We start from the raw sequence: 57,671 nt of genomic DNA on the forward strand, positions 1-57,671 counted from the left end.
GGTGGCAGATTGATGTGCGTGCCCTTGCACGCCGCTGGTATTGTAGGGCTACGCCCGTATATGAAGAACCGCCGGCTTCGCCGGCGGGTCACTTTTTTTGGTGATTTCGTCTACTGAAATTAGCGAATTAATTGATTTTTCTGAATTTTTTAGTGATTCGTTCTATATGAGCCTTTTTTTCTTCTTCGGATAATTGAGTGTACGGCAGTAACATTCTGCACCAATCATCAATGGTTTCTGCACTATAAAAAATTTGTTCGGCTTGCATTTTCTTGACCAATTCTATTTCTAAGTTGCAAATTTCGTGAATGCTCGTAAGAGATTTGTTTTCTGGGATATATTTTAATTTTGATTTGTTTCCAAAAACAATCATACTGAATGCGCGGAACTGGTATTTATTTTGATTTAAAAAGAGACATAAACAGTCTATATGTCGTTTGTTTTGTAAGACAGGATTAGGTATAGGGCCTTTTTCTCCATTAGTCTTGTAGCGTTGCCATTGAGGGTGTTTTTCATCGCCGTAGACAGATCCTGATAAATTCTTACTTTCAAAAACATAGATGCCTGTTTCATGCAAAAGCAGAACATCAATTTCTGAATATCCGTCAATTGTTGGAACATAGACATTTCTTAAAATTTTATAATGTCGCTTGTCAAATTGACACGCCGCCCATACGGCTCTACTTACGGAGTCCTCTCCCAATTTACCCGCCATTTCTGCTGCGGAAGGGATTGTTCCGACAACATCTTCATAAGTTGCTGGGTGAACGCTTAGCTCTTCTTGTGTAAACGGCTTGGATTCTTTTTTTGTGGGTTGGCTTGAAGAAATTTGTTGTTTGTTTCGGGGTCTTTGGTAATCAGAGATTTTAGGGTATGTCGGTTCGACATCTTCAGGAAATTCTTCGGTTTGAGTTGTTTTGAAAACTATTGCTGCTACTATGATAATTAATACTAGAATGATGCCGCCAATAGCAAAAGCGGTGCTGTGGGCTTTGATAAAATTGAGAATAAGTAGGCCGATCCAAATACAAATGAAAATTGCAAAGACTGCTAAGCATCCGAGACAACCATCACCATCGTCGTTACTCCTTGAATGACGACGTCTTCTGCGACGGGGCTTGGTTGCTCCGTCAATCGCCGCAAATATAAAAGCGATTACAATTGCTATGCCAAGGATTGTTCCCAAAAGAAACCTGGTTTTTCAATACTCTATTTAATAGGCTTTTCAACAAATCGACGAAGCGAATCTGAAATTCGGATTACATCATTTAATGGAATCTTTTCTGATTCTTTTTCAAACAATCTTAAAAAAGCGCCATCGTTTATAATCCACCATTTCTTGAAGTCTCGCTGAACATTCTTAACAAAAGCGCCTATCATTATACCAACTCTAAAAACCTGATATCGTTTGCCAGTCCATTCGTAAATTTTATCTTCAAGAAACTTTGCCTGAGAGTCAATTTTCTGCATTACGTCTTTTTGCAAAACTCCCGTACTGTCAATAAGTTCTTCGTTGTCGTAAATAAAATCTGCTTCGTTATATTCTCTGTCATTAAGATTCCAATTTTTTGCATCTATGGCAAATATTCCCTTGGTACTAATGATTACGTGGTCGATGTTGAAAGGGATTGCCTTTCCGTGACTTTTCTTTTCACAAACGATGTCGTGAAATACAAATGTACTTTTAGAGGACGTTTTTTCAATGATGGATCCAACAAATCTTTCTCCATCAAGTCCTTTTTGGTGGTTGCGGATTGTCTTGCATAAATTTTTAATCTTAAAGAAAGCTCGTATGGAAACAACAAGTAATAAAGCAGACGTGAAAACTGCTGTGAATAATTCAACCTTTAAGAATCCTAGAAAAATCATCCAGATATATATGCATGCAGCTAGGGCTATTGCCGGAAGGAATAAGTATTCGTACATCTTATCGGAGAGCTCTTGGATTTTCCCTTCAAGAGACTCTCCTTGTACGTGTGTTCTAAAGTGTTGCTTTCGATTCATAATTCTCAATCCTTAATGCAGCGAACAGAATAGGCGTTTCCTGTAAATTCCCAATCTGCGGAAAAAGAATCTCTTTGGATAGTCCAATAGTTATTGTTTCCGTTGCTACCATCTCTTTTTGTACTCCAAAAATATGCATCAGAATCCTTATAATCAAAGCCTATGTTCCAATGTAATCCTGCTCCAAGTGCTGCAAATCCAAATTTGTCTATAGAGGATTTGTCCCACTCTTTAGATTTTAGGCTTTTGCCAACACCCTCTTCGCCATTATTTTTATCAACATAATCGGCTAAATCGAAAAATTCATCATAGGAGGGGATGTGCCAACCAGAAGGACAAATGCCTTGATGAGGGTTTGTTATAGAGTCGTTTTCGTTGGTTATTGCCATGGCCGTTATCCATTCGTAGAGAGAACCATATTTTTTGCAATAAACATCTGCTAAATCATAGCAGTAGCTGTTCTCTGTTTTGTAGTTAAGATTCTCTGCCATCCAAACTTGATTGCCAATGATGGTCACTTTGTATTTACTTCCATCACGGGCGTCGCAAAGATATCCTGATTCACAATCCTTTTCTTGATAAGTGCTGTTGGATGAAAATGAATCATCTTTTATGTTGCTAGAAGAAGATGTTTCTTCTTTGAAACCTGTTGTACTTGAACTAGAAATCTTTTCGGCTGTGACAAGTTGTTTCCATTCACCATTTTCGCATAGGTATCTTTCGTTATCCTTTGGTAAATAGACCATTTCCCCTTTGTTGGAATTGTTACATTTTCCCAGTTCTGAAAATGTCTGGGGAGAAAAGTCATCGTTGTCAGAAGAGATTGTGCTAGAACAGGCTCCTAAAAGAGCCGCGCAGCCAAATGCCACTATGTATTTCGTAAATCTCATAACATCCCTCGAGTGCCTTTTCTTTGTAAATATATGTTCTTTTGCGGTAAAGAGAATGGATTTGTTAAAAAAAAATAGGGTGGTCAAAATATTTGACCACCTGATTTCTTTGCTTAGTTTAGTTTCTTGTCGAAGAGTTCTGTTAGCATTTGACGGATGGGCTTTGGCAGCAGGGAATTGGGCTGCCTGCTTATCCAGACGATGTAGTCTACAGATTGAATAAGTTGATCATATAAAAATAGGCCATTGTTTACACAATGGCCTAATAGTGAATTTATGAATTTGTTTTGGTCAGAAGTAACCGTATCGGTTATTTAACGCTAATGCGCTGCGTCAACGAGCCGATGCGGACCATGTAAACGCCCGCTCTGGAAACGGGAATTTCAAAACTGGTGGCTTCTACACGACCTGTTCGAACGATGGTGCCCTGCATATCAAATACGGAGTAAGGTTTGCCAGCCATGGTGGTGCTTACCTGAATGCGGCGGTCTGCAGCGGAGACCTTTAGGAGGTTTGCCGGTACATGAGATGCAAGTATAGCTTTCGTCGTTTCATTTTTGACGATGGTCAGATTACCATCGGTAACCTTGAATATTACGTTGGAATAGTTTTCGGACTTGTTCTTGAAATCTTCGGCCTTGAGTCCCATTGGATACGTCTTGACGTCGGTTCCTGCTACAAGCGAATCTCCCGTATATCCGACAAAATCGATGGAGTAGGCGGTGCTGCTTGAAACCATGTCGAAACCGTGCACGACGTGCTTCTGCTTGTCATATTCTACGGTATCTGTATGGCCTTTGATCGTAATAATGATTTCGGAGGAATCAGGCATGATTGTGAATATGCCATCGGTTGTGCTTACGATGTAATTCGGGTTGGAGTCGGCAGCGACAGTTGGAGTAATAGCGTATTTGCCGACATTTTCGCCCTCTTGGCGGGAGAGCACAACGCTGCTCAGCCGATCTTGGACGGAGTCAACCGTGACAAGGCCTTCGACAGTGTAGGTGAATTCCGGGTCTTTAGCTCCATAAGTCTTTGATGCGCTTTTTACGGTCAGTGTGACCGGCTTCGGAGTGATTACGAGGTTTCCGTCTGTAATGTCAAACACTACGTTGGAATAGTTGTGATTCGTATTCGCAAAATTTTCGGCCTTGAGTCCCATTGCGTATGTCTTGGCGTCGGTTCCAGCAGCAAGTGAATCTCCCGCATATCCGACAAAATCAATAGCGTAGGCGGTGTTGCTTGAAACTATGTCGAATCCATGCACGGACTGTTTGTTGCCATTGTATACTAGAGAATCTGAATGACCTTTGATTGAAACGATAATCTTTGTTGTGTCCGGATTGATTGTGAATACACCGTCATTGACCGTCACTACATAGTCCGGATTGGCATCGGCCTCAATGGATGCGGTAATGACGTATTTGGCAGCATCTTCGCCCTTTTCGCGGGAGAGTTCAACGTCGTTCAGCCGATCTTGGACGGAGTCAGCTGTGACAAGGCCTTCGACGCTGAAGGAGAATTCCGGGTCTTCAGCTCCATAAGTCTTTGACGCATTTTTCACGGTCAGTGTGACCGGCTTCGGAGTGATTACGAGGTTTCCGTCCGTAATGTCAAATACTACGTTGGAATAGTTGGGGTTCGTATTTGCAAAATCATCGGCGATAAGCCCCATGGCGTGGGCGTTGGCGAAGGTTGCTGTCACAAGCGAATCTCCTGCATAGGTCACAAAATCAATGGAGTAGGCTTCCTTGCTTGAGGTCATGTCGAATCCTTGCACGGAGTGCTTGTTTCCATCGTATTCGATCGTGTCTACATGTCCTTTGACGGAAACGATGATCTCAGTGGAATCCGGCACAATTGAGAATTCTCCGTTATCTGTGCTCAAAACGTAATTCGGGTTGGCTTCGGCGTCGACGGTTACCATGATGGTGTAGTTGCCGAGTTCTTCTCCCTTTTCGCGGGTAAGTTCCACACCACTCAATACATCCTGGATGCCATTGCGCGAAGCAAGTTCGTCAACGGAATAGTTCAGCTGCGGATCCTTTTCACCGTACATTTTAGAAGCGTTCAAAGCGGTCAGTTTGGCCGGCTTCGGAGTTATCACGAAAGTCTTTTCTTGCCAACCAGCGTAATTTCCGATAGCGTCGAAACGCACCTTTGCTGTGCCGGCATCGATGTTGTTGGAATAGGTGAGGATGTAGTCTTCGCCTTCGACAAGTTTGTTGCCTTCATCTGTAATCAAGACTGCCGGCTTGTTCTCGGCACCGTTGTACTCGAAGATTTCGGTAGAAAGAGCCAATGTCGGAGAAACTGCCTGCTTTTTGGGTAGGTCATTCACGTATGTTCCGACGGTCGCTATCTTGTTGTTCAAAGAGGTCTTGAGGAAGTCCACATAGGCCCCATAATTCGACCTTTCGACATTGGAAATATCTAGGTGTATTCCCCACCTTAAACTATCCACTTTTGCCGCAACGTCCAAGACATTGCGCATGGTCGTAATGACGGAATCGATCTTGATTTTTTCTTTATATTCGTTCCATACTTTTTCCGTGGTCGCGATAAACAGCGGGGACTTGAATAGAGCATCGAAGTATATGGTGGTGTCCAGCTGGACGGGTGCGTCATCTGTTGATGCCCCGGCGTCGAAATCCCATACTGGCCCGGCCTTGAACAGGTCGTTCTTGTTGTCGTAGGTGAAATAGGCGCTCTTGGGTTCTCGGAGTTCGGTGTTGTCCATGATTTCGTTGATGAGCCAGAACTTTGCCCAGGATTCTACATCGATAATTTTCGTGTAGCTTTCGTCGGGGGCGGGGCGGTTCACGATGCTTGTCCCTTCGGCAAAATTTGGATAAAGCAGTTTTTCGAGTTTTTCGATTTTCGCATGGAAACGGTCCAGGCGGGCTTGGCCGTCATTCGAAATGGCGTCTTCTTCTTCGTTTAGCATGTAGTCGTCATTCTTGACCATGTACGGCATGTTGCGAATCGGTGACCAGAATTTTACGATTTCGTCAAAATGATTGTCCATCTCGATGAGAAAGTCCTTGTCGTCATCGGCGGTCATTTCCTCGCTTCCGTCGTCGATATTCACTCTGTTCTCGTCGGGTTTTATTGCTTCGCCCAGCCAGTAGAGACCCCTGTAGACTCCGTTAAAAACAAGGTCCACGAATTTTCCGCGCACGGTATAGTCCATCTTCAGTGTTTCGCTCAGGTAGAAAGCCATGTGGTTTTTGAGGAAACTGTTGTCATAGTAATTTGCGATTAGAACCCAACGTTTGTGTTTGGGCATGCCCATGATGCCGTTTTTCTTGTTTAGCTTGAGTGCGTAGGGCTTTTTATCCGCAAGCCAGGTCGAATTGCCGCGTCCGCGAATTGAAGTTGTGTCGTTTTTAAAATCCCATTTGGGGTTTCCGGTGTTGGCCAAGGTCAAGGTTGCCTTCTTGGTCCATTCTTCCTTTGAGGTGATTTCGACACCCTTCGGAGTGTTCACATACAGCACAGGGAGGCCTGTGTAGGCGACGGCTGCGACCGATGAGGTTACGCTTTCTTCGCCGACAGTAGCGACGCAGTAGTAGTAGCGAATACCTTTTTCCGTAAAGGCTTCGGTATCGTAGGAACTTTCAGTCGCGCCTTCGATAGGTGTGCCGTTTTGAGTCTCGGCGTTGTCAGATTGGAACCATTGGTACGAAATGCTGTTTTCGCCCTTTGCCATGGTTACGGACAGTGTCACCGCTTTGTCCTTTTCTGCTATGGAAATAGCGGCAGGTTGTTTCGTAATGGTTAATTCCGGTTCAACGGCAAGGGAGTCTTGCGCATAAACCGACGTTGCCGATATAAACGCAATAAAAATGGCTTGGCCCCATCGGGTAAGCGTTTTTTTGTTTGTTTTCTTCATATTTTTCCTTCTTTTTTTTAGGTTGTTTGAAAATATGCAAAAAAAATCTCGTGTCTGTCCACAAGGACTTTTACGTTAAAGCGAATTATTGGGGAAAATTAAGACTTTGTTCTCAATTATTTCATTTATTCAAGATTTGTTTGTTGTATCAAATGGACTTTTTTCGGTGTATCGTTATTCCAATTTGGAATAATAAAATGTTTACATTCGCTGGTTTTGCGGATTGTGGGTTTGTATCTTGGAGGTGGGGCGGTTGGTTGCCCCGATAACACGGAGGTCCATCATGAAATGCGTAAAAGTAATGTTGTTTGTAATGCTAGCCGTTCTGGTATCGACCTCTTTCGCTGCCAGGAAGGTTAAGTCAAAGTTGGGAGACATCGATGTCACATCTCAAAAAGGTGGTGGCGCGGTTGTCTGCACCGCTCACTTCGAAGACGAACTGACGATTCTCAAGGATGCTGACACGGAGGTTCTTGTGAAAGGAAGTTGCGGTCAGGGGTGGGTCGCGAAATCAAAAATCGAATATGTGGCGCAAGGCCCTGGTGATAAAACGATCACCATCGACGAATACAATATCCAGAATTGGATTGACAATCTGTCGGTATTCGATGTTCACATTGATGATGTCGAGGACTTCGAAGGGGTTACGATTGACCGTGACTTTAGAGAATACTTGACTTACACGATTGATCGCGAACAGACTGAAATGCATAATGGCGAAAACTGATTTAACCATGGAGGTGTTTAATCCGTAGAATAATCCCTGCGCAAGCGGGGATTTTCTATATTATGGGTATGAGTTTGATAAATACCATAGTCGTTGCAGGTGGTACCCACGGTAACGAACGGACTGGCGTTCGCCTTGTCCAGAAATGGATGGAACACCCGGAGTGTTATAATTCGCTCTGTAGCGCCAAGGTAGATTTGGTGCTTGCAAACCCCGAAGCGGTGCGCCTGAATCGCCGCTATCGCGATCATGACTTGAATCGCGCTTTTTCGCAGACTTGTTTGGATGTGACGGTTGATTCGCGCCTGTACGAATTCCGCCGCGCGAAGGAACTGAATGCTTTGTATGGCCCGAAGGGTGCAAACACCAAGACGGATTTGATTCTGGATGTGCACAACACGGGCTCGAATATGGGCTATTGCCTGATTCTGTCGACGCGTGATCCGTTTACGATGCGCGCCTCGGCGGTGTTGACGCAGGAATTCAAGGATGCGTGGATTTATTACCAGCCTGAAGAACGCAGTGCTTCACCGTATTTTGGAACGGTTGCGAAAGCGGATGTTTGCATTGAGATTGGACCGCAGCAGCACGGGACGCTGGATGCCGCGATTTTCGAGGAAACGGAACGCCTGGTGAAGCGTTACCTGGAATTGGCCGAGGAATGGAACCGCGGCGAATTGCAGAAACGCCCGCCGATAAAGGTGGATGTATACACGCAGTTCAAGGATTTGGGCTACCCGAAGCCGCAAGGTGGAGGCCCGATTCAGGCGATGATTCATCCGGAATTGATGGGTCGTGACTATCGCGAACTCAAGGATGGCGACAAGTTGTTCCGCACATTCGACGGCGAAGATATTTTGTACCATGGCGAAAGCCCGGTGTATCCGATTTTCATTAGCGAGCCTGCGTACTACGAAAAGGATATCGCGATGAGCCTCACCAAGAAAACAGTGGAGGAGTGGTAAGTATGGCAGACGAAAATGAAGAATTGAAGGAAATCTCGGGCGAAGAACGTCTGAAGAATTTCATGGACTTGGTGCAGAACCAGAAAAACGAACCGTGGGATTCCCGCCTTTCGGACATTCTGGATGCTTTCGAGGATTTCTTGACGTTTCGTCCGGAACCGCCGCAGGAATGGCAGGATACTTATGCCAAGAGCGGTAAGGAATTCGACTACTACCAGATCGTGCTGCCGCAGGATTTCCAGGACCCGTATGAAGATGACCTGGGCAATATCCGCAGACTTCGCAACGAGTTCGAGCGCACGCCTTCGACGATGGCGCTGGAACACGAATTGGTGAGCCGTAACTACTTCATTTTTGAAAACGGCCACGCTGAAGCGATTCCGGCTCCACGCCCGATGCTGATGCTTGAAAGCAAGGACCGCGAAGACGACGAAGAAGAACAGGAAGGCGACATTACGTGGGATTGCTGCATTTCGATTTTCCCGGATGGCAGCTACATTGCCTACAATCTGAATCACGATGACGAAGAAGAACTCGGCGAAGACTTTAAGGCCGAATTCGACAAGCATATCGATGTGCTTTCGAAGTTGCAGTTGGTGATTCCGGTGGAAGGCCGCGACTACGGTATTCTTAATAGCAGATGTTAAAGGGGAAAGTTTTCCCCTCGCTTAAGCCTCGGCTTAGCCTAAACCGCACGCTCACATGGCCGTTCCGGAATGTTCACTTAGCGGTTAGGCTTTCACCGAGTCTTTCGCTACCCTTTCCCCTAGGGGTTGGACCCCTAAAACCCCGATGGATGTATGGAAAGATTAGAAACAGAAATCTACCTGCGGTATAAGCAAATCATTGAATCGCAGGGTGTGGGAACGAGTGTGTGCGCGGGGAGCGAGTCGCCTGCGCCGCAGCGTGTGCGTATGGAAGATTTGCTGGACCGTTACGATGCTTTTTGCTTTGACGGTTACGGCACACTTTATAACCGCGGGAGCTTTGTGTACGAGGGCGCGCTGGATTGGTATACAATGCTGCGCGCCGCGGGAAAGCAGATGCGTTTGATTACGAATGCCGCGTCTGATGTAGATGAGGTCTTGGCGGCGGATGCGGGAAAGCGAGGCTTCGCGTTTAGCGAGGCCGAAACGGTTTCTTCGGGAAGTTTGCTGAAGGATTTGTGCGTAGAATTACGCAGTCGCCGGATTGGGTCTTCTTTTGCTGCGCGCCGAGATATGCACGAGGTTTATTACATCGGGCGCGAAACAGGCAAGCATGTGCTTGAAAGTTGCGGTATTAAAGCGGTGGCTCCGGCTGCAGAACCTGTGGAACCGATTGTGGCCATTTCTTCGGCGAAGGATACGCCTGAAACTTATGAGCAGGCGGTGAAGATTTTGAAGCGCTCTGGCGCAATCCTCCTGGTACTGAATTCCGATGCGTGGGCGCCGAAGATTCCGGGGGACGATGGCGTGACGGTGCGCGAGCCTGTTTCGGGAGCGCTTAGCGAAAGGTTGCGCCGCGATTCCATGTGCGAGGCGAATGGTGGCGCTGGCTGCGAGACTTTTTATTTGGGCAAGCCTTTCCCGGCGATTTGGGAGAAGGTCAAGCGGAGTTTGCCAGAAGGGTCTCGCGTGCTGATGGTGGGCGATACCTTGGGTACGGATGTGCTGGGTGCGCGTATTGCGGGCTTTGATTCTGCCCTTGTGGTGGGCAGGAATGTGCCGGCTGATGAACTTGAGGCGGATGAAAAGGTCTTGGGAATTAGGCCGGATTATTACTTGTAGTTTTTAAAGGGTTTGTTAACTCACTATAACTAAAGAAAAGGGTTTGTTAACTCACAATATTCCTTGCTTACGCAAGGTTGTGAGTTAACCCTACGGGCTTACCGCTTGTGCGGTAAGTCCTAAATTCTTTTCACGGGCTTGCGCCCACAAAAGAATTTAGTCGAACCCTCTTCGAGGGTTCTTAGAAACCCTTCCCGCCAAAAACAAAAGACCAGGTCTTTGACCTGGTCCTTTTGTTTTTTAGAGCGGGAAAAGGGGTTGTTTAATCGCAATATTCCTTGCTGACGCAAGGTTGCGATTAAACCCTTCGGGCTTGCTCTCGCTGTGCTCGTGTCAAGCTCAAAATCCGTTTTTCGCACTTCGTGCATAACCGGATTTTGTCGAACCCTCTTCTCGGGTTCAAAACCCATCCCAAATATAAAATAGAAGAGACCCGAAAGGGCCTCTTCTATTTTAGAGCGGGAAAAGGGTTTCGAACCCTCGACATCGACCTTGGGAAGGTCGCGCTCTACCAACTGAGCTACTCCCGCGAGTGTTGCTAATTTAGAAAAAATGCGGTGTTTGTAAAGGGGTAGGGCTCTTCGGGCGCGTTTATAGGCTTGATTTTTCTATCATTGAGGCATGCTTAAGTTTAAATTGATGATTGCGTGTGCCGCAGTTGTGCTTGTCTCGGCGGGGTATGCCGAAGAAAAGTCCATGTGGACTAAATTTGTGGAATTCTTTAGTCCTTCATCAACGGTAGAGGGTGATGGCCCGCTGTATGATCAGGTTCGTGAACTGGACCGCAAAATCAATCGCGTAGAGGGCAAGTATGCTCGCGAACGCCGTCCGATGAACAAGGAACGCTACAAGAAAGAACTTATTCAGTTGCGTGAAGAACGTGAGGCCTTGATGAAAAAGATTGAGGCTGAAGAAAAGAACAAGGGTAAGTCTTCGGCTGTTTCAAAGTCAAGTTCTTCTGTGAAGGCTGTAAGTTCGTCTTCGCAGGCTGTTAGTTCATCGTCTGCAGAGGTGGCTGTTGCTGTAGAAGGCTGCAAACCCGATACGGTTTATGTCCGCGACACGGTCGTGGTGCATGACACGCTTTATGTGATGCTTGCGCCGAAGCCTGAAACTGCGGCGCCTGCTGATACTAGTAAGAAGTAATGCTTCTTTGCGGGTAAGAAAGGGAGGTCCCGGACCAAGTCCGGGAAGACATTAAGGATTAATCGTAAAGCCGCGGCGGAAGTTCTCGATAAGGCAGCAGCTGATGCTGACATCGGTTTCGTATTCGGGAATGTCTTCGCGCTTGACCCACAGGGCTTCGGAAAGTTCTTCCTTTTGCATGTGGATGGTATCGTTGCCATCGAGTTCGGCGGTAAAGCCTGCAATGAGGGAGTCGCTGAAAGCCCACGGCTGCGAACTGAAATAGCGGACGTTTTTCACGCGGAGACCCGCTTCTTCCATGACTTCGCGGTGTACGGCCTGTTCCAAGCTTTCACCGACTTCGACAAATCCAGAAATCAAGAAGAGTCTCGGGTTCGGATTGTCGATGTTGTGTGCCATCAGGAGCTTGTCGCCGTTACGCACGGCCACGATCACGACAGGCGAAATTCTCGGGTAAACGACATTGCCGCACTTGGGACAAATGATGGATCGCTCGTGGTCACCGCGAATGGTCACGTTTCCGCAACGCCCGCAGAACTTGTTCAGCGATTCCCAATGAGCGATGTGAGCGGCGGTGGCGCCTCCCATTCGTTCTACGGGATTCATACCGCGGAAGGTGCGGTTGCCCATGTATTCGTAGCCGGCAGGAGCTTCTGCTTCGACGGTTGCCTTGCTGTCGTCTAAGAAGAAGGCTGTGTCGTCGATGCTAAAAAGGTAATGGCCTTCGAAGTCGGCGAGTGTTTTGCCTTCAAGCGCAAGGAGTTCGCCTACTTGCGGAATGACATAGCCTTCGCCACTCTTTTTGAGGAGCGTCTTGGATCCATTGTAACGAATGACAAAGTCGGTGACCTTGGGGTCAACGACTTTGAATTCATTATTAAAAATATGTGGTGCGATTTCGTGAATCATGAATTAGATCCTTCGACTTCGTGCTGCGCACTCCGCTCAGGATGACATTTTCTATGGTCTACTCTAGGTATGTGTAACCGTACAGGCCGCCACGGTAGATGTTCAGGAATTCCTTACCTTCTTGCAGGCTGATCTTTCCTTCCTTCACGGAGCGGGATACCCAGTTTTCCATGGTGCGTACAAGAGCCTTGTCGCTGAAGTTCACGTAGTCAAGCACGTCTTCCACGGATTCACCGTCAATCACCTTGTCGATTTCGTAGCCGCCCTTGTCGTTGCAAACAATGTGGACTGCGTTGGTGTCGCCAAAGAGGTTGTGAAGGTCTCCGAGGATTTCCTGGTAGGCGCCCACGAGGTAAACTGCGATATAGTACGGTTCGCCGTTCTTGAGCTCATGCAGCGGGAGTGTGCGGCTTACGTCGCCACCGCGTACGAACATGTCGATTTTACCGTCGGAGTCGCAAGTGACATCCTGCAGAGTCGTTTCTACAGTCGGTTCTTCGTTCAAACGCTGGATCGGCATGAGCGGGAAGACTTGGTCTACGCCCCAGCTGTCCGGCAGGCTCTGGAACAAACTGAAGTTGCAGAAATACTTCTGGGCCAACAGGCGCGGAAGTTCGCTGAGTTCATAAGGCGGATGGCGCAAGTCCTTGGCGAGCAAGTCCACTTTGCGCACAATGCTCCAGAACAGGCGTTCGCACATGGCGCGGGTGGGCAAGTCGTAATCGCCGACCTTGAAACCGTTGAGCACGTCGTCGTTCAGCTGAATGGCGTCGTGCCAGCTTTCGAGCAGGTTCTTGGGAGTGAGTCCCTTGTAAATGCCGTAAAGGTCCTTCAGTGCGTCAGGAGCGTCATCGTTGATTTCGTGAATGTTCTCGTCGAAGAATGCCTGGCCGGCTGTTTCAAGAACGTTGAACACCAGAATGGAATGGTGTGCTGCAAGTGCACGACCGGATTCCGCGATGATGTTCGGATGCGCGACGCCGCCATTTTCGCAGGCTTCGAACATGGCGTACACCACGTCGTTCGCGTATTCCTGAATGGAGTAGTTCACCGAGCTGGCGTTAGAGCTGCGGGTGCCGTCGTAATCCACGCCGAGACCGCCGCCAACGTCCACGAATTCAAGGCCCATGCCCATCTTCTTGATTTGCACGTAGAACTGCGAAACTTCACGAAGACCGCTCTTGATGTGGCGAATGTTGGTAATCTGGCTGCCCAAGTGGAAGTGGATGAGCTTCATGCAGTCTTCCATCTTCTCTTGCTTGATATAGTCGAGAGCTTCCAACAATTCAGAACTGTTGAGACCGAACTTGCTGTGGTATCCACCGGATTCTTCCCACTTGCCGCTACCGGAGCTGGCGAGTTTGATGCGAATACCGATGTTCGGACGCACGCCGATTCGACGGGAAAGTTCCACCACAAGGTGGAGCTCGTTCATCTTTTCAACGACGATGAAAATCTTCTTGCCCATCTTCTGTGCAAGGAGAGCGAGTTCGATAAAGTCTTCGTCCTTGTAGCCGTTGCAGATAATCAACGAATCCGGATTGTCCATGTTCGCAAGCACGGCGTGGAGTTCCGGCTTGGAACCGGCTTCGAGACCGATATTGTACTTTTTACCGTGGCTGACGATTTCTTCCAAGACCGCGCGCTGTTGGTTCACCTTGATCGGGAAAATGCTGTAGTAGCTCCCGTTGAAACCGTATTCCTTGCGGGACTTGTTAAAGCATTCGTTGATCTTTTCGATGCGGCTGTCCAGGATGTCCGGGAAACGAAGCAGCATCGGGGTAGAAACATCGCGGAGCGAAAGTTCCTGCACAAGTTCGTACAGGTCAATGTCCGGGCCGCCATCCTTGAGCGGGTGCACCGTGGCGTGACCCTTCTCGTTGATGTCAAAGTAATTTACGCCCCAACCTTTTACGTTGTAAAGGTCGCGGGAATCGTCAATGCGCCATTTTTTCATTTCAGGTCTCTCTAGTCAACGAGGACGGGATTGAAGTTTTCCTGCCAGGGGAGGCCGTACTTGGTGAGGGCTTCCATGAACGGATCCGGGTCGAATTCTTCGACGGTATGTACGCCCGGCTTGTTCCACTTGCCGGTTAGCACCATCATGGCGCCGCACATGGCCGGAACGCCAGTCGTGTAGGCGATAGCCTGGCTGCCGAGTTCCTTGTAGCATTCCTGGTGGTCGCAGACGTTGTACAGGTAGTAGGTCTTGTCCTTGCCGTCCTTCTTGCCCTTGAAAATGCAACCGATGTTGGTCTTGCCGACGGTGCGGGGGCCGAGGCTTGCCGGGTCCGGAAGCAGGGCCTTGAGGAACTGGATAGGCACGATGTCCTGACCCTGGAACTTGATGGGCTGGGTGCTGAGCATGCCCACGTCTTCGAGGCAGCGCATGTGGTCGAGGTAGCTCTGACCGAACGTCATGAAGAAGCGGATGCGCTTCACGCCCGGAATGTTCTGGGCGAGCGATTCGATTTCTTCGTGGTGCAGCAAGTACATGTCCTTCTGACCGACCTGGTCGAAGTTGTACACGCGCTTGATGCTCATGGCCGGGATTTCAACCCAGTGGCCCTTGCCGTTAGCGTCGGTGTCCCAGTAGCTACCCGGGGCAGAGACTTCGCGGAGGTTGATTTCGGGGTTGAAGTTGGTTGCGAACTTGTAACCGTGATCGCCACCGTTGCAGTCGAGGATGTCGATTTCTTCGATGGTGTCGAACTGGTGCTTTAAAGCATAGGCGCAGTATGCCTGGGAAACACCCGGGTCAAAGCCCGAACCGAGCAGAGCCGTGAGACCGGCCTTTTCAAACTTTTCTTTGTATGCCCACTGCCAGCTGTAGTCGAAGTAGGCGCTGAAACCCTGTTCCTTGCAGCGCTTGTCGTAGACCTTGCGCCATTCCGGATCGTCGATGTTTTCGGGTTCGTAGTTAGCCGTGTCCATGTAGTTCACGCCGCATTCCAGGCAGGCATCCATAATGGCCAAGTCCTGGTAGGGGAGTGCGATGTTCATCACGAGGTCCGGCTTATATTCCTTGATTAGAGCAGAGACATTCTCGGCCTTGTCTGCGTCGACGGCTGCAGTCGTAATGACCGTCTTTGTATTCGGGCGGAGTTCCTGGGCCAGCTTTTCGCAGTTTTCGCGATGGCGGCTTGCGATACAGATTTCGCTAAAAACTTCGCTGCAGGTGCAGCACTTCTTGATAGCAACTGTGGCAACGGCGCCACAACCGATAATCAATGCTCTTGCCATTTTTTGTTTGTTCCTCATTTGTTGAGAGTTAATCCATCGGGATGGCGATCCCGGTAGAGTATGTTGATGTTATAAATGTAGAAAAAGGCGAGTGCCATTGCAAAGCGCTTGCGCTATGAAATGGCCGAGCCGTACTCCATGCGCTACATAGTAGCGCCATGTAGAAAAAGGCGAACGGCCACTTGCAGTCTTAAAAAAAGAAAGGCGGCTTCTGTGAGAAACCGCCTTTCGTGGGACCTCCGGGACTTGAACCCGGAACCCGCGGGTTATGAGTCCGCTGCTCTAACCAATTGAGCTAAAGTCCCGATAATGGGCCAAATATAGTCTTTTTTCGGAAAAAATGTTGTATTAAAGGCCAAGTTCGCCGAAAATGAGCAGGTATTTGGAAATGGTCCTGCACCATTCGTAGTGGAATCCGCTGTAGGCGTTTACCACGCACTTGTCCCAGTCTTGTACTTCGGTCTTGTAGACGTGCACGGCGTCTTTTGCACAACGTAACATCTGGTGCGGGGCGTTGGCGTCGTCGACCAGGAATGCGTTTGCTTCGCCTGCAGTTTCGAGCGAATAGTTGGTGAGCATCGTCGAAACGCCTACGTTGCGGCCTGTGACAGGGAGCGTGCCAGCGGCCATCGCCTTGAGGATGATGGACGAAGACGGTTCACGGAGATTGGCGGCGAACAGGGCGTCGGAACCGGCGAGAGTGTCGCGGAGAATCTGCGTGTTGTCGTCGTCGCATTCAAGGTCCTGAACGCACATGACGTCGGGGTACTGCTGTGCGAAGTCCCTGTAGTAGTTCCATTCGTTGTCCAAAGACGAAATGCCCACGATGATGAAAATGTCGAGGCGCGCGATGTCCGAAAGAATCGTGGCGAGTGTTTCGGAGGTGTTGCCAGCTTCTTCGTCGAGGTGCACGTAGAGAACCATCTTGCCATCGAAGTCTACGCCCAGATTCTGCTGCAGTCGGGCGCGGGCCTTGGCCTTGGCTTCTTTGATGGGGAGGTTTTCTTGAATGTTGAAGTCCCAAACCTGGTAGCTCACACCGAACTGCACGCCGATCAGCTTGTCTGCGTTACGGTTCAGGAATCCACTGATTCCGCCGGGGAGGTTGGTGTTGAGCATGGCGTCGCGGTAGCCGGGCGAGGGGAACAGAACCTTAGTGGCATACAGGATGCCCACTTTCAAAAGGCTGACTTTACCCCAGAATTCGTAGCCGTCCATATTGTAGTCCTTGCGCGGAAGACCGATCTTTTCGATTTCGCTTGCAGGAATATGGAAGTCGTAGGTGATGTTATGGACGGTAAAGAAGAACGGAATCCTACCTGCAAAATCCTTGTAGGTAGTTTTGGCGAGCGCGCCTGCGAGGGCGCCACCCCATTCGTGGCCCAGAATGGCGTCGCATTCAAAATGTGTTTCTTTGGCGTAGGCGAGAGCGGCCGAGGCGAGGAATGCGAACCGGATGTGGTTGTCTGCGTACGGGGCGCTTTGCGGCGGACTGTAAACGTAGGGTCTGCCGAAATATTCCTCATTGTAAATATATGTGTGCAGAGGGTCCTTGTCGGATACCCAGATCTCGTAGGGCTTGTTCTGGAGCTTTTCGACACCGCTATAGACGCAGTGGTAGCTGCCCACGTCGACCATCAGGTTCTTGAAGAACGGCGAGCAGGTAAGCACCTTGGTACCGGCGCTTGCGAAAGCGTCGGTCATGCGGTTGACCGCGGTTGCCAGAGGGCTGGTCTTGCGCCAATTTCCGGCTTCGGGGCTTACGACGAGGATGTCCATTCCTGCTCAATACTCCAAATAAAAATTTACTTATAGATAAAGTTTAACATAAATTTATTTAATTATTTTTATAAAGTATAATCCCGGGGAAAGAATTCTCGGGAAAAAAGGTATTATTACTAAACAAAATCACTCAGCTGAAGGAAAATCAAATGAAAAAACTCTTTATTGCCTCTCTGGCTGCTGCCGTCGCATTCACGATGGTCGGCTGTAAGGGTACTAACGAAAAGCGCGGTGACGAACACCTTAAGGAAGGTCGTTATCGCAACGCTATCAATTCTTACCTCGAGGCTAAGAAGAAGGGTAGCATGTCCGATGAATTCTATGATAACTTCACGCTTGCTTTGGTCCGTGCTGCTGAAACCGAAGCCAAGAAGGACTTGAACAGCGATCTTATCAACGGATACTTCGACAAGGCTTCCGTGAACATGGCTGAAGTCCAGAATGCAGACGTTATCCAGGAATATGTGACGACGCTTGCCAACATCGGTAAGATGCAGGCCTCTCAGGAAGGTATGGATTACGGTACCATCGTGAACGCTTTCGCTAAGATCGATACCGCCTTGGTGACTGCAAAGGCCAAGGGGGCTGGCGAAGCTGCTGTGAAGGCTATCCGTACCGAAGCTGAAAACGCTTACGTTGCAAGAAACCTCTCCGAAGCCGTGGGCGAATCTGACCCGGTGGTGAGCGAATACCAGATTATGAAGATTGCCGAAATGGCACCGGAAAATGCTGACGTGAAGGCCGCTCTGAACAAGAGCCGTAAGGGCACTCGCGGTTACTTCCTGATCTTCGGTGAACAGATTGGCGAACCGGTGAGCCGCCGCGTTGACAAGTGGGGCTACGTGATGGCTATGCCGACCCTCAAGATTGCTCCGGGCTCTCTCTCTGCAGAACTCCAGTTCTGGGCTTCTACGGGTAACAACACTGAACTCGACCCCTCCAAGATCAAGCTCGTTTCTACCACTGGCGAAGAAGTCTTTGCTAAGGGTAACAGCGGCTGGTGCGAAGCTGAAGTGCTCGTAGGCAAGAAGGGTCAGGAAAAGATCGAAAAGAAGAAGCAGAGCTTCAAGGGCAAGGGCAAGCTGATGAACGAATTCCAGTGCTCTGTGAACGTGAGCTTCTCTTACGCCAAGTCCTTCGTGCCGGACTACATCGAATACAAGGATGAATTCGGTATCGGCCGTAAGTACCTCGGTCAGTAAGAGACCGCTCGGCTCTATCGCATACATGAAAATGTGATATCGCCTCGGTACCACCTAAAGGTGGCCATGCCCACGTAAGTGCTAAAGCACTAAGTGGTCAAAGGTCGCGAACGCCCCCGGTTAACACCCGGGGGCTTTTTCGCTCACGTAGAAATTGCAGGACTCTATTGCGTAATAGATTCTTGTTTGTGGGAAAATAAATAGAGGCTAGTTTCAGGCTGAGTTTAGGCCGACTGTGAGATTTGTAACGAACGAGCCAGGCGTTACGGGCTGGCGCTTGAAGCCCGTTAGAAGGGGTCGTGTAAGCCCGGTGCCTAATGTTTTAGGCAGGAAGGGATGTTTTTGGCGAACGAGCCCCGGTTCACTGAACAAAGTTCAGTGGCCCGGCTAGCGAGTGAGTGAAAACATCGCGACGGCTGTGTTAAATGCTAGGGCTGAAGCGAGGGGAAATCTTTCCCCTTCATACAAAAAGAGCCGAGCTTGTCGCCCGGCTTTTAATCGTTGTAAGATCGACTTAAAAACTAGCCTTGCCGCTCAAACCGAGGGAGAACCTGGCCTTGCCGAACGGGGTGTCGTCGTTGTGCTTGCCGGTGAAGTTGTAACCGTACCAGATAACGATTTCGGTGTTCATGGTGGGGTAGAGGTAGTGGTTCATACCCAGGAACTGGAAGTCGTCACCGTGAGTTTCCTTGTCCGGATCGTGGTATTCGTAAGAAACACCCAGGGTGTACTTCTTATGAATGTTGAAGCTCGGTTCGACGGCGAAGAGCATCTGGTCTTCGGTCATGAGCTGCGGTTCCGTTTCGTAATCCTTGTCGACGATAGCGTAGAAGAACGTGGCGCCCAAGTTGAAAATGGCGTAGTTCATGCTGGGTTCGAGCAAGAAGGAGTGTGTGCCCTTGCCCTTGTAAGGATGCAGGCCCCAAACGGCGTAGATGCCGTAGTTGAACTTTTCGAAGCTCTTGGAGTAATCGACTTCGGTACCGAGCACGTAGGTGTAAGGACGGTTGATTTCAGAACCGAACACCCAGTCGAGGCTCGGCTTGATGATCAAGTGTTCGTCAGTATGGTTCAAGAGCGGGAACGCATAGGTGAGGAACATGGAGAGCGTGTGGTCGGTGTCGTCAGAAGCGCCCAAGTAGAAAGCTCCTGTGCCGTACTTTTCGTTGCCGACTTCGGCGCCGAAACCGCGGAGGCTTTCTTCGCGGGTAATGACGGCGTAGCGGGAAACATCACGCCAGAAATAGTAGTTGAAAGCGCCTGCGCTGTAGGTCATGTCACCGAAAATGAGGGTGACTTGGTGGCTCACGTCCCAGCGGAACTGGACGCCGTCAAAGTCGAAGGAATTGTAGCGGCCTTCCGAACCCATGGCGGTGGAACGGGCGAGACCGTGGCGGACTTCGGATTCCTGAAGGTCACCATTCTGGTCGACAAAAGTACTATGCGTGGTTCCCATGACGACGACAGAGATGTTTTCGTCGAGGTGGGCGTGCAGGGCGAGGTCAATGTCCTGGTTTCCTGCGTTCGTGGGGTCAAAATCGCGGTCAAAATAGCTGGCATAGTCCATATTCACATCGCCGTGGACTTCAATGTCTGCAGCGAGCGCCAAGGTGGCGGCGGAGGAAATTACCAGTGGCATGATCAATTTGCGCATATCAGTTTCCAATATGATTTGAAATTTCTTGTGCAAAGATAGAAATATCTAGGCAAAAAAGCCAAATACAGCTTGTGCGATTTTTGTAAATTTGCCCATATTCCTGTTAATGAGGTTCCTAGATGTTCGATCGCATTAGGCTAATTAGGCTGTTTGTAATTATAGTGGCGCTTGCTGCGAATTGCGTTTTCGCTTTATCCGCCGACGAGGCCATGGAAAAATCCAAGGCTTGGTTCAAGTCGGGTAAGGCGTGGAACCTTGATTTTAGAGTGCAGGTGTTTTATGCGGATTCTCCGGATATAGCCTCGCAGAACGGAAAGCTTTTGGTGGCCGAAGGGGATCGCTTTGTGTTGGATATGGCTGGTATCAAGTTCTATAGCGATGGCGAAAGCCTGTGGCAGCACAATGTGGAACAGAAACAGGTGCTGATCAAGTCGGTCGAAGATCTGTCGAGCTCGTTGCACCCTTCTGAACTTTTGTTCAAGTACCTGAACTGCAGGGCAAAAGAGATTTCGGAAGGCGAATTCAACAAGCAGAAAATGTGGGTGCTGAAACTGGACCCTTCCAAGTACAAGGGACAGTTTACGCAGATGGAAGTCTGGCTTTCGAAAAAGGATTTTTCGCCCAAGCGCCTGTACACGGTTGACCCTTCCGGCAACGGCTCGTGGTATAATATTGTGAACCTTTCGGTGGTCAAGTCCTGGAAGCCTGAAGACTTTAAGTACAAGCCGGTGAAAGGCGTAGACGAAATTGACATGCGGTAATTTATGAATAGACTGTTCAAGAAATACGTGAATGCCTTGGCGCTTGTCTTTACCTTTGTTGGGGGAGCGTTTGCGGCTGAAACTTTGTTTAGCAATGGTGCGCTGAACGTAAGCGAAACGGGAAAAACGGGAACGCTGTGGGTGTTTTCCCGTGGCGATATTTATAGCGGCGTGACGCTGTTGGAACTTAAAGTGGGTTCAAACGGCGTGCAGGTGGTGGAATCTCGTCAGGACCAGATGACGGATTCGGTAACTGCGACGCAGAATGGCATTTTTAGAGACGTTCTTGCGGAACACCGTAGGACGCCTTCGATTTATGCAGGCAAGATTGGCTATGTGCTGCCGATGTTTGGCCTGGACGATGATGGCGAATATTTGCAGCCGACGGGAATTTTGAGAGTGGGCGGAATTGACAATATTTATGAAATTCCGCTAGAAGTGCCCGAAGCATTGACTGATTTGGATACGGCTATGTACTATGCCGTGAGCGGCTTTGCGTATGATTCTTCCAAGAAGCAACTTTGGATGGCCCGCGGTGCAGCTGGTCTTGGCTTGTACGATGCGTCTGGTAATAAAGTAAAGCATGGCTTGTATCAGTTGAACCTGAAAACGAATGCGCTTGATTCGGCAAAGTCGAATTACAAGTGGGAAGACAAGAAAAATCCGCGCATTTTTGATGTCAAGCAGCATCCGGAAACGGGTGACATTTGGATGGCAACATCTAAGGGGCTTTGGAAACGTAGCGCTGACGGCAAGGTGGCCAAGGTGTCTACGGCGCTTGATACGAGTGCCCGCGTGACAGGACTTTGGATGGGTGGCGACCCGCTGACGATTGTTGCCGAAACCTCGCGCATGGAAAAGGAGTCGATGAAGGGCGCCTTGTGGGTTCTCCGCGAAGGGGACAAGGATTTTGCGAAAGCCGTTTTCTTGGATACGGCCGGCAAGAAACAGAAGAAGGATATTTACGATGAAGGCGACTATACCGTGAGCGATGTAGCCTTTATCGGCAATACGGCCTTTGTGGCTGTTGCCGTTTCGGGCGGTGACGTGAGCGGATATTTTAAACTGGATTCTGCCGGAATTCGCGCTTGGGATGTGGATGACGACGGAAAGAGCGAATGGCTTTATGGCTATGCGACCGGTGCAATTGACCGCGATTTCCGCATAACCTCGATTTGTTCGTTCCCGTTGGCCAAGAATGTGACTGGCCTTGCACTTGCAACCTACGGCAACGGTATTTCTGTTTCGGCGGATTCGGGCAAGACTTGGACTCCGATTTTGAACCGCGCCAAACTCGGAAACGATCTCGGTTCTGTACGCATGGTGCCGTCGGTGATTACGGCGGGCGACCAGTCGCTTGTCTCTTACAAGGTGGGCAAGGATTCCAAGATTACGATTGATGTGTTTAGCTATGATATGCGTAAGATTCGCACGATTGTAAAGAGTGCCCCGCGTGGAGCGGATGCTTCGCGCAGTACGAACCCGAAGGAAGACTTCTGGGATGGTAAGGATAAGGCGGGCAGGCCCTGCACCATGGGCGTGTACTATGTGCGCGTCAAGGATAACCACGGCCATGTGGGCTGGGGCAAGGTGATGACCTTGGGAGGGCACAAGTAATGAAGAAGATTTTATCTGTTGTGCTGGTCCTGATGCTTACGGGTGCTGCGTTTGCCGGCAAAAAGGCGACGCTGGGTAGCTTTGACGGCTTTGTGGAACGTATGGGCGCGGGTACGCGCGAACTGGGCCGTGGTAACACGGGCTCTGCAGATACGGCGTCGATGCCTGCGGCTTACTGGAACCCGGCTATTCTTGGCTTTAGGGAACACTTGAGCTATAACCTGAACGCTGAAAAGCGCGACCTGGACCGAATGGGCGGCTCGCTTGGCCTGGAAGGCCCGGTGGGTAGGCGCATGGGCATTGGCTTTGCCATGCTTTACCGCGGAGACTTGAACTTCGACGTGATTAACGAAGACGATGAAACCATGGGTACGGCAACGCCTTACTTTACCATGATGTATTTGGGCCTTGCTTACCGTGCCACGCGTCGCGATGCATTCGGCTTGTCGTTCTCGATGAGCTACGACAACATGGACATTTCGGAATACTACGATGGGGTTGCCGAAGTGGTCGATGATTACCGCAGTCCGGTGACGGTGAACCTGAGCTGGATTCGACAGTGGAATGAAAAATGGTCGACGTCCGTGGTGATTCGCAACCTGAGCTTTAGCAAAAACTTGTCTGCCAGATGGAGTAAGAATACCAGTACTGACAACTCTGTAGAGAGTACCGAGGGTGTGCGCCCGAAGGTGCTGCAGATTGGTGTGGGTTACCGTTCAAAGATTGCGGGCTTACCCGTGCACGCTTGGATGGAAGCGCTGGATTACCAGGTGGCCGACACGCTCCTGGCCTTTGACCCCGATTTGCATGTATGGACGGGGCGTGTGGGCTTTGAATGCGAAGTGATTCCGGACGGCACGCTCCGTGTGGGTATGGATGACCTGGACTGGACGGTGGGTGCCGGCTACAAGTTCATGATTCGCATTGGCAAGAAGAAGTTCCCCTTCGATGTGAACTACGCCCTGATTTATGAAACGGAAGCGGGAATTTGGACTCCGCTTAGCTTTGGCCTGCGGGGCTATATTCCGTGATTTCAAAGATCTATATAGACGGCGTACGCAGCTTGTCTGGCTTTGAACAAGAGTTTGGACCGGGAATCACTGTGGTTCACGGACCAAACGGTTGTGGTAAGACGTCTATATTGGAATCGGTGCACCTGCTTGCGCAAGGGTTTTCGTTTAGGGCCCGCGATTTAAAGGAAATGATTGCCTGGAACGGCGACGAATTGATTTTGCGCGCCGTTTTTGATGATGCAGGCCGTGAAACGAAGCGCGCCATTCGCGTGGGCCGCCGTAGCACAGATGTGCGCGAAAACGGTGAAAGCCTTAAGTCTCCGACAGCATTCTTTGGTAACATTCCGGCTGTGGTGATGCAGCCTTCGGACATTGAACTTTTGCGTGGGGCACCCGAAGTGCGCAGGCACTGGCTCGATGAAATTCTCTGTTACCGCTCGCAGGCAAATGCCGCGGTGCTCAAGCGTTACCGCCGCATATTGCAACAGCGAAACCAATGGCTGCGCCAATACAAGCGCGAAGGCTTTGCTACCGGTGGCGATGAACTGTTGGCGGTTCTTACGGAACAGCTGGTAGACTTGGGTGCCAAACTCTGGGCCGCCCGCATTGAACTTTCTAAAGAAATCTCGCCGATTATTACCGGCTATTACCGCAAGCTTTCGGGCGGGGTAGATGAAATCACCTGTGCCTACAAGAGTTCGATTCTTAAGGAATTGGATGCTCTCGATGGCGCGGAATTTTTGGACGATTCCGAACTTGACAAGGCCGCGATGGCTGCCGATAAAGGCTCGCTCTATATCGCGTCGGAATCGGGAGCTTCTGAAGACGGCTCGGTCGATGAAAATGCCTTGCGCGAGGCTTACCGCCGTAAGCTCGCCGGTTTGGAATTTGCCGAGAAGATTCAGGGGATTACATTGTCTGGCCCGCATAAAGATGACTTGGGCGTGTGCATTGGCGATTCTGAAATGCGCACTTGCGGATCGCAAGGCCAGTGCCGCTGTGCTGCGGTCGCCATGCGTTTTGCCGCGGTCGATGTGGCGACTCGTTACCTGAGTAAACCGATACTTTTGCTGGATGATATTTTTGCGGAGCTCGATGTGAACCGCCGCGATGCGGTGGCATCGCTTATTCGCGAAAAGGCATGCCAGGTGATTATTGCGACTCCGCAGCTAGAAGAATTGCCGTTTAAGGCCGAAGCGGAAATTGAACTTGGTCATAAATAAAAAGCCCCGCGCTTGAGTGCGGAGCATTTTTCTTGAAAATCGTTTTGCTTACTTTTTCAGCAAGTCACGGATTTCGGTGAGAAGCTTTTCTTCGGCGCTCGGTTCAGGAGGTGCCGGAGGTGCTGCCGGGGCTTCTTCTTCTTTCTTACGCATGTTCTGCATGAAGCCGAGGAACTTCTTCATGACGATGAACACCACGATGGCGACAATGAGGAAGTCGATGATGCCGCCAATGAAGCTTCCGTAAGGAATGGTCACGCCTTCGGCCGTCGTGAATGCGAGAGCCTTGAGGCCTTCGCCAGCATCCTTGCCGCCGCCCATGGCGATAATGGCGGTAACGCTCGGCATAACGATGTCGTTAACGAAGGAGGTGACGATTTTGCCGAATGCACCACCGATGATCACACCGATAGCCATATCGACGATGTTACCCTTGAACGCGAAGGCTTTGAATTCTTCGAGCAGGGACGATGCTTTACCTTTGATTCCCATATTGGATCCTTTTGTTAAAGTTAAGATAAAAATATGTTTAAAATATCGCTTTGGCAAGAGGGTTTTCTAAATTTTGCACGCTATGTCATGGTTCGTTTTAGCTTTACTTTCGGCATTCTTTTTGGGGTGTTATGATCTTGCCAAGAAAAAGTCGGTGCAGGACAATGCGGTCCGTGTGACACTGTTCTTTTGCAGCGCTTTTTACGCCCTCTTTATGAGCCCGCTCCTTTTGACGGGCCATTGCGAAAGCTTACCCTTGCAAAGCCACATTTACCTGTTCGGCAAGGCGGCCATTGTTGGCGGTAGCTGGATTTTGACCTATAACGCTCTTGCGCACTTGCCGCTGAGTATTGCAACGACGATTCGCGCGTTAGCGCCAGTGTTTACGATTTTTATTGCAGTGACATTTATGGGCGAGCGCCCGTTTGCGCTCCAGTGGATAGGTGTTGCCATTTGTATCTGCTCTTATGTGGGCTTAAGCCTTGCGGGTCGTAAAGAAATGGGGCATTTCTTTAGCAACGGCTGGGTGATATGCATGGTGTTAGGTACGCTCTTGGCGGCGTGCAGTGGCGTGTATGACAAGTTTATTCTGCAGCGCATGAACTTTGACCCGCTTACGGTTCAGGTGTGGTTCAGCATTTACATGGCTCTCTGGCAGTTTGCCATTTGCGCGGTCACGTGGTTCCCGACGCGCCACAAAACGACTCCCTTTAAATTCCGCTGGTCCATGGTCTTGGTGGCGGTACTCCTGATTGTGGCGGACCGCTGCTATTTTGTGGCAGTGAGTGACCCTGACGCCTTGATTTCGATTATTACGGTGTTCCGCCGCTCTAGCGTGCTGATTTCGTTCTTTGCTGGTTTACTACTTTTCAAGGAACGCAAGAGCAAGATGAAGTTTGTTGCCTTGCTAGGCGTGATTCTGGGTATTTGCTTGATTGCGCTTGGAAAATAAAGTCTTGGTTTGATGATGATTGGAATTACAGGAACAATTGGTGCGGGAAAGTCGCTTGTCGGTCGCATTTTGCGCGACCGTAAAATCCGCGTGATTGATGCGGATGTGGCTGTGCATCACTTGTACCGTGACGACAAGAATCTGCGGGCGGCGATTGCCAAGGAATTCGGCGAGGATATGTTGACCGAAAAAGGCATTAGCCGGAGCCGTATGGCCGATTTGGTCTTTAAGGATGCTTCTGCCAGAGGGCGCCTAGAGGCGCTTGTTTACCCGGTGCTTACGCAGTATCTGCTCCGTGCAAATCCGGCGTTTGTAGAGGCAGCCTTGTTCGAAAACGTGCCGGATTTAGTGGCCAAGCTTGATGAAATCTGGGTGGTGAGTGCTGCCCGCGATGTCCGCAAGAATCGCTTGGTTGAAAACCGAGGCTTTAGCGAAGCGGATGCAGAGCGCCGTATTGAATTGCAGTCGGCGAAAGATAGCGAAGGAGAATGGCGTAAGCTATTTCCGGGCAAGAAAATTCGTTTTATTGACAACTCTGGCGACGAAGCGCAATTGCAGAATGCAATTAAAAATATATTGTAAAAAAAATGAATTTGCGTTAGCAAATTCGAATCAGTGTGACAAAAAAGATTCTTGAGTATGAAACAAATGCAGCATCAAATGATGCTGCATTCGTTTTGTATTGGGTGGGATTGGGAGGTTCTTGTTTCAGTTAGCGGACTTTTTTGCCGCTGATGCTGAAGTAACTCTTGATTCCGTTTCGGTTGGTGTATTCTACCTGAACCTTCTTGCCGCGGAGCACAAGACGCTTGCTGCTTGCTTGCGGAGCAATCTTGATGTTATTGCGGGCGGCCGGAATAGAGGTGAGTTCGTACTTGGCTGCGACAGGAGCCTTGATGTCGTAGGACTTGCCTGTGGAAGCAATTGCCTGGAGACTGCCGATTACGAAGGCGAAGGGAGCGTTCCAGTTGATTGCGACTTCGTTGGTGGCGTAGCTGCAAGAGTTGTCGTAGTAGGATTTTGCGACGGCGTTGGCGTCGGTGTAGCTTTTTGCGCAGTCGGTTGCAGAGGCGTTCGGACCACCGGCAATCATTCCCGGAACAGGAGCTTCGATGCTGTCTGCTTGACTCGGGCGGTGGTGAGGATTCATGGTCGGGTTGACGCCATAGCCAGTGAGGTAAGACCTGTCAAGCGGATTGCGACCCAAAATGTAGTCCACAATGCCTCGGGCGGCGTTCAGGTACTTTTCGTCCTTTGTCAAGATGTAGGCGTGAATGAGGACCATGCCCTTGTTGGCTGCAATTCCGTTGGAACCCCAGTTGAAGTCGCTCTTATCGAGAGCAACGCCGTAGCCGTTGTTTTCGAGGCTATTGACATATTTATCTGCCATCGTGGTGATGATGGCGGTGGCGGAATCGACCTTTTCGGCATCAAAGACATCGGGGTTGGTGGCGATGGTGAAAACGCCGAGCATATAGTTGTTCTGCCAGCTTTGGAGAGCGGCCTTCTTGTTGTTGATGGGGAGAGCCTTGACTTCGTTGATTACGGAGGTGTCGCCACTGACGCGGTACATTTCGATACTTGCCCAAAGTCTAGAAGCCCATTCGACAGAACCGGTGTAAGAACCTGTGCTCACGTCACGTGGCTGTTCGTAAATATCGTAGGGGTGAGTCAATGCCCAATTGCGAGCCTTTTGGGCGGCGTCAATGCACTTCTGGGCGAATTCAGGATCGTAGGGCTTGTAAATTTCAGAGGCGAGTGCTACAACACCTGCAAAGTCCCAGGAAGCTTCGATGCCTTTACCGATAGCAAAGCGCTGGGCGGTTGCCTTGGCGGGCATGATGGTGCCGGCGAACTGCTTGGTGGTGAGCTTGTGGAACACACCGCCGTCATCGTCCTGCATAGTAAGCATCCAGTCCAGATTCCAACGGATTTCGTCCAGAAGGTCGGGAATTTCGTTGTTGCTTTCGGGAATGTTCAGCTTGAGGGTGTCGTAGTATTCCTTGTTCTGCTGGTAAAGCTGAAGGAGTGTGTAGGTAGAAATGCCGGAGTTCACGATGTACTTGCCGTAGTCGCCAGCATCGTACCAACCCTTGGCACCGTTAAAGGTTGCTTCGGTATCGGTCTTGCCGGTGGAGGGGTGGTACTTGACGGCGGTATCCGGGTGGCCTGCGGCGCGGGCGTAAATGCCTGCGTATTCTTCTTCGAGGGCGGTTGAGGCGCGCTGGAAATAGAAGAATTTGATAGAGGCCTTTCCGGCTTCTTCGAGGGCCTTGTCGCCAATGGTAATGGGGTGGCCGATGGGTTCGTCATCGATATAGGCTTGGTACTTGCCTTCGGTTTCGATTTCAGAGAAATCGACCAAGGAGGCGGCGGTATCGCCTGCAGGAATCCAGACTTGGGCCTCGGGGGCAGTCACTTTTAAGACTTCGGTGCCACTAGAGGTCTTGAAAACGATTTCTTTGCCTTCGGCGCCAACAACGGCCATTTGCTTTTGACCCTTGGTCAAAAAACCGACCTGGTTGTGGTAGGCCGTGGCAGCGAAGAGGCTACTTGCGCTCAGTGCCGTAATCGCAAGCATTGGGGGAAGAATTTTTCTGAACTCCATAATAACATCCTTGTTTGTTGTCTATAAATCTAGACCATTTGAAGAATAGTAGGTAGGGGGCGGAGGGTAGAAAGTGGTTACGGCTGAAAACTAATGAGAGACGCGAAAATGTTATATTTGCGTCGTGATTTATGAGCTCCGTATAGAAAAGATGGTGCAAGGCGGCGAAGGAATGGCCCGCCTGCCCGATGGACGCGTGTGTTTTGTGCAAGGTGCGCTTGCGGGCGAACTTTGTCAAGTGGAAATCTTGCAGAATAAGAAGGATTTTACGCGGGGTCGGGTGATTAAAATCACGGAAAAGAGTGCCGACCGCGCGGAGCCGAGATGCCCGCTTTATGGCAAGTGCGGCGGGTGCAGCTTGCAACATTTGGAAAGTTCAGCACAGGCCGCTTGCTCGGCGCTTGTGGAACGCGAAAACTTCAGACGAATTGCCCGCATTGAATTGCCGGAAGATTTCAAGATCCATACGGGGCCTGCATGGGGCTATAGAAATCGTGCCCGAGTGGTAATCGCCCGCGCTAAAAGTGGAAAAGTCAGCTACGGATTTCGCATGCAAAAGAGCAACGGAATTATTCCGTTTGCAAACTGCCCGGTGTTGACGCCTGCGCTCAATGAATTCTTGAAACAGAACGCTTCGCGGATCTATGAAGAATTTGTTTGTAATTCCAAACGCCCGCCCAAGAATTTTGAATTGGATGTGAATGTATTTGATAACGGAGCTGGCAAGGTCAGTTATTATTACAAGGGAATGCCTTCTGCCGACTTTGAAAAGAATTCCGTGAGTATCGTTGAAATTGCGGGCAAGAAAATCCGCTCGGATGCCTCGGTGTTTTTCCAGAGCAATTTGGCGCTTTTGCCGGAACTTGTGACTGCTGTGCAGAATGCAGTTGACGAAGGCATTGCAAGTGGCGAAGCGAGTGATGCCTGGCTCATAGACTTGTTCAGCGGAGTCGGATTCTTTGCTGCGATTCTGAAGGACAAGTTTAAAAAGGTGACGACCGTAGAACGTGACGATGGCTGCTTGACGCATGCCCGTGTGAATTTAAACGGGGGCGTTACGGGGGTGTCCCCCGTCCCCATTAACATAGAGAATGTGTCTGCCCCCGCAGAAGATTGGCTTGCCGAAAACGTGGTGGATGTTCCTGCAACCTTGATTGTAGACCCTCCGCGGACAGGACTTCCGCCGACTGCGCTAGAGGCCATTGCCAAAAGCTCCGTGAACCGCCTGATTTACGTTTCTTGCGACCCGGTGACGCTTGCGAGGGACTTTGCCAAGTTCCGGGATGCCGGTTTTGCCCTGAAAAAGGCCGAAGGTTTCGCTTTTTACCCCCAGACACCCCATTTAGAAATGTTGTTTGTGCTTTCGAGATAGCCGACAAACTAGTATTTTACTAGTTTAAAAGTGCATACAAGGAGGCATGTATGAAAAAATGGTTCGTTGCATTCATGGCGGCGATGGCTAGCCTGTTTGCAGGATGTTCGGTTGAGGAAACCGCTATCGTATGCGGAAGAGAATGGAACCCGGCCCTTGATGTCGTGGCCGATACCATGAGCGAGTTCGAAATGAGGGACCCGCTGATTGTCCAGTTCCGCTACGGAAAGAGCTTTGACTTTTCAATGCTCAAGACGACCTTCTACGAAGGCACGATTGCCCACAAGGGCGAAAAGATTTGGGACCACGAAGTGGCCGTTAGTGACAAACAGTGGGTTTATACGCTGCAGGGCAAGTCTCGCCATCATATGGGCGTGATGACCGCCCGTGAACTATGTCGCAAAAAAGAACCGGGCCCGGTTGTCATTGAAGTCAGTGGCGATGGCAAGGTGCTTTTGTCCAAACAGATTCTACTTACTAAAAATCGGTAATTCATGAAGAAAATTTTATGTGCAGTCACAGCTGCCCTTGTACTTGGCGGTTGCGGTGAATCCAAAGTGAACGTGAGCTATAAAGTGGACGCCCCTGTTGTGGTGGAACTTTATGCCGAAGGATATTTTTCGACAATTGACCTGAAGGGTAACGAACAGATGGGAACGGTGACGGCCGCTTATGCGAACCTGACATATTCCAATGCAGGCGATACCTTGAAGGTGCACCGCGATTACGTGATGGACAAGTCTCGCGGATACTTGAAGAACTACATGCCTTCGGAACTGGCTTGGCGCGTTAAGTCTGTGGATGTGGCTGCCATTGATCGCGAAGTGAAGACGATTGAAGGCCTTGAAGATGGATACGATTCCCTGCTTGCCCGAATCCCGATGCCTGAAGTGTGGCGTAAGCAACTTTTGAATCCGGATTACAAGCCGCATTTGAAACGCCTGGAAAAGCACCGCTGGGAAATGGACCACATGCTTTTGGGCGAAGTGCCGACCAAGGGTAACATTACGCAGATGCTCAAGGATCAGGGACGCTTGAACTTTGCCTTGATTCAGGTGGACTCCGTGGTGGTGAAGGGCTTTGAAAATCGCGACCATCGTCGCTGCCTGGATTACATTGTGTACTTGCAGGAAAAGGAAAGTTTCCCGTATTATATTTGGGAACAGCATGTGAATAGTGGCATTGTCCCCGAAGAATTCAAGAAGTACAATAAGGGACTCAAGGCGGAATACCAGACTCAGTTTGAAGTGATGATTGACCCGACGACGGGTGTTCCCTGCCAGGAACGTGAAGTCAAGGTCGGTACGCACACGATGGTGAATCCCGACACGAAGGACACGACGACCTTCAAGAGCCTGATAACGCTCGAAAGACTGTATACGATCAAGAAACCGGAAGAGAATGAATAATTAGTGATGTGAGATGTGTAATTATTAATTGTTCATTATTCATTTCACATTTCACATTTTAATGGCCTATGCGTAAGTTTTTTTGTGTACAATTGTTTTTCCTTGTGGCTCTTGCCATGGTGGGCTGTGCCACGCATCCGTCGCCGCAACAGACGATGGTTGATGACCGTTATATGGTCTATAAGGAAATGGAAAAGGCGTACCGTGAAGCCGAAGAAGATTACCTGAACTTGCTCTTTAATATCGAGCGTATGCCCGAAGAAGAAGAGTTGTGGATCATGAAGCGTGACAAGATGCTTGAGCTGATGCAGCTGAAGGAACTCATGCTGAATGCCCGCAACGAACTGGACCAGGCCATGCAGGAATGGGAACGGCATATGCTGGACTTGCAGGCTGAACAGAAGAAGGCGCAGGTCAAGCCCTATAATCCGAATTTTACGGGTAAAGATGGCCAGCGCACAAGTCCGGGACAGTTGCTACCCGGCGAAGTCAAGCCCAAACAAAAATACGGCGAACTCTAGCTCGCCGCAGATCCTGCTACAAATTCCTGGCTTACTGCCAGCTGTTTATGACTACATCGCAAGGCGAGAGTCGCGGACAAACCGAAGGCTTGTACATGACCGAGCCTCAGATGTAGCGGTTAATAGTTGGCTATTGCCAACTATTGACAAACCCCATTCCAATGGAGAACTTGATTCTCGTGGGTGCGATGCTTTCGGGAATTGCCGGAAGGTCAATCGGCGTGAGCTTTTCGCCGCCGTGCAGGTTCTCGTCTTCGCCGATACGGCTCAGGCCGCGGGCGAGCGTAAGCGAGATGTCGAACGGCACGCTGTAGAAGATTCGGTTGCTCATGCGGAAGGTGAGGCCCACGGAGCGGTCCCAGAAACGGTGGTCGGTGAGCTTGTCGGTGTCAAACCACTTGCCGTTCCAGGCGGCACCCATTTGCGAGAACAAGTCGATGTAGAAACTGCGGGTTTCGAAGATCCAAGCGCTCTTACGCCAATCGTCGTACACAGGGTACAGGTAATGGAGTTCGGCGATGGCGGTGCGCATGCCGGCGAGCGTGTAGTTTTCGGCGTTGCGCAAGTAGGGATAGCCTTCGAGGAATAGAGCGTCGTAGTAGTAAGAGTCGAGAGTGTCTTGCTTGGCGTCGGTGCTCCACTTGTACACGCCAGCGATTTTTCCGCCGGCCGCAAGGCGGGCGCCAGTGAGCGGGCTCTGGATGCTACCGTAAAGATTCAGGCCGACTTCGTTGATGTGGAAGTTGCGGTACTTGGGCGTGATTTTGCCGTTAGAGTTGACCGTAAAGCTTTCGGCGAATGTTCCCGGGCGGTACAAGTCGGAATTGGAGGACTGCAAGTAGAGACGCATCCCGTTGCCTTGGCCGTTGATTTCGGAGCCTTCGGCATGGTCGCCATAAAGGCCGAGGGCGATAAGCATGCTCAAGCGTTTCTGGTAAGTCCAGTCAAAGTTGCTTTCGTAGAGGTTGAAGTTTGCCCAGTCGTAGCCGACCGCGACTTGCAAGGTGTCGATGCTCTTGAAGATGCTGTAACCAGCGCCAGCCATAATGGCCTGCATCGGAATGGCGTAGTGGGTGATGCCGATGCTGTCGCCACCGTTGGCACGTACATCTTCGTAGCGGAGCGTGTCCTTGCTGGTGTAGTTGGCGTAGGTGTAGCTGAGCGAGAGGTCAATAGGCGTGCTCTTGTTTTCCCAGGAAACGAAGAATTCTTTTTCTTGTTCGGGATTGAGACCATCGCCGTTAATGTAGTCAATGCCGTTGCCGAGTTCCAGCAAGAATCCGATTTGTACGGTGTTCTTCTTGAGTGCGTCGCTGATGATGGCGGCAAGGCCCGCCTTGACTTTGAGCTTGCCGTCTCCAAAGACGGTGAGGTCGGGAGCATTTTCGCTGAATACAAGCATCGGAACAAATAGCGGAATGTTCGGGATGGGCTTGTAGTCGCGCTCGATGCCGGCGAATTCAATGTCGGCAATTTCAAGAGGCTTTTCTGTGCGGGCGGGAAGTGTGCCGCGAAGAGTAATCTGGGCGTCCGCAGGTTTTTGCGTGACTGTGCGTGTAGTGTCTGAAATTTTCAGAACGGAATCGCGGAGGGCAACGGCGGGAATTTTTTTGCAAGAGTCGCTTGCTGTAGAATCTTCGCAATTCCATGTGGTGTCTGCAACTTGAATAACGCTGTCGCGCTCGGTCACGGTTACGGTGGTGTCGTTGACCATCGGGGTTGCGCCGTAGGCCATTTTATAGAGCGAGAAACCGTCCTTGTCGTATTCGGTAAAGTAGAGCGTGTCGCCTGCAAGGGCCGGAGTGAATGCGCCGCCGAGCACATTTGTGAGCGGGCGCTCGGCACCTGTCGAAAGAGTCTTTTCGAAAAGGTTGAAGATTCCGTTTCGGTTGCTTGCGAAAACAATTTTGTCGTCGTTAATCCAGTTTACATCGCGTTCGTCAAAGCCTTCGGTTGAGACAATCTTGAAATTCTTGCCGTCGCTATCGATGATGGCGATGCCGCGGGTCTTATCGTCAAAGAATCCGAAAGCGATGCGCTTGCCGTCGGGGCTGAACTTGGGACTGTAAATATTGTAGTAGTCAAATTTGGAATCCGGTACAAAGAGGTCTACCGGATCTTCAGAGGTGTAATCCTTGATGTCTTTCGGGTACGGAACCTTGGCGAGTTTGAAGCGCGTGCTGTAGGGCTCACGCATGGCGAAGATGACTGTGGAACCTTGCTTGTCGATGGCCGGATACACGGCGTCGGCAAGGTAGGTGACTGTTACAGAATTCTTGTTGGTGTCGCTTACGGCGATGTCAAAGTGGGCATGGCCATCTTTGTCGCGGTTCTGGTAGCTTACGTAAGCGAGCATCGGGCCTTGCACGCTGTCTTCGAAAATATCGATGCCCTTGTCAAGCCAGGGCTTTTTGAGTTTGAATCCGTGCTTAGCGTAGTCGCCAATTTCAATCGTAGAATCTGCGGCTTCGTTTTCGACGGTGATTTCGCCGATTTCAACGCCATCGACAACTTCGTCCTTCTTGCTTGTGTCTTTAGGCTCTAGCGGCATCTTGAAAAGTCCGCCGTCGAACCAGAGCCCGCCAAAGTTTGAAACGCCGTAAAGGTTTTTGCCAGCGACCACCGGGAAGTCTTGCCAGAAGGATCCTTCGGTCATCTTGGTGCCTTCCACAAGCGTGCCCAGGGAATCGCGTTGAGCCTTGTATTGTTCGGTAATGGCTTTTTTCCAGTTGTCGTAGAGTTCCTGTTCGCTTATGCCGAGAACCTTCTTGATGGCGCCGTCGAGCGTGAGCCTGTTGTACTTGGACATTTCGTGCCAAATTTTAGGCATGGCGTCTTCGCCATAGGTGGCACTAATGTAGCGTACGAGCGAAAATCCCTGCGTGTAGGGACCAAGTTCGGCAAACAGCGAGTTGTCCGAAAAGTCGTGCATGTAGGGGAGTGTGAGGAGAGAGTCGTTCAGGGCGGCCACGCGAAGCAACATGTCGCGGTGGCTATCCCAAGCGTCAAAGCCCATGCGGCTCGATTCGTATTGCGCTGTACCTTCGGCAAGCCAGAGCGGCTGCAGCGTGAAGGGAATCATGCTTGCGAAATCTTGCGTGGTTCGTTCGTTGTAGTAGTCGGTATAGCTGACTTGCAGACCGTAAATGCTCGGTTTGAACTTGCTTGCGTTTTCGATACTGACCAAGTGGCTGAATTCGTGGGTGACCACGTCGGAAAGCCAGCCGTGGCTGCTGCGGATTTTAAAGTCCCAGTTGGTGAGCCAAAGGTTAATCGAGTTTTCGCTCGGAATGGCGTTGCCGTTACTGTAAAGGGCGTTGTTTAGCGTTGCGCTGACGCGGCCGGGTAAATCGTGATGGTAACGGCTTACGACAGAATCGTAGACCGCCTCGGCGTAGGCGGAAACTTTTGCAGCATGCGAACTGTATTCGGCCGGGTAAATAAAGTTGAAGTGGTCTGTGCTTGCTGCCTTCCAGCGAATGTCGCTATTGTTGCCATAAAAACCATTGGCAAAGGCTGCTCCAACACATAAAAATAAAAGGCTCGAAATAGACGCACGCATAGTGTTCAAAATATACAAAAAAGGGGGGTAAAAAAGCCGCGCAACCTGTAATGGTTGCGCGGCCCATGGAGCTAATGATGTTGAAGTTTATTATTCAGCGGCGCCGAGGCCAAGGGCCTTGTCGATACCGTCGATGAGCTTGGTTCCCTTGAGATCACCTTCGAACAGCGAGAAGTTGCCGGTGTAGCCCCAGTGGGTCCAAGGAATCTGGAGCGTGTCGCAGATTTCGCGCATGGCGGTCAGGTAGTTCAAGCGGTCCTGAGCCGTGGAGCGGAGGTTCAATGCGCCGAATTCGTTGATGATAACCGGAACATTGTTGGTTGCTGCCCACTTCTTGGCCTTGAGAATCTGTTCCATGATGGCTTCCTTACTGCCAGTCTTGTAGTAGTTCTTGATATTTGATTTTACGTAACTCTGAGTGCTCTTGGTGACACCGAAGTCGCCGGAAACCGTAGACCACTTGGCCGGATCGTAGGGGAACGGGATTCCCTTGATGGTGGCGTAGTCGGTCCAGGAACCACCCTGGTGGGTGAAGGCGAACGGTTCATAGGTGTGAATCACGTAGATGATGTTGTCGTCGGTGAACGGGGTGCGCTTGGCGAGCAAGCTGATAGAATACCACTGGGCATCACCAAAGAGAATCGTGTGTTTCTTGTCGACGCTGCGGATGGAATCAATCATGGCCTGTGCGGCAACGGTCCACTGGGCGGCGGTTACCTTACCTGCGCTCATGTCAGGTTCGTTCAGCAGTTCGAAGAAAATGTCTTCGCGAGTGTTTTCGGCATAGTGGGCGGCTACATGCTTCCAAGTTTCAGCCATCATTTGGATATACTTGTTATCCTTGGCGCTGGTAGCGTTGTAGCTATTGTCATATTCGTGGTAGTCAATCACGAACGAAATGCCATGTTTGCCGGTCCATTCTACGAAGGAATCGAGAACGGTGAAGAGTGTGCTGTCGTCAAAGGCGAGCTGGACGGTTCCCGTGGTATCCTTGACAAATTCGTCGCGGTTGGTGGCGTACAGGTCAAGGTCAATCGGCAAACGAAGGCTCTTGATACCGTTGTCGGCCAAAAGCTTGATGTCGGTTTCGTCAAAGACGAATTCCTTGAACTTGCCGTCGGCATTTTCGAGCCAGTTCGTGAAGTTGATACCCTTGTTCAGGTACTTCATGGCCTTTGCCTGCAGCGGGTTCGTGACCGTGATTTCGGCTTCGGTGAATTCGATCTTCGGAATGACCGGGTCGTTGATGGTCATGTCGGGCTTGTCCGCTTCGACTTCAGAAGTGTCTTGCAGGTAAATGTTGTCAATAAAGAGCGAATCGCTAGTGACCTTGGCGTTACCCTTGGCCTGGAAGCTGATTGCCTTGATGTGCTTGGCATCGAATGGGACTTCTACGCCCCAGCCGCCTTGGACCAAGTCCTTGAAGCGGATGACGGCCTGGGTCCAGGTGCGAGAGGCCTTGACCTTTGCCAGGTGAACGTCGTAGTCCGTGACATCGGAAATTTCGATATGGACTTCGTGTGCGCCACCCTTGTACCAGTAGGTAATGCCACCGAAACGACCGTTGGCATCGTCTTCGGCAACCTGAATGCCCCAACCCACATACGGGTCGTATGCGTATTCGCCCTTGTCGAGCGTGTAGTTGACTTGCAGGGCGTATTTAGAACCATTGTTAACGGCGCCGGCGATAATGTCACCGTCTTCGTTTACAGGGGTCGTGATGACAGAGGCTCCGTCGTTGTCGTTATCGTTATAAGTGTACCAATAGTTGTCGATGGTTGCAGAATGATTGTCGCCATCTTCGAAGTCGTCCACCAGGAGGCCCTTGCCTTCGGTAAGCGTGATGGGGCCTTCAGGCGGAAGGGTAGACGGATCCACAGTCGGATTTGTCGCTGCAGATGAATCGGTTGGATTAGTGGTAGAATCTGCCGGAACCGTGGTGGAATCCGTCGGAAGCGGGGTGGGTATAGTCGTCGAATCAGTCGGATTAACTGCCGGTTCGTCGGGGGCAGCCGACTTGCTGGAATCGTCGCCGCAGGCACTCAAGAAAAGAAGCGCTGCTGCAGAGAGTGCTAAACTTGATTTAGTTTTGAAATTCATGTGAACCTCATTGTGTTTGAAACCTTGGGTTGTCCCAATTCCCTTTTTGCCTTAAATCTATTATTAAATAGACAAAATGAACTTAGTAAATTGGCTTGTTTTTGCATGGGTGTATCGGGTGTGTTGCGTCTTTTGGGGCTTTTTTTTGCTATTATTTCGTTTAAATGCGCTTTTTTTCCGAGAAATACTACGAATCCATTTGCTTTGTCCGTAAGGAAAAGCCCGTGGATGTGTGTTGGGAATCACAGAAAAATCCGGATCGCCGTTATAAAGGTTGCAACCGAATCGACTTGCATCAAGGTGAAATTCCTGCATTCGGTTACGTGTCTGGCGATAATTTAAAACCGGTGGGCGTGTACGTTGTCGTGCGAGGCCGAAAGGTGCCCGATGGCGTTTATGCTTATGATGCTGTAGGCAAAAGCAAGGTTCCCGATGTGGTGGGGCAATTGGTTCGCGTGGGTGGCCGCGAAGAAATGAAAAAGATTGTGGTAGCCTTCCCGGACAAGGATTTTGCAGAAGAAGCGCCGCTGCTTTACATCTTTACAGGTCTTTTAGAACGTTCTGTTTGGCATTATAGAGAATCGGCTTATGCGCAGGTGATGCAAGATGTGGGCGCCTGTGCTGCAAGTGTCATGCTGCATTCAAAATCCAAGGGCGCCAAGGTTTTTGCGCTAAGTGGATTTGTGGATGACGAGATTGCGGTTGCGCTTGGCTTGCCCTCGACAGAGATTCCCTTGGCCGCTTTGGCGGTGTTCCCGGAATATAGCGAACTTGCGTTTGATTCGGTAGACGAAGGGGTTGGTGAAACGGCTTATTCCAACCGCAGCGAAATGGAACCGGATGTAGGCTACGATCCGGCCCGATACCCGGCTTTGTTCATGCGTCAGAACCGCGCCGAAAACATTACTGATCTTACGAAATGTATTCGCATTCGTAGACTTTCGGCCCAGGCGTATCCGGGCGAAGAATTCCCGCTGACGCCTGCCAAGTACGATGCGGCAAGCTATTTGAGCAAGCTTGAAGATATTGAAATGTCTTCGAGGAATCAGCACCCGTTTAGAAAAGTGGGTTTTGACCTGGATGATTTTTCGAGTATGCTCCGCTGGCTTGAAGTCGGGCAAATCAATTTGTTCGGTGCAGGGCTTCTAAAAATCTGGGTGATCTCCTTTGACGTGATGTTTGTGTACCCGGGTGTTTATCGCTATGTGCCTGTTCGCAAGTCGGTGTTTATGCAGTCGGCGATTTTGAATATCAAGAAGTTTGCCAAGTGCCATGCAGTGCCCGAAGTGGCCGAGAATACGGCGTTTGCACTCTTGCTTACGGCGGATTTAAACGAATCTTGCAATTTGCTTGGTGAACGTGCTTATCGCTACATGAATTTGAATGCGGGCTATTTAGCGCAATCAATGAACTTGTCGGGGCAAATGCTTCGCAAGGCGACTCGCTGTGAGCGGTTCTTCTATCACGATGAACTGAAAAAGTTGTGCGAAATCCCTGAAGGCGAAAGTATTATCGCTGAAATTCTGGTGGGAAAGGTCTAAAATCTTAAATCAGGCTGATGATAATCGGGGCGACGATGGCGGTAAATAAGCCCGCAACTCCGATAGAAAGGCTGCTCATGGCGCCTTGAACTTCACCCATTTCCATCGCCTTGGTGGTACCGAGTGCGTGGCTTGCGGTACCGATAGCGATTCCCTGGGCCACCTTGTGCTTGATGCGGCAGAATCTGCATACGGCAGGAGCGGCCACGGCGCCCGTGATTCCCGTGATGGTGATGGCAATAATGGTAACAGGCGGAATGCCGCCGATTTGTGCCGACACCACAGAACCCATAGGAATCGTGATAGATTTGGGCAAGAGCGAAAGCATGAGAGTGTCGCTCAGGCCAATGAGTTTGCTTGTGACTATCACGCAGGCAAGCGAGGTGAGACTGCCCGCAAAAATTCCGGCGAGAATCGGTTTCCAGAATTGTTTGAGCTTGGAAATTTGCCTATAGAGGGGGACAGCAAGTACTACGGTGGCGGGCGAAAGCATGACCGAGATATAGTCTCCGCCCACATTGTAGCTTTCGAGGCTGATTCCAGTAGTAAGCAGGAATCCGACAATCAGAATGTTTGCAATTAGCAGCGGGTTCAAGAAGGAATACTTGAATTTTTTGCTAATCGTAACGCCGATTTCGAAGGCGACGAGCGAAAGCAAAATTCCGAACAGGGGAGAATTGATGATGGCGTTCATTTTCCGCCCCCGTTTGATTCGTTATGGGATGTTCGCTTGGCAATGCGTTCTGCACGCAATGCCAAATTTTCGCGGTATTCCTGCTTGCGAATGAATAATTGCGTAATGCGGCCGCCAACGGCTATGGTGACGAGCGTGAAGGCGACGCACAAAAACAGGAGCAGGGGCCATTTTGAAAGGACTTCGTCGCCGACGGCCATGATGGCAATGCTCGGCGGTAAAAAGAAAAGCGCCAGGTGGTTCAGGAAAAAACTCGAGACGCCCGAAATCTGCTCCGGCTTGATTGCTTTTGTACAAAGTAATACGAGAAGTAGGACCATGCCGATAATGTTCCCCGGGAGGGGCACGCCTACGATGCGGTGGAGGAATTCCCCGGCGACGCAAATGGCGAAAATGACGGCAAGTTGGAGCGGTATTCTCATTTCGGGCGTAAATGTAGAAAAGTATATTCTATATTTCATGCTATGAAAATCGTATTTATGGGAACGCCGGAATTTGCGGCCTGTTTTTTGAAGCATCTCAAGGAATCTGATTTTGCAGACGTGGTGGCTGTGGTGACTCAGCCCGACAGGCCTGCAGGGCGCGGGCGCGTGTTAACGCCGCCGCCAGTCAAGCAACTGGCGCTCGAATACGGGCTCCCCGTACTCCAGCCGACTGATTTGAAGGCGCCCGAATTCGAGAGCGACCTGCGCGCTTTCGGTGCGGATTTGTTTGTGGTTGTTGCCTATTCGATTTTGCCGAAGAATATTTTGGCGGTTGCAAAGCATGGCGCTGTGAATGTACACGGCAGCTTGTTGCCCAAGTACCGCGGTGCTGCCCCTGTGCAGCGTGCGATTGCCGACGGCCTGCCTGAAACAGGCGTGACTGTTTTCCGCCTGGATGAAAAGATGGACCACGGTCCGATTCTTGCTCAGAAGACGGTGGTGATTGACCATCAGGATACGACCGCAAGCCTCTTGGAAAAGATGGTGGCGCCTGGCTGCGAAGCGCTGGACGATGCCATTCACCAGTTGCTCGAAGGCCGCGAAAAGGACTTGACGCAGGACCATGCACAGGCCAGTGGCGCTCCGAAGCTGAAAAAAGAAGAAGGCTTGATCGATTTCAATTTGCCCGCAAAGGTGATTCATGACCGCATTCGCGCCTTCAATCCGTGGCCGGGTGGCTATGGAAAGCTGGGTGGCCGTATGGTTTACTTGCGCAAGACGGACACTCCGGAGAATGGTCCGAAACTGGCCCCGGGCGCGGTGGAATTTAAGGATAACCGATTCTACGTGGGCACGGGCGAAGGCGTGCTTGAAGTGATTGAAATTCAGGCCGAAGGTAAGAAGCCGATGCCGGTGGCCGACTTTATGCGCGGAATCCAGAAGCGTGAAGGACTTTGCTTTTGCTAGATGAATCGCTGAAAGAGAGAATGGATGCGTTCCGCGTTCTTGTGCTTTGGCAGAAGGACGGTAGCTTTATCAAGGAAAGCGGACTTTCGCCTTTCGCGATGGAACTTGCCTTGGGCGTATGCCGTAGGCATTTGTATCTGCAATACTTTTTAAAAACTCTCGTAAAGAAAATGCCATCGCTTGAAGTGGCGACGGTGCTTGAGATGGGAATCTTCCAGATGTTCTTTATGGAAATCCCGGACCATGCTGCTGTTTCGACTAGCGTGGAGCTTGCGAAAGCGGCGAACCTTCAAGAAGGTTCTGCACGGCTTGTAAACGCCGTGCTGCATGCTGCGCGCAAGTCCGGGCTGCCGGCGCTCCCACCTCAAAAGGTGCGGCGCGTGTCTATCGAGAATTCGGTGCCCGAATGGCTGGTGCGCAGGTGGTTCGATATTTATGGCGGTACACGCGCCGAAGCGCTCGCCAAGGCGACGCTTGAGCGCCCTGTGGAATGGATTCGCGTGAATCAGCAAAAGACTTCGGCTCCGGTGCTCTCGCAAAAACTTGGAATCACGGGAGCAAGCATTCTTTATGACCGCTACATTCAAGTGCCTGCCGACGCAAAGCTCAAACCGATTCTGGAATCGGAATCTTTTACGAAGGGCGAATTCAGCATGCAGAATCCGTCTGCTTACGAAGTCGTGAAGCTTTTGGACTTGAAGCCGGGCCTTAAGGTTTGGGACGCGTGTGCGGCCCCTGGTGGTAAGGCAGCCCTTATGGCCGAGATGGATTCTTCGCTCGAAATTCTTGCTAGCGATGTGTCCGAAACTCGCGTACTTAAAATGCATGACCTTGTAGACCGATTGGGACTCACGAACGTCCGCGTCGAATGCATCGACGTTCTCGGGGGCGTTGCGGGCTCTCCCGCTAGAAGGGGTAGCGAGCAACGGAATCGTGCGAGCGAGGGGGAGGCTTCCCCCTTTGATAGAATTCTCCTCGACGTGCCTTGCAGCAACATGGGCGTGATTGCCCGCCGTCCGGAATCGGTTTACCGCATCACGCCGGAATCGGTCAAGGAACTGGCCGAATTGCAGTACTCCATTTTGCAGGCCGCCTCGGCAAAGCTTGCTCCGGGCGGAATTCTGGTGTATGCGACGTGCAGTCCGGACCCTGAAGAGACGACTAAAATTGTGAACCGATTCGTGAAAGAGAATTCTGAATTTGAAAAGTATGGGGATGCGGTGCTCCCGGGTGCCGAAGATTCCCGCTTTGACGGATTTTTTGCTCAGGCCTTGCGTCGAAAGTAAGTTGCCTAAAAAGAATAGGATTTTATGGGGATGCTGAAAAAATTTTTGTTGATGGTGGCTGGCTTTGCGCTTGCTGCATTGGCCCAAGAAGATTCGACCAAAGTCGAAGATATCGCGTTTTCCAAGGCGTACCTTGGAATTGAAGGCGGTGAAATTTATCCGTTCGGCGACTTGCTTGACGCTACTTACAACACGTTGTATGGCGGATTGAATTTCCGCTATTCGTATTGGAAGAACGTCGATGGCGTGGTGATGTTCCATTACGCGTATTTCAAGCCGCGTCCGGATGTGGTTCCTTACGACGGTGTGCACCAGGCTTCGGGTAAACTCGGACTTGATTGGAAGTTCCCCTTGATTCATCCGGTTGTCATTGGCGGCGGTTTTGCTTGCAACTGGACTCGTGCCGATTTGGATGACGATATAGTGAAAGACGAAATATACATGCAGCCGGGCGGAACATTGGGCGACAACGAAACGGAATTCGGTTGGTTCGCTCGCTTGAACGTGGTGCTTTGGAATTTTGAAAGGTATCGCGTGGGCTTTAATTTTATGTGGGAAGAAATTTGGACTTTGCCGAAGCGTTCTGATATGTTGTATGCGGGCATTTATGTAGAAAGGAAGCTTTGGTAATGAAAAATTGTTCTTTGATTTTGTCGCTTCTTTTGACTGCGGGCTTTGCCGCGGCTCAGGTTCCTGCTGAAATGGAAGGCATGGAATACGAAACCCGTGCTGATGGAACATTCTTGATTGGTGGACCGACTTTTGTATTTGATAGGCCTCTGGGCATGGGCGGTGTGCATTCGGAAAGTGAACTCTGGACCCCTGCCAAGTTGCGCGACCGCTTGCTGTTCAACCGCATGTCGGGCACGCCGACCTGGACTCCGCTTGAACCGGGTATTTGGATTAAGACTGGAAATGAACTGGGCGATCTGATTTACCAGGATTTTATTACCGAAGGTGGTGATCGGCCTGAAAACAGGACTCCGATTCTGGAAGGCGGTTTCCGCAGCCCGTCATATAAGGGCTTGTGGGCGACGGCGAGATTTTTCCAGGATGACCACTTTTGCAGTGGCTCCTATAATTACCGCCGTGACATGGTAGATGGCAACTACACTCATCTGGGTGCAAACTGGGCCATGTTCAGTACGGCGTATGGCGGCCTCGGTTACACGAACTCGCTGGTAAATGCATCGGTCTTGGCTGGCGAAGAATACTTGTGGACTTATACGGCAACCTCTCACTGGGTCCCGGCGCATTACAAACCTCGTGTAGAAGCGCGCGCCGATATCAAGGATTTGTCGCTGACGATTGCTTACGAAGATATCGAGTATGAAAATAGGCACAAGAAAGAAGATGGCGCTCGTAAAGAAGTGAATGGCTCCGTCTACTACAAGTGCGGCAAGGCCTGCGAAAAGGGAATTTTCCAGATTGGTGCCGGTATGGCATTCCGCGCGGTGGATGACGAAGGAGCGGTTTTCACTGAGCTTGAAGAAGATCGCGTGGCATGGCCGTTTATGGAACTGCGCGTGCAACCGGTGCAGCGTTTGACGGCAGATGTGACATTCGGTGTGAACGAACGCGATTGGCTTGTGCAGGACAGCATTCAGTTTGTGGCTCCGGCTCCCGAAAATATGGGCGTCGTGGTGGGCGTCAAGAATATTTCGGGTTCGCGCTTGAACCCGCTGGCCGATACCAAGGAATTTTACGATGGCCACGAAATTGATTTGACTGCCGATGGCCAGATGAACTTGATTCAGGTCTACGCTTCGTATGTGGATACGCTGGGAGGCTTTGTTTCTATCGGAGGCCGCGGAAGCCTTTGGGCGGAACATGGTGCCGAAACTTTCGATGCTGATGAATACGAATACCTCGAAAAATACTGGATGAATATTCGCTATGGCGGTGTCTCCCGTATTGATGATTGGATCAAGGGCGTGACGGCGGAATTGTGGCTGAATACCTGGTATCGCGACATGTTTAAATTTACGGCGATGGCAGGCTTTGAACACATTGAAGGTCCGGTGGACAATGCCGAAGTGACTCCGGCAGAATTCTACACGGGCTTTATGGGCGACTGGCTTTTGAATAAGACCTTCAAGATTAGCCATTCGTTACGCTACAGGAGCGATGCCAAGTGGAATTTGCGTAGCCAGAATCCGATGGTGGTGAAGGGCGACTGGACTTGGGACGCTTCGTTCTCGCAGATGTTCCCGAAGTATGGCATTACTCTGACGGGAACGCTCATGCATGTGCTTGCCGACGAAAACATGGAAACGGTGAACGGCGGCTATGACCGCATCCGCTTTATTTGTCAGGCTAAGAAGACGTTTTAGAAGAAGTAATTAAAGATGTGAAATGTGAGATGTGTAATGAGGAATTATTCATTTCACATTACTCATTTCACATTTGCCTAAAGTTTCGCCAATGCTTTTAGGCAGAAACTGTTCGCAAAAAAATTCTGGGCTGTTTCACGCTTGACCCATTGAATTTCGTGTGCCGAATTTGCAGATGCTTTGCGCGTGGGAGCTTTTTCGCGGAGCTTTATATGCAGGACATCGCATTCGATTTTATGCACGGTAATATTGTGCTTGAATTTTCCGATGTTTTGAACGCCGCTGACTTGGTCTGCGTTGATGTAATCTTCGGCTTGGGCGGGTAAGCCTGCGGTGGCGTTGCGTGGTGATTCGAAATGGGGGAGCGTGTATTGGTTCTTGAAAAACTTCTGTCCGCCGTGAATTGCCAAAATCTTGTGGTCCGCGCTTTCGATAACGAGTACGGTGCCGTGCCAATCTTTTTGAATGTGCTTTTTGCTGGGCGGAAATTCGGCGGTGCGGCTTTCGGCGAAGGCCTTGCAGGCCCCTTGTAGTGGGCAGTTTGCGCAATCGGGATTCTTGATTTTGCAAACGGTGCGGCCGAGTTCCATCAAGGCTTCGTTATGCATGTAGGCCTTAGGTGAATCGGCGGTTTCGCGGGCGTAATCCCAGTAGGTTTTGAGGGCGTCTTTGGAATCCGTCGGCAAAAAGTCGAGCGTGAAAAGTCGCGAAAAAATGCGCACCAGGTTACCGTCAAGAATCGCTTCGTGCTGGTGGTAGGCGAGACTTAAAATAGCGCCGGCGGTGTACGCGCCAATTCCCGGCAAGGCTTCAAGTTCCTTGCGGGTGCGCGGAAATTCCTTACGCTCTGCGACGATTTTTGCAGTCTTTAGAATGTTTCTTGCGCGGCTGTAATAGCCTAAGCCTTGCCAGTATTTAAAGACTTCTTCTTCGCTGGCTTTGGCAAGTGTTGCAACATCGGGAAACCGTTTCATCCAGCGCGTAAAATAGTCGCGGACTGTAGAAACCTGTGTCTGTTGTAGCATGGTTTCGCTAATCCATACAGCGTATGGATCGCGGGGGGTATCCAAATCGCTCAAACGCCACGGCAATTTAGCCGCGTTCATTTTGAACCATTCGCGGAGCCTTTTACAGTCCATACGCTTCGCGTTTCAGTTTCCTGAAGAATTCGAACTGTGCCTTGGTCGAAGATTGCATGGTGTACTTGAGACTACGTTCGTGGGCCGTCTCGCGCATCTTGGCGTAGGCTTCGGGCTGTTCAAGGTACAGCTTGCGGGCTTCTTCCAAAGCGTTCAGCCAGGCATCTTCGTCAATCGGCAAGATTCGGCCTGCAGCTTCGTCCATCACAATGTCGTGCGGCCCGCCGTAATTGCTGACAATTGCGGGCGTGCCTGTAGACATGGCTTCGACGACCACGTTTCCGAAGGTATCCGTAATACTCGGGAACAAGAAGAAGTCGGAATCGGCATAAAGGCTTGCGAGCGTTTCGCCGCCTTGTTCGCCTGCAAAATGCACGCTGTTATCGCCTTCAAATAACTTCTTGATTTCTTCAAGATACCAGCCGTAGCCCACATACATGAGTTCTACGTCATTGTGCTTGGCGGCAAACTTTTTCCAGACGCCGTTCAAGAATTCCAGATTCTTTTCTTTAGAAATGCGCCCGATGAACGAGAATCGCACTTTGCGGTTGCCTTCGCTCTGAATGGCTTCGGTTGCGCCGTTGTATTTTTCCCAAGTGCCTTTACCGCGCAAATCCTGCGAGAATTTTTCCAAGGGGAGCCCGCGGGGCAAAATCTGCACCTGGTTTGCAGGAATCTTTAGCTGCGACGTGAGTATGTCGGCATAGTCCTTGCACGGGCTTACCACGGGCTTGGTCATGCCGTAGAAGATCTTCATGAGCCAAAGCACAAAGTGGAACATCCATTTAGCCTTCACGAGCGTCTTGGTGTAAGTCGGGACGTCTGTGCGGTAATGGCTAAAGACCTTGATGCCGGCGACTTTGGCGCAGAAGCATACGAGCCAGGCTCCAGGGCTGGGCGTCTCGAATTCAATCAAGTCAACGGGGTAGCGCTTGAGCAGGCGAAGTACTGGGCCTACGCGGGGAATGGCGAGTTCGCTGTTGGCGTATCCGAGCTGCTCCATGCTGAATAGGCGCGGGAGTAAAATACAGTAGCCGTTTTCGACGACACCGCAGGGGCGCGTGTTGAAGGCGTTTCCGGCAAGGAAAGCGTGCATGCCGTGGGCACGCATGTAGGGAATCACGTTTCTCAGGTTGTTGGCGATTCCGTTCGTTTCGTCCAGGTTGTCGGAATAAAAAAGAACACGTACGTCGTCGGCAGGGTGCTGTTTGCGTTCTTTCTTGAGATAAGATCGCAGCTTCAAAAGCTTGGGAATATTCAAAATCAGCGAACCGAAAACGATGGGTGGAATCATACCTGTGCGCAGGTTTCCGGGCGGCTGGTGTTTGAAACCGAACATCTTCTTGAAGGTGCTCGTGACGGTGCGTCCAAAGATAGCCGGACGCGTGTCTAAAACGTCGGTCGGCTTAAGCTTTGTTGAATTTGACGCAGTCGTCATACTTCACTCCTTTTCCACCGAACAGGTCCAAAGCCGATCCGATGGTGAGGTCTATCGTTCCGTTTGAAATTTGCTTACAGTGTTTCAAGTCGGCAAGTGACTTGGCGCCACCGGCATAGGTGCAAGGAATCGGGCTGTGCTCGGCGAGGAACATGATCAGTTCGTCATCCATGCCTTGCTGCTTTCCTTCGACATCGGCGGCGTGAATCAGGAATTCGTCGCAGTAGCGAGAAAGATCTTCGAGCGTTTCCTTGTTGACTTCGATGTCAATGAGGGTTTGCCAGCGGTTAATCGCGATTTTCCAGCGAGGTTCTTCTTCGGGAGCACTCACGCGCTTGCAGCTCAAATCGAGAACCAGGTGCTCCTTGCCTACTGTCTTGGAAAGCAATTCCAGACGTTCGCGGTCAAGCTTGCCTTCCGGGAAAATCCAGCTCGTGACAATCACGTGGCTTGCGCCGGCGTCCAAGTATTCCTTCGCGTTATCGGCGGTAATGCCTCCGCCTACTTGCAATCCGCCGGGGTAGGCGGCGAGTGCGGCTTTTGCGGCTTCGGTGTTGCCCTTGCCGAGCATAATTACGTGGCCGCCCTTGATTCCGTCTTTCTTATAGAGCTCTGCGAACCAAGCGGGGGAGCGGTCTGTTTCAAAATTCGTCTTGAGACCCGTGCCGCTGTCATTCAGCGAACTGCCTACAATCTGCTTAACACGTCCGTCGTGCAGGTCAATGCATGGGCGAAACTTAGTCATCAGTCTTTAACTCCGGTAATACACCAATCAATCTTTTTTCCGTGGCTTCCGTCGCTCCTACCCCTGTAAAATAGAACTTCGCCGCCGGCGGCAATCTTGAACGCCTTCTTGGCAATCCAGCCGTCTACTTTGTCCAAAAGGCTTGCTTTCTGGAGCGTTTTTGCCACGTTGAACTTGAGAGCGGGAATGCTTGCGTCTTGCCATTCGAAGGTCAAGTCGCTCTTGGCAAATTTCTTGCCGTTGTAATTGTCGTTGCCATCTTTGATGGCCTTGGGGCTTGCGACCTTGATTCCGGATTCGTCTTTGTAGAGAGCGTATCCGAACGGTTCGCCGCCTTTAGAAATGGATACTCGGCCTGCAAATAGCGGGCTGCGTGCGCTTGTGCTAAAGTTGACTGAACGTGCCGCCACATCGATAGCCTGCGCGGTTTGCCAAGTCTGGTCCATGTAGGCGTAGCCTTTTACGGCAATGGTGTCTTCGTTGTAGGCGATTTTGCCTGCAACGCGGCCGTAAGGAATGTGAACGTATTGTCCGAAACTTTCCTTGCCGATTTTCCAGACGCCGTTGCCGGGGACTTTTCCGACTTCAGCCGATTCAAAGGTCACGTCCAGCAGAAATTTGCCGCCCTTATCTGCGGTAAAGTACACGCGGTGATCTTTGCCCGGCTTGTGTTCCATCTTGTATTCGCCCTTGATGTCGATAGTGGCCGAGGCCTTGTCGGCCTTAAGGCGTTCGGGCGGATACTGGCGGCCTACGGTATAGGTTTTGCTCTTGAAATTCCAAAAGCTCATATCGCAGGCAACTTTTTTGCCGGAGCCCGGAATGTGGAGTGTGGAGTAATTGATGAAGGCGCGGGTGCCGTTATCGAAAACGAACTGATAGCTCCAAGTTTCGTTGAATTCTTTGGCGCTGTTGTTGTGCGGCATAAAGTCATCGACCGATACGCTACGCACAGAACCTTGCGGTGCCACGACATCGCCTGCAAACGCAAGCGACGCGCAGAACAAAAACGCAACAAAAAGAACTATCAAGTTTTCATTTTTCATTCCACATTCCTCATCCCACATCACATGTTTTACAGTCTCAAATCCTGTCCCATGCCGAGCTTGAGTTCTGTACGACGGCGTAATACCATTTCGTTGAACAAGTCGGTCAAGCAGTCTTCGATGCTGATCATCGGTTTCCAGCCCATGCTCATGGCCTTTTCGGGGTTTCCGATGAGGAGCGGAATGTCGTTGCTACGTTCGTAACCCGGGTCAAAACGGAAGTCAACGCTAACGCCTGCAATGTCGACGAGCATTTCGGTGAGTTCGCGGAAGGTGTAAGACTTGCCGCAGCAAAGGTTGTAGGCTTCGCCTGGTTCGGATTGGTTCAAAAGCTGAATCATGCCGCGTGCCACATCGCGCACGTCAATCACGTCACGGCTAATGTCGAGGCTGCCCGAATAAACGGTGGGTTCTGCGCCGTAATACTTGATTTTAACAAGCTGGTAAGTAATCGAGGGAATCACGAAACGGCGGCTGTGGTGCGGACCCGTAAAGTGGAAGGGGCGTGCAAAAACCACGTGCAAACCATAGGCGTTCTTGAACTGGTTGCCTAAGAGTTCCATGCAAGCCTTGGAAGTTGCGTAAGGCGTGAGCGGGTTGGGGGCGTCCGTTTCTTTGTGCAAGTAGGTAAGCTGGTGATCGGTGCGGCCGTAAATTTCGCTGGAACTCAAAAGCATCACCTTTGCCTTGGGGCAATTCTGACGCACGGCTTCGAGCAAGTTTTGCGTGCCGAGCAAGTTGATGTTCAGCGTTTCGTATGGCTTCTTGTAGCTGAGCCCCACCGACGATTGGCTCGCCAGGTGGTAAATGTGCGTCGGCTGCACGAACTGAATCACGTCTTGCATGTGCTTAAAGTTCAGCAAGTCGCCATTCAGGTATTCGACGCCATCGACCTTCTGCCAGGGCTGCGGTTGTTCATCGCTAAAACTGTACAGATCGTGTGTCGTTCCCACAAGGCTCGACAAAATATGGTAGCCCAGGGCGCCTGTTCCACCGGTTACAAGAATACTCATATTCATACACTCCTATTGAGCATTACTTAATAGCTCCCCAGCTTTGAGTAATGATATCTTTATCGATGTTGCTTACTTTCTCCACTTCTCCAATCTTAGTGGGCAAAATGTATACACGCTTGCCCTTTTCTGCCTTCTTGTCTACAGCCATGGCATCCCATGCGGCTTCCGTATCGATATCGTATTTCTTCGGGAATCCGAGGTCGTCCAAGAGTTTGTTCTGACGAGCTTCTTCTTCGGCGCTGATTTTACCGAGGAGGACTGCCGCGCGGGCGGCCACGCGCATGCCAAGCGAAACGGCAATGCCGTGCGTGAACATGTTATAGTGCGTCAGGTTTTCGATAGCATGCCCGAAGGTATGCCCGTAATTCAAAATAGCACGGAGTCCCGCTTCCTTTTCGTCGATGCCGACGACTTCGGCCTTAATGGCACAGCTGCGGTAAATCAAGTGCTTGAGTACGTCGAGATCGTGAGCCTTGATACGCTCGACATTCTGTTCCATATAACGGAAGAATTCTTCGTCGTAAATCACGCCGTACTTCACGATTTCGGCAAGGCCTGCCAGGTATTCCGTTTCGGGCAAGGTGCTGAGCACGGCGAGGTCGCAGACTACAGCCTTGGGCTGGTAGAATGCGCCAATCATGTTCTTGCCTTCGGGGTGGTTCACGGCAACCTTTCCGCCCACAGAACTGTCGACCATGCTCAAAAGCGTTGTCGGGAACTGGATAAACGGAATGCCGCGCTGGTAGGTGGCTGCACCAAAGCCAGCCATGTCGCCGACCACGCCACCGCTAAACTGCAACAAGCAGCTCTTGCGGGTGTAACCGCGGTGGAGCATGAAGCTGAACAGCTGGTTCAGGTTGTGCAAAGTCTTGTTCTTTTCGCCGGCCTGGAATTTGAAAATCGGGCAACGTCCGGCCTGGCCTCTCAGTTCGCCGAGCATCTGGCTCTGCACTTTGGCAATGTTCGTGTCTGTGCAGACCAAGAATTCGTGGCTCGGCGTGAGTTTAAGACTTTCAAGCAATACGCCTGCTTCGGGAATGATGTTCTTGCCGATAAAGATGGGGTAGCGTCCGCCGCTGCTCGGACAAACGTCCAACGCATGGCTGTTCCAGAAGTTCAGGATGTACAGGATGCGTTCAATCACGTGGTCTTCGGTGTATTCGTCAGAACTTTCCACGCTGAAGTCGGCGTTTGCGTAATTCTTTTCGCGTTCCTTGAGCATCACCTTGATTTTTTCGAGGCGTTCTTCGTCGCTCAAGTTGGCAAGTAACGGGCGCGTGTTCTTGCGGCCAATGCGTTCCGAAAGTACTTCGGGTTTTGCCCACAGGCGAATAATGGTGCCGTTTTCGCGGATGACTTTGAGGTTATCCGGCTGCGTAAGAGCACCACCGCCCAGCGAAATAATGTGCGGCGTTTCTTTCTTTGCAAATTCGGCAACGACTTCGCGTTCCATTTCGCGGAACTTGGCTTCGCCTTCTTGTTCGAAAATTTCGCTGATGGTCTTGCCTGCGCGTTCAACGATAACGGCGTCGGTATCCACATAGGGGCGGTTTAACCGTTCTGCCAGGGCGCGTCCGGTGCGGGATTTTCCGCTTGCCATGAATCCGGTGAAAAAGATGTGCTTGTTCATGTTAGCCCTGCATTCCTTTACGCATAATCTTTGCGAGTTCGTCGTTCGTCTTGTTTTTAGTTTCTTCGGGGAACCATTTTCTAAAACTTTCGATTCCCTGGTGCACCAGCATGCCTTCGCCGGTCACCACCTTGCAGCCTTTTGCCTGGGCTGTCTTTAACAGCTTGGTCATGGGCGGTGTATAGACAATGTCCATCACGGCTTGGCCTTGGTGCAAGGTTTCTTCGGTAAGGGGAGACTGGTCTTCGTTTGGGGTCATGCCCACGGAGGTCGCGTTGATGATGATTTCGATGCTCTTGGATACGGCCAGGAATTCATCGAACGTGGCGACATGGACCTGGGGTGCCTTGCCGTTAAAGAACTGATTCAGGCTGTCGGCGAGAGCCTCTCCTTTTTCGCGGTTGCGGCACACAATGGTGAGCTGGTTCTGCATTTCGGCAAGCGTGTAGGCGATTGCCTTGGCGGCACCGCCGTTTCCGAGCAGGGCAACCTTCTTGTTCGAAGGCTCTACACCCGATTCCTGTAGGTTGCGAATGCATCCATAGGGGTCGGTTGTGGTGCCACATAAAGTGCCCCCGACAATGCCGTCTTTCCAGTACAGCGTATTGACGCTGCCGGTAAACTTCGAAATGTCTGACAGTTCGTCTACAAGGTCCATGACCGGGGTCTTGTACGGAAGAGTGACATTTGCCCCGCGGAACTTCATGGCCCTAAAACCCTTGATGGCATCGGCCAAATTTTCGGGCTCCGGGGCGTAGGGTAAATAGGCCGCATTTATGCCTAATGCTTCAAAAAGGGCATTATGCATCAAAGGCGACTTGCTATGACCAACAGGATGACCGAAAATGCAAAGAGACTCGGTCTTTCCATTCAATTTTAACTGGCTCAAAAAAACCTCTTTTTTTACAATATAAAGATATATAAAATTTGGAGAAGAAATGGATTGTTCTTGACATAGTGTTTTTTATTTTTGCTTATATTTAGTTAAGAAAAGTTAACGGGCTGTATCTTTTACGGAGGGGTCATTAAAATGAAATTTTTCAGCCAAAACAGGAATGGAAATGTCCTTGCGAATTTGCTGAAAGTAAGCGTTGCAACAGCTGTGTGCGTATTCTTTGCCGCCTGCGGTGATGATTCTAGTAGCAGTGGTCCGTCGGATCCTGATGATGAAGTAGAAGAAAACGTAGAAAAGCCGGAAACAACGTCTTCGTCGAGCGTTAAGCCCGATGGAAAAAGTTCTAGCAGTGAAAGTAACAAGGCTGGCAACTCTAGCAGCGGCAAAAGCGAGCCGAACAGTTCCGGTAGTGTCAAGTCCGATAACAAAAGCTCCAGTAGCGGCAATGGCAAGGCAAATAGTTCCAGCAGCGAAGAAAAAACACCCGAGAGTTCCAGCTCAAATTCGAATGAAGAACCCGATACTGTCAAGGATCCCGTTATAGAGATTGATTCGATACCGCCTGTAATTGTTTTTGACAATTTAGTCTGGATGGCCGAAGACCTGACACATAATGGATCAGCTGATTTCACTTTGCATGAATCTTCTTATGCCTGCCCTGCAGGTTGGCGATTGCCTACGGAAAACGAATTGATGAATATTGCGCATCGGTCAGGGGAATTAGGCGATTTGTTCGGAACAGGAACAGAGCTCAGATACTTTACGACAGGTATCGGTGGAAATGGCGTAGCTCTAACCTGTAGCGAAAATCGGGCTAGCTGCATTCTCCGTGAACTTATTCAAGATGAATTGGACAGCCGTATTCGCTGTGTCAATGACAATGTTGCCATAACGGCTTCTGAATGTGAGTGCACCGCTTCGGAACCGGCAGATAATTCCGTCACCTGGAGCGTCACTGGTTGCAAGGAAGGTGTCAATGAAATTTCCGGCTACACTTGGGACTTCGGTTCCAACTCTGCAAACGTAACAGTTTCCGGAGCTAAGGCCACAATGACATTTAATTCGGTTGCTGCAGTGACTCCGCAAGTCAAAGTCAATAGCAAAATGAAGGTGGGTGACGAGTTCGTTAAGATTCCGCAAAGGGTGACCTGTCCGATGGTTCGCGCCGGATTCTCCGAGTCTGCAATTGTATTCAAACACGGGGCAAGTGAAAGCCTAAGTCTTTCCGCAGGAACATCTTATACAGCTAGGCTGGATGGCGAATGCAATCAGTACGCACCCCCAGAGATTACCTGTGAATCATCTTCTAGTGAACCTAATTCTGTTACAATTGATGGCCAAACCTATTCAGGCACGGGTTATGTTATTTCGAAATTGCTAGACCGAAGCATCTGCGAGAACGAATTTACAATCTCGGTATCTGAAGATATGGACTGCTACATGCGTTTCCAGTAAAAACTGGCACCTTGGCACGAGCCTAAATATTTACTAAATTTGGCGCCTATGAATCCGAATGGCGCCATTATTGTTCAGAGTAATATGGAAATCATGGTGGAGGTCGATCTCCCCACTTATGAAGCGGCTCGCGATGCAATCGCCCCGTTTACCGAATTGGTCAAAAGCCCAGAACACCTGCACACATACAAAATTAGTCCCCTGAGCCTGTGGAATGCGGCTTCGACGGGACTCCGTGCACCGGAAGTGCTGGAACGCCTCGAAGGTCAGAGCCGATTTCCGATTCCTGAATCCGTGGTGACTGAAATCCAGGATTACATGGACCGCTACGGATTGCTCCGCCTTAAAAAGGATGGCGACAAGCTGATTGTTGAGTCCGACGACAAGTACATGTTCACCGAAATTTGCCACCTCAAGGAGGTGGAACCGTACATTGTCCAGTTTATCGACGACTTGCACGCCGAAGTGGATCCGGAACGCCGCGGTCACTTGAAGATGGCTCTTACCAATGCCGGGTTCCCGGTTGAAGACTTGGCCGGTTATACCGTGGGTGACCCGCTGCCGATTCACCTGCGCGAAACGACGGTGGGAGGCAAGCCTTTTGCCCTCCGCGACTACCAGAAAGAAGCTGCCCAAGTGTTCTACGCCAGTGGTTCTGAAAAGGGCGGCTCGGGCGTGATCGTGCTACCTTGCGGTTCGGGTAAGACCGTGATAGGCCTTGCCACCATGGCTTTGGTACAAACTAAGACTTTGATTTTGACGCCGAACATTTCGGCTAGCCGTCAGTGGATTCGCGAAATTTGCGACAAGACGGACTTGACGCTTGACCAGGTGAAGGAATATTCCGGCGAAGTCAAGGAAATCGGCCCCGTGACGGTGGCTACTTACCAGATTTTGACTCAGCGCAAGCGCGCCAAGAAGGCCGAAAACGAAAAGACCGATTCGGATCTTGACGATTTGACCGAAGAAGAAGTCAAAAAGGAACTCGCCAACTTCCCGCTGTTCAGCCAGGAAAAGTGGGGCCTGATGATTTACGACGAAGTGCACTTGTTGCCGGCTCCGGTGTTCCGCCTGAGTACCGAAATGCAGGCCACTCGCCGCCTGGGCCTTACTGCAACGCTGGTGCGTGAAGACCACAAGGAAACCGAAGTATTCAGCCTTATTGGCCCCAAGAAGTACGACATCCCGTGGCGTATTCTGGAAGCTCAGGGATGGATTGCAACCGCCGACTGTAACGAAATCCGTATCCCGATGGATGCGGAACTCAAGATGAAGTATGCGCTTGCTCCGGTGCGCGAAAAGATTACGCTCGCTTCCACCAACCCTGAAAAGACGGATGTTGTGGAACGCTTGCTCAAGTACTTTGACAAGCCCGATGACCGCGTGCTGATTATTGGCCAGTACATCGACCAGCTCGAAGCTCTTTCCGAAGATTTGCAGATTCCGCTGATTACGGGTAAGACTCCGAACAAGGACCGCGAAAAGCTTTATGCCGCCTTCCGTAACGGTAGCCAGAAGAATCTGATGGTCTCCAAGGTGGGTAACTTCGCGATTGACTTGCCGGACGCTAACGTGTTGATTCAGATTTCAGGTACCTTTGGTAGCCGACAGGAAGAAGCCCAGCGCCTCGGTCGCGTGCTTCGCCCCAAGAGCGACGGTGGCGCAGCCCACTTCTACAGTATCGTGACGCAGGATTCCAAGGAACAGGAATTCGCCATGAACCGCCAGCTGTTCCTTACGGAACAGGGCTACGCTTACAAGATTATCAAGCGCGGCGACTGGGATATTCTGGCTCGAACTCCTGAAGAGTTAGCAGCAAGAAAGTAAATTCGTTTCTAACTTCGGCTAGAGAAATCTCGTGAAAAACGGGATTTTTTTGTTTTCAGTATAAAATAGTCCTTGACTTTGTTAAATCGTTGGCTACATTTGTGGTGGTGTAATCAATTTACTAAGGGATGATTATGAGGAATCAATTGGTCAGTCGCTGTTTTGTGGCAATGAGTCTTGTCGCTGCGTTTATGTTTTTTGGATGTTCTGACGATTCTTCTCCTGTTGTGACGGATGATGAGACTGGTGCCTTGTCGTCTTCGGATGATTCTGTGGTTGAATCTAGCAGTTCTTCTAAGAAAGTTTCAAGCAGTTCTGCTGAGGAAAAGTCGTCTAGTTCTTCGAAGAAAACGAAAAAATCGTCCAGTAGCACAGTAGAGGATGATGAAATGGATTCTAGTAGTTCTCTTGAAAAATCCAGTAGCAGTGAATTGGTAATTGTTGTTCCTGATCAGAGCGACTTTACTATCACGGCCTCGGAGCTTGACTCTAGAGTGGCTGGCGATGAAGTTCGCTTCAAGGGAAAATTCATGTTGAATCTTCTCGGCGATTCTACCGTCGTGGATTCTTCCCTCAATATCTATTTCACCAGTATTAGCTATATGGTTGGTGACGTCAACAGCATGGCTATAGCTAACGTGGCAGTCAACTCTAACACAATCCTTTTCCCGACGCAGAATTCCATTGACCTGAATTCAATGAATTCTGCCTATGTGTCCGTTAACATGCTGGATCCGGGATTCACCGAATGCGGTACGTACAGCCTTATTATTACTGTGACGGCTACTTCCGGCGACATGGTTTTTCAGAGAACCGAAATCATTCCGTTCGAACGCGATGCAGCCGAATACTGCCGCACCGAAGACACGACTTCTCAGCAGCCCGTGAAGGCAGAAATTCCCATGACTTCTTGTCAGGTGGAACTTTCTACGAACGTGAATCCGGGGGTTGACCTAGCTTACTGCGTCGCAGTGCCTGCCGCAGGTGCTGCAACGGCAGACATAATCTTCGAAAAGGCTGGTGATGTGACGAATCCGGAACTTTCTGCGAAAAGTGGCTCGGGTCTCTTGTTCTCCCCAATTACCAATGGAGATCTTCCGCCGTACACTGATGACTACGAAGTGGATATTTGGCCGGAAGACATGAACGCAGATCGTTCTCCAGCAACCGCCTACGTGAGCGACTTCAAGTTCAAGACTATCGATGCCGAACGACTGACGAATATGATTCAGAACTTCAACCAGATCTATGTTGCCAAGACCCCAACCTACAATGCTGAAACTGGTGAAGGCTTCTACGCCTTCGCAATTACCGATGCAACCGAAGGCATTGATGGCGATTACACCTTTAAGGTCAAGATATACAAAGTTCCTTAAAAATTGAAAAATCCCGCTCATCGAGCGGGATTTTTTCGAG

46 protein-coding genes and 3 tRNA genes (1 of these 49 running past the window's edge) are annotated in these 57,671 nt (G+C 50.4%); 24 read left to right on the forward strand and 25 right to left on the reverse strand.

Annotated features, from left to right (window positions below):
* Positions 1–127 precede the first annotated feature (127 nt).
* From QZN53_RS00890 to QZN53_RS00905, 4 genes are all read right to left on the reverse strand, one after another.
* Positions 128–1,186, reverse strand: a complete 1,059-nt coding sequence (locus QZN53_RS00890) for a nuclease-related domain-containing protein (RefSeq protein WP_163436794.1) — start codon at positions 1,184–1,186, stop codon at positions 128–130.
* 23 nt (positions 1,187–1,209) lie between these two features.
* On the reverse strand, positions 1,210–2,004 hold the full coding sequence (locus QZN53_RS00895; RefSeq protein ID WP_163436796.1) for a nuclease-related domain-containing protein: 795 nt from the start codon (positions 2,002–2,004) through the stop codon (positions 1,210–1,212).
* A gap of 5 nt (positions 2,005–2,009) precedes the next feature.
* A complete protein-coding gene (locus tag QZN53_RS00900) occupies positions 2,010–2,894 on the reverse strand; it encodes an FISUMP domain-containing protein (RefSeq protein WP_163436797.1) in 885 nt (294 codons plus the stop codon).
* 310 nt (positions 2,895–3,204) lie between these two features.
* Positions 3,205–6,789 carry an MBG domain-containing protein gene (locus QZN53_RS00905; protein ID WP_163436800.1) on the reverse strand — a complete coding sequence of 1,195 codons (3,585 nt, stop codon included), beginning with the start codon at positions 6,787–6,789 and terminating at the stop codon, positions 3,205–3,207.
* 283 nt (positions 6,790–7,072) lie between these two features.
* On the opposite strand from QZN53_RS00905, the gene QZN53_RS00910 reads away from it, so the two are divergent.
* The 4 genes from QZN53_RS00910 to QZN53_RS00925 all read left to right on the forward strand — a co-directional run bounded on the left by QZN53_RS00910 (position 7,073) and on the right by QZN53_RS00925 (position 10,250).
* Positions 7,073–7,516 carry a hypothetical protein gene (locus tag QZN53_RS00910; RefSeq protein ID WP_163436802.1) on the forward strand — a complete coding sequence of 148 codons (444 nt, stop codon included), beginning with the start codon at positions 7,073–7,075 and terminating at the stop codon, positions 7,514–7,516.
* A gap of 68 nt (positions 7,517–7,584) precedes the next feature.
* Positions 7,585–8,481, forward strand: coding sequence for an aspartoacylase (locus tag QZN53_RS00915; protein ID WP_294650939.1), 897 nt, complete (start codon positions 7,585–7,587; stop codon positions 8,479–8,481).
* Between the two features lie 2 nt (positions 8,482–8,483).
* Positions 8,484–9,128 (forward strand): hypothetical protein, encoded by a 645-nt coding sequence (locus QZN53_RS00920; protein ID WP_163436804.1) that lies wholly within the window; start codon positions 8,484–8,486, stop codon positions 9,126–9,128.
* A 153-nt stretch (positions 9,129–9,281) separates the two neighbouring features.
* A complete protein-coding gene (locus tag QZN53_RS00925) occupies positions 9,282–10,250 on the forward strand; it encodes an HAD-IIA family hydrolase (protein ID WP_163436806.1) in 969 nt (322 codons plus the stop codon).
* 457 nt (positions 10,251–10,707) lie between these two features.
* Here the strand turns inward: QZN53_RS00925 and QZN53_RS00930 are convergent.
* Positions 10,708–10,780: transfer RNA gene (locus QZN53_RS00930), tRNA-Gly, on the reverse strand.
* A gap of 91 nt (positions 10,781–10,871) precedes the next feature.
* On the opposite strand from QZN53_RS00930, the gene QZN53_RS00935 reads away from it, so the two are divergent.
* Positions 10,872–11,396, forward strand: a complete 525-nt coding sequence (locus QZN53_RS00935) for a hypothetical protein (protein WP_163436808.1) — start codon at positions 10,872–10,874, stop codon at positions 11,394–11,396.
* Positions 11,397–11,447: 51 nt separating this feature from the next.
* Here QZN53_RS00935 and nudC read toward each other — a convergent pair whose 3' ends face one another.
* The 5 genes from nudC to QZN53_RS00960 form a co-directional block, all read right to left on the reverse strand.
* Positions 11,448–12,305: an NAD(+) diphosphatase gene (gene nudC, locus QZN53_RS00940; protein WP_163436810.1), complete on the reverse strand. Its 858-nt coding sequence runs from the start codon at positions 12,303–12,305 to the stop codon at positions 11,448–11,450.
* Between the two features lie 58 nt (positions 12,306–12,363).
* Complete coding sequence (gene speA, locus QZN53_RS00945; RefSeq protein WP_163436811.1) at positions 12,364–14,262, reverse strand: biosynthetic arginine decarboxylase; 1,899 nt, start codon at positions 14,260–14,262, stop codon at positions 12,364–12,366.
* An 11-nt stretch (positions 14,263–14,273) separates the two neighbouring features.
* Complete coding sequence (locus QZN53_RS00950) at positions 14,274–15,548, reverse strand: saccharopine dehydrogenase family protein (protein WP_072798426.1); 1,275 nt, start codon at positions 15,546–15,548, stop codon at positions 14,274–14,276.
* Between the two features lie 231 nt (positions 15,549–15,779).
* Positions 15,780–15,853: transfer RNA gene (locus tag QZN53_RS00955), tRNA-Ile, on the reverse strand.
* A 43-nt stretch (positions 15,854–15,896) separates the two neighbouring features.
* Positions 15,897–17,327: a glycogen synthase gene (locus tag QZN53_RS00960; protein ID WP_163436813.1), complete on the reverse strand. Its 1,431-nt coding sequence runs from the start codon at positions 17,325–17,327 to the stop codon at positions 15,897–15,899.
* 152 nt (positions 17,328–17,479) lie between these two features.
* On the opposite strand from QZN53_RS00960, the gene QZN53_RS00965 reads away from it, so the two are divergent.
* Positions 17,480–18,532 (forward strand): hypothetical protein, encoded by a 1,053-nt coding sequence (locus tag QZN53_RS00965; protein WP_163436815.1) that lies wholly within the window; start codon positions 17,480–17,482, stop codon positions 18,530–18,532.
* Positions 18,533–19,046: 514 nt separating this feature from the next.
* Here the strand turns inward: QZN53_RS00965 and QZN53_RS00970 are convergent.
* A complete protein-coding gene (locus QZN53_RS00970; protein WP_163436817.1) occupies positions 19,047–20,186 on the reverse strand; it encodes a hypothetical protein in 1,140 nt (379 codons plus the stop codon).
* A gap of 212 nt (positions 20,187–20,398) precedes the next feature.
* On the opposite strand from QZN53_RS00970, the gene QZN53_RS00975 reads away from it, so the two are divergent.
* From QZN53_RS00975 to QZN53_RS00990, 4 genes are read left to right on the forward strand one after another with little or no spacing between them, the layout of a single operon-like run.
* Complete coding sequence (locus tag QZN53_RS00975) at positions 20,399–20,950, forward strand: outer membrane lipoprotein carrier protein LolA (protein ID WP_294650946.1); 552 nt, start codon at positions 20,399–20,401, stop codon at positions 20,948–20,950.
* 3 nt (positions 20,951–20,953) lie between these two features.
* A complete protein-coding gene (locus QZN53_RS00980; RefSeq protein WP_163436821.1) occupies positions 20,954–22,567 on the forward strand; it encodes a hypothetical protein in 1,614 nt (537 codons plus the stop codon).
* A complete protein-coding gene (locus QZN53_RS00985; protein ID WP_163436822.1) occupies positions 22,567–23,598 on the forward strand; it encodes a hypothetical protein in 1,032 nt (343 codons plus the stop codon). The genes QZN53_RS00980 and QZN53_RS00985 overlap by 1 nt, the downstream gene beginning before the upstream one ends.
* Positions 23,595–24,803, forward strand: coding sequence for a DNA replication/repair protein RecF (locus tag QZN53_RS00990; protein WP_163436824.1), 1,209 nt, complete (start codon positions 23,595–23,597; stop codon positions 24,801–24,803). The genes QZN53_RS00985 and QZN53_RS00990 overlap by 4 nt, the downstream gene beginning before the upstream one ends.
* Positions 24,804–24,851: 48 nt before the next feature.
* Here the strand turns inward: QZN53_RS00990 and mscL are convergent, their stop codons facing one another.
* Positions 24,852–25,295, reverse strand: coding sequence for a large-conductance mechanosensitive channel protein MscL (mscL, locus tag QZN53_RS00995; protein WP_163436826.1), 444 nt, complete (start codon positions 25,293–25,295; stop codon positions 24,852–24,854).
* A gap of 82 nt (positions 25,296–25,377) precedes the next feature.
* On the opposite strand from mscL, the gene QZN53_RS01000 reads away from it, so the two are divergent.
* On the forward strand, positions 25,378–26,247 hold the full coding sequence (locus tag QZN53_RS01000) for a DMT family transporter (RefSeq protein ID WP_163436828.1): 870 nt from the start codon (positions 25,378–25,380) through the stop codon (positions 26,245–26,247).
* Between the two features lie 12 nt (positions 26,248–26,259).
* Positions 26,260–26,829 carry a dephospho-CoA kinase gene (gene coaE, locus QZN53_RS01005; protein WP_294650952.1) on the forward strand — a complete coding sequence of 190 codons (570 nt, stop codon included), beginning with the start codon at positions 26,260–26,262 and terminating at the stop codon, positions 26,827–26,829.
* Positions 26,830–26,959: 130 nt separating this feature from the next.
* Here coaE and QZN53_RS01010 read toward each other — a convergent pair whose 3' ends face one another.
* Positions 26,960–28,855, reverse strand: a complete 1,896-nt coding sequence (locus QZN53_RS01010) for a glycoside hydrolase family 9 protein (RefSeq protein WP_163436831.1) — start codon at positions 28,853–28,855, stop codon at positions 26,960–26,962.
* Positions 28,856–28,979: 124 nt separating this feature from the next.
* Between QZN53_RS01010 and QZN53_RS01015 the strand changes: the two genes are divergently transcribed.
* The 4 genes from QZN53_RS01015 (at position 28,980) to QZN53_RS01030 (ending at position 32,157) form a co-directional block, all read left to right on the forward strand.
* Positions 28,980–30,227 (forward strand): class I SAM-dependent RNA methyltransferase, encoded by a 1,248-nt coding sequence (locus tag QZN53_RS01015; protein ID WP_294650955.1) that lies wholly within the window; start codon positions 28,980–28,982, stop codon positions 30,225–30,227.
* Positions 30,228–30,277: 50 nt separating this feature from the next.
* Positions 30,278–30,718 carry a hypothetical protein gene (locus QZN53_RS01020; protein WP_163436832.1) on the forward strand — a complete coding sequence of 147 codons (441 nt, stop codon included), beginning with the start codon at positions 30,278–30,280 and terminating at the stop codon, positions 30,716–30,718.
* Between the two features lie 3 nt (positions 30,719–30,721).
* Positions 30,722–31,636, forward strand: coding sequence for a hypothetical protein (locus QZN53_RS01025; RefSeq protein ID WP_163436834.1), 915 nt, complete (start codon positions 30,722–30,724; stop codon positions 31,634–31,636).
* Between the two features lie 68 nt (positions 31,637–31,704).
* The gene (locus QZN53_RS01030; RefSeq protein ID WP_163436836.1) at positions 31,705–32,157 is read left to right on the forward strand and encodes a hypothetical protein; all 453 of its coding nucleotides are present in this window, start codon (positions 31,705–31,707) and stop codon (positions 32,155–32,157) included.
* Between the two features lie 130 nt (positions 32,158–32,287).
* Here QZN53_RS01030 and QZN53_RS01035 read toward each other — a convergent pair whose 3' ends face one another.
* Both QZN53_RS01035 and QZN53_RS01040 read right to left on the reverse strand, forming a co-directional pair.
* Complete coding sequence (locus QZN53_RS01035; RefSeq protein ID WP_163436838.1) at positions 32,288–35,719, reverse strand: PD40 domain-containing protein; 3,432 nt, start codon at positions 35,717–35,719, stop codon at positions 32,288–32,290.
* A 90-nt stretch (positions 35,720–35,809) separates the two neighbouring features.
* On the reverse strand, positions 35,810–37,819 hold the full coding sequence (locus QZN53_RS01040; RefSeq protein ID WP_163436840.1) for a carbohydrate binding domain-containing protein: 2,010 nt from the start codon (positions 37,817–37,819) through the stop codon (positions 35,810–35,812).
* Positions 37,820–37,983: 164 nt separating this feature from the next.
* Here QZN53_RS01040 and QZN53_RS01045 point away from each other — a divergent pair, with 164 nt between their 5' ends.
* On the forward strand, positions 37,984–39,360 hold the full coding sequence (locus QZN53_RS01045) for a nitroreductase family protein (RefSeq protein WP_163436842.1): 1,377 nt from the start codon (positions 37,984–37,986) through the stop codon (positions 39,358–39,360).
* Positions 39,361–39,364: 4 nt separating this feature from the next.
* Here the strand turns inward: QZN53_RS01045 and QZN53_RS01050 are convergent, their stop codons facing one another.
* On the reverse strand, positions 39,365–40,054 hold the full coding sequence (locus tag QZN53_RS01050; RefSeq protein ID WP_294650962.1) for an LrgB family protein: 690 nt from the start codon (positions 40,052–40,054) through the stop codon (positions 39,365–39,367).
* Entirely contained in the window at positions 40,051–40,476 is a 426-nt protein-coding gene (locus QZN53_RS01055; protein WP_163436844.1) for a CidA/LrgA family protein, read from the reverse strand. Before QZN53_RS01055 ends, QZN53_RS01050 begins: the two co-directional genes overlap by 4 nt.
* A gap of 42 nt (positions 40,477–40,518) precedes the next feature.
* Here QZN53_RS01055 and fmt point away from each other — a divergent pair, with 42 nt between their 5' ends.
* From fmt to QZN53_RS01075, 4 genes are read left to right on the forward strand one after another with little or no spacing between them, the layout of a single operon-like run.
* On the forward strand, positions 40,519–41,445 hold the full coding sequence (gene fmt, locus QZN53_RS01060; protein ID WP_163436845.1) for a methionyl-tRNA formyltransferase: 927 nt from the start codon (positions 40,519–40,521) through the stop codon (positions 41,443–41,445).
* The gene (locus QZN53_RS01065) at positions 41,433–42,731 is read left to right on the forward strand and encodes a transcription antitermination factor NusB (RefSeq protein WP_294650967.1); all 1,299 of its coding nucleotides are present in this window, start codon (positions 41,433–41,435) and stop codon (positions 42,729–42,731) included. Before fmt ends, QZN53_RS01065 begins: the two co-directional genes overlap by 13 nt.
* A 30-nt stretch (positions 42,732–42,761) precedes the next feature.
* Complete coding sequence (locus QZN53_RS01070; RefSeq protein WP_163436847.1) at positions 42,762–43,361, forward strand: hypothetical protein; 600 nt, start codon at positions 42,762–42,764, stop codon at positions 43,359–43,361.
* A complete protein-coding gene (locus QZN53_RS01075) occupies positions 43,361–45,064 on the forward strand; it encodes a hypothetical protein (RefSeq protein ID WP_163436848.1) in 1,704 nt (567 codons plus the stop codon). The genes QZN53_RS01070 and QZN53_RS01075 overlap by 1 nt, the downstream gene beginning before the upstream one ends.
* Positions 45,065–45,141: 77 nt before the next feature.
* Here the strand turns inward: QZN53_RS01075 and QZN53_RS01080 are convergent, their stop codons facing one another.
* The 7 genes from QZN53_RS01080 to aroE are packed head-to-tail and all read right to left on the reverse strand — an operon-like array spanning position 45,142 to position 52,967.
* Positions 45,142–46,203 (reverse strand): A/G-specific adenine glycosylase, encoded by a 1,062-nt coding sequence (locus QZN53_RS01080; protein ID WP_163436850.1) that lies wholly within the window; start codon positions 46,201–46,203, stop codon positions 45,142–45,144.
* Positions 46,193–47,641, reverse strand: coding sequence for a glycosyltransferase (locus QZN53_RS01085; protein ID WP_163436852.1), 1,449 nt, complete (start codon positions 47,639–47,641; stop codon positions 46,193–46,195). Before QZN53_RS01085 ends, QZN53_RS01080 begins: the two co-directional genes overlap by 11 nt.
* Positions 47,610–48,386 (reverse strand): phosphoribosylformimino-5-aminoimidazole carboxamide ribotide isomerase, encoded by a 777-nt coding sequence (gene hisA, locus QZN53_RS01090; protein WP_163436854.1) that lies wholly within the window; start codon positions 48,384–48,386, stop codon positions 47,610–47,612. Before hisA ends, QZN53_RS01085 begins: the two co-directional genes overlap by 32 nt.
* Entirely contained in the window at positions 48,386–49,432 is a 1,047-nt protein-coding gene (locus QZN53_RS01095; protein ID WP_163436856.1) for a hypothetical protein, read from the reverse strand. The genes hisA and QZN53_RS01095 overlap by 1 nt, the downstream gene beginning before the upstream one ends.
* 29 nt (positions 49,433–49,461) lie before the next feature.
* Entirely contained in the window at positions 49,462–50,445 is a 984-nt protein-coding gene (locus QZN53_RS01100; RefSeq protein ID WP_163436857.1) for a GDP-mannose 4,6-dehydratase, read from the reverse strand.
* Between the two features lie 22 nt (positions 50,446–50,467).
* Complete coding sequence (gene aroB / locus QZN53_RS01105; RefSeq protein WP_163436859.1) at positions 50,468–52,078, reverse strand: 3-dehydroquinate synthase; 1,611 nt, start codon at positions 52,076–52,078, stop codon at positions 50,468–50,470.
* Between the two features lies 1 nt (position 52,079).
* Complete coding sequence (gene aroE / locus QZN53_RS01110; RefSeq protein WP_294650983.1) at positions 52,080–52,967, reverse strand: shikimate dehydrogenase; 888 nt, start codon at positions 52,965–52,967, stop codon at positions 52,080–52,082.
* Between the two features lie 141 nt (positions 52,968–53,108).
* On the opposite strand from aroE, the gene QZN53_RS01115 reads away from it, so the two are divergent.
* The 3 genes from QZN53_RS01115 to QZN53_RS01125 all read left to right on the forward strand — a co-directional run bounded on the left by QZN53_RS01115 (position 53,109) and on the right by QZN53_RS01125 (position 57,631).
* The gene (locus QZN53_RS01115; RefSeq protein ID WP_163436861.1) at positions 53,109–54,428 is read left to right on the forward strand and encodes a hypothetical protein; all 1,320 of its coding nucleotides are present in this window, start codon (positions 53,109–53,111) and stop codon (positions 54,426–54,428) included.
* Between the two features lie 48 nt (positions 54,429–54,476).
* Positions 54,477–56,255: a DNA repair helicase XPB gene (locus QZN53_RS01120; RefSeq protein WP_163436863.1), complete on the forward strand. Its 1,779-nt coding sequence runs from the start codon at positions 54,477–54,479 to the stop codon at positions 56,253–56,255.
* A gap of 134 nt (positions 56,256–56,389) precedes the next feature.
* Positions 56,390–57,631: a hypothetical protein gene (locus QZN53_RS01125; RefSeq protein WP_163436865.1), complete on the forward strand. Its 1,242-nt coding sequence runs from the start codon at positions 56,390–56,392 to the stop codon at positions 57,629–57,631.
* Positions 57,632–57,669: 38 nt separating this feature from the next.
* On the opposite strand, the gene QZN53_RS01130 is transcribed toward QZN53_RS01125, so the two are convergent.
* Positions 57,670–57,671: transfer RNA gene (locus QZN53_RS01130), tRNA-Thr, on the reverse strand (it continues 71 nt past the right edge of the window).

This window comes from uncultured Fibrobacter sp. (assembly GCF_900316465.1).
Classification (GTDB): Bacteria; Fibrobacterota; Fibrobacteria; order Fibrobacterales; family Fibrobacteraceae; genus Fibrobacter.

What these genes read in the sequence shown, in the direction of transcription:
- QZN53_RS01095 (WP_163436856.1), bottom strand. Translation starts at nt 49,432, where the DNA reads ATGAAAAATGAAAACTTGATAGTTCTTTTTGTTGCGTTTTTGTTCTGC.
- QZN53_RS01020 (WP_163436832.1), top strand. Translation starts at nt 30,278, where the DNA reads ATGAAAAAATGGTTCGTTGCATTCATGGCGGCGATGGCTAGCCTGTTT.
- QZN53_RS01035 (WP_163436838.1), bottom strand. Translation starts at nt 35,719, where the DNA reads ATGCGTGCGTCTATTTCGAGCCTTTTATTTTTATGTGTTGGAGCAGCC.
- QZN53_RS00965 (WP_163436815.1), top strand. Translation starts at nt 17,480, where the DNA reads ATGAAAAAACTCTTTATTGCCTCTCTGGCTGCTGCCGTCGCATTCACG.
- QZN53_RS00925 (WP_163436806.1), top strand. Translation starts at nt 9,282, where the DNA reads ATGGAAAGATTAGAAACAGAAATCTACCTGCGGTATAAGCAAATCATT.
- QZN53_RS01025 (WP_163436834.1), top strand. Translation starts at nt 30,722, where the DNA reads ATGAAGAAAATTTTATGTGCAGTCACAGCTGCCCTTGTACTTGGCGGT.
- QZN53_RS00950 (WP_072798426.1), bottom strand. Translation starts at nt 15,548, where the DNA reads ATGGCAAGAGCATTGATTATCGGTTGTGGCGCCGTTGCCACAGTTGCT.
- QZN53_RS01100 (WP_163436857.1), bottom strand. Translation starts at nt 50,445, where the DNA reads ATGAGTATTCTTGTAACCGGTGGAACAGGCGCCCTGGGCTACCATATT.
- QZN53_RS01075 (WP_163436848.1), top strand. Translation starts at nt 43,361, where the DNA reads ATGAAAAATTGTTCTTTGATTTTGTCGCTTCTTTTGACTGCGGGCTTT.
- speA (WP_163436811.1), bottom strand. Translation starts at nt 14,262, where the DNA reads ATGAAAAAATGGCGCATTGACGATTCCCGCGACCTTTACAACGTAAAA.
- coaE (WP_294650952.1), top strand. Translation starts at nt 26,260, where the DNA reads ATGATGATTGGAATTACAGGAACAATTGGTGCGGGAAAGTCGCTTGTC.
- QZN53_RS00920 (WP_163436804.1), top strand. Translation starts at nt 8,484, where the DNA reads ATGGCAGACGAAAATGAAGAATTGAAGGAAATCTCGGGCGAAGAACGT.
- QZN53_RS01115 (WP_163436861.1), top strand. Translation starts at nt 53,109, where the DNA reads ATGAAATTTTTCAGCCAAAACAGGAATGGAAATGTCCTTGCGAATTTG.
- QZN53_RS01000 (WP_163436828.1), top strand. Translation starts at nt 25,378, where the DNA reads ATGTCATGGTTCGTTTTAGCTTTACTTTCGGCATTCTTTTTGGGGTGT.
- QZN53_RS01045 (WP_163436842.1), top strand. Translation starts at nt 37,984, where the DNA reads ATGCGCTTTTTTTCCGAGAAATACTACGAATCCATTTGCTTTGTCCGT.
- QZN53_RS00980 (WP_163436821.1), top strand. Translation starts at nt 20,954, where the DNA reads ATGAATAGACTGTTCAAGAAATACGTGAATGCCTTGGCGCTTGTCTTT.
- QZN53_RS00895 (WP_163436796.1), bottom strand. Translation starts at nt 2,004, where the DNA reads ATGAATCGAAAGCAACACTTTAGAACACACGTACAAGGAGAGTCTCTT.
- QZN53_RS01050 (WP_294650962.1), bottom strand. Translation starts at nt 40,054, where the DNA reads ATGAACGCCATCATCAATTCTCCCCTGTTCGGAATTTTGCTTTCGCTC.
- nudC (WP_163436810.1), bottom strand. Translation starts at nt 12,305, where the DNA reads ATGATTCACGAAATCGCACCACATATTTTTAATAATGAATTCAAAGTC.
- QZN53_RS00970 (WP_163436817.1), bottom strand. Translation starts at nt 20,186, where the DNA reads ATGCGCAAATTGATCATGCCACTGGTAATTTCCTCCGCCGCCACCTTG.
- QZN53_RS01085 (WP_163436852.1), bottom strand. Translation starts at nt 47,641, where the DNA reads ATGACGACTGCGTCAAATTCAACAAAGCTTAAGCCGACCGACGTTTTA.
- QZN53_RS00905 (WP_163436800.1), bottom strand. Translation starts at nt 6,789, where the DNA reads ATGAAGAAAACAAACAAAAAAACGCTTACCCGATGGGGCCAAGCCATT.
- QZN53_RS01040 (WP_163436840.1), bottom strand. Translation starts at nt 37,819, where the DNA reads ATGAATTTCAAAACTAAATCAAGTTTAGCACTCTCTGCAGCAGCGCTT.
- QZN53_RS01030 (WP_163436836.1), top strand. Translation starts at nt 31,705, where the DNA reads ATGCGTAAGTTTTTTTGTGTACAATTGTTTTTCCTTGTGGCTCTTGCC.
- mscL (WP_163436826.1), bottom strand. Translation starts at nt 25,295, where the DNA reads ATGGGAATCAAAGGTAAAGCATCGTCCCTGCTCGAAGAATTCAAAGCC.
- QZN53_RS01080 (WP_163436850.1), bottom strand. Translation starts at nt 46,203, where the DNA reads ATGGACTGTAAAAGGCTCCGCGAATGGTTCAAAATGAACGCGGCTAAA.
- QZN53_RS00935 (WP_163436808.1), top strand. Translation starts at nt 10,872, where the DNA reads ATGCTTAAGTTTAAATTGATGATTGCGTGTGCCGCAGTTGTGCTTGTC.
- QZN53_RS01010 (WP_163436831.1), bottom strand. Translation starts at nt 28,855, where the DNA reads ATGGAGTTCAGAAAAATTCTTCCCCCAATGCTTGCGATTACGGCACTG.
- QZN53_RS01125 (WP_163436865.1), top strand. Translation starts at nt 56,390, where the DNA reads ATGAGGAATCAATTGGTCAGTCGCTGTTTTGTGGCAATGAGTCTTGTC.
- QZN53_RS00915 (WP_294650939.1), top strand. Translation starts at nt 7,585, where the DNA reads ATGAGTTTGATAAATACCATAGTCGTTGCAGGTGGTACCCACGGTAAC.
- QZN53_RS00975 (WP_294650946.1), top strand. Translation starts at nt 20,399, where the DNA reads ATGGAAAAATCCAAGGCTTGGTTCAAGTCGGGTAAGGCGTGGAACCTT.
- hisA (WP_163436854.1), bottom strand. Translation starts at nt 48,386, where the DNA reads ATGACTAAGTTTCGCCCATGCATTGACCTGCACGACGGACGTGTTAAG.
- QZN53_RS00910 (WP_163436802.1), top strand. Translation starts at nt 7,073, where the DNA reads ATGAAATGCGTAAAAGTAATGTTGTTTGTAATGCTAGCCGTTCTGGTA.
- QZN53_RS01070 (WP_163436847.1), top strand. Translation starts at nt 42,762, where the DNA reads ATGCTGAAAAAATTTTTGTTGATGGTGGCTGGCTTTGCGCTTGCTGCA.
- QZN53_RS00985 (WP_163436822.1), top strand. Translation starts at nt 22,567, where the DNA reads ATGAAGAAGATTTTATCTGTTGTGCTGGTCCTGATGCTTACGGGTGCT.
- QZN53_RS00900 (WP_163436797.1), bottom strand. Translation starts at nt 2,894, where the DNA reads ATGAGATTTACGAAATACATAGTGGCATTTGGCTGCGCGGCTCTTTTA.
- QZN53_RS01120 (WP_163436863.1), top strand. Translation starts at nt 54,477, where the DNA reads ATGAATCCGAATGGCGCCATTATTGTTCAGAGTAATATGGAAATCATG.
- fmt (WP_163436845.1), top strand. Translation starts at nt 40,519, where the DNA reads ATGAAAATCGTATTTATGGGAACGCCGGAATTTGCGGCCTGTTTTTTG.
- aroB (WP_163436859.1), bottom strand. Translation starts at nt 52,078, where the DNA reads ATGAACAAGCACATCTTTTTCACCGGATTCATGGCAAGCGGAAAATCC.
- QZN53_RS00960 (WP_163436813.1), bottom strand. Translation starts at nt 17,327, where the DNA reads ATGGACATCCTCGTCGTAAGCCCCGAAGCCGGAAATTGGCGCAAGACC.
- QZN53_RS01055 (WP_163436844.1), bottom strand. Translation starts at nt 40,476, where the DNA reads ATGAGAATACCGCTCCAACTTGCCGTCATTTTCGCCATTTGCGTCGCC.